The sequence below is a fragment of the Algoriphagus hitonicola genome, assembly GCF_900113375.1.
GTDB classification, from domain to species: Bacteria; Bacteroidota; Bacteroidia; order Cytophagales; family Cyclobacteriaceae; genus Algoriphagus; species Algoriphagus hitonicola.
Genome location: NZ_FOPC01000015.1, coordinates 1 through 57,671, shown reverse-complemented (window position 1 = coordinate 57,671; position 57,671 = coordinate 1). Strand labels below are relative to the sequence as shown.

General features: G+C 42.1%; 51 protein-coding genes, 1 tRNA gene, 1 pseudogene and 1 riboswitch (1 of these 54 running past the window's edge). Of the genes and pseudogenes, 34 read left to right on the top strand and 19 right to left on the bottom strand.

All coding sequences use genetic code 11. From position 1 onward, the window contains the following. Window positions 1-1,241 carry the 3' portion of a zinc-dependent metalloprotease gene (locus BM043_RS17080; protein ID WP_092793878.1) on the top strand. Its footprint begins 1,204 nt before the window's first position, so 1,241 of the gene's 2,445 nt are visible here — the last part of the coding sequence; the start codon falls outside the window, past its left edge; it ends in the stop codon at window positions 1,239-1,241. A gap of 119 nt (window positions 1,242-1,360) precedes the next feature. Here BM043_RS17080 and BM043_RS19570 read toward each other — a convergent pair. After that, window positions 1,361-1,522: pseudogene (locus BM043_RS19570) on the bottom strand (IS1634 family transposase); the annotation flags it as partial. A 421-nt stretch (window positions 1,523-1,943) separates the two neighbouring features. Between BM043_RS19570 and BM043_RS17070 the strand changes: the two are divergent. Further along, window positions 1,944-3,119: a 6-bladed beta-propeller gene (locus tag BM043_RS17070; RefSeq protein ID WP_092793874.1), complete on the top strand. Its 1,176-nt coding sequence runs from the start codon at window positions 1,944-1,946 to the stop codon at window positions 3,117-3,119. An 81-nt stretch (window positions 3,120-3,200) separates the two neighbouring features. Beyond that, a complete protein-coding gene (locus tag BM043_RS17065) occupies window positions 3,201-3,797 on the top strand; it encodes a hypothetical protein (RefSeq protein WP_143189567.1) in 597 nt (198 codons plus the stop codon). A gap of 85 nt (window positions 3,798-3,882) precedes the next feature. On the opposite strand, the gene sucD is transcribed toward BM043_RS17065, so the two are convergent. Continuing rightward, window positions 3,883-4,764, bottom strand: a complete 882-nt coding sequence (gene sucD / locus BM043_RS17060) for a succinate--CoA ligase subunit alpha (protein ID WP_087941291.1) — start codon at window positions 4,762-4,764, stop codon at window positions 3,883-3,885. 114 nt (window positions 4,765-4,878) lie between these two features. On the opposite strand from sucD, the gene BM043_RS17055 reads away from it, so the two are divergent. The 5 genes from BM043_RS17055 (at window position 4,879) to BM043_RS17035 (ending at window position 12,075) form a co-directional block, all read left to right on the top strand. Next, a complete protein-coding gene (locus tag BM043_RS17055; protein ID WP_143189566.1) occupies window positions 4,879-8,322 on the top strand; it encodes a sensor histidine kinase in 3,444 nt (1,147 codons plus the stop codon). Window positions 8,323-8,354: 32 nt separating this feature from the next. Continuing rightward, the gene (locus tag BM043_RS17050) at window positions 8,355-9,530 is read left to right on the top strand and encodes a hybrid sensor histidine kinase/response regulator (protein ID WP_092793865.1); all 1,176 of its coding nucleotides are present in this window, start codon (window positions 8,355-8,357) and stop codon (window positions 9,528-9,530) included. 2 nt (window positions 9,531-9,532) lie between these two features. Next, window positions 9,533-10,165 (top strand): ABC transporter ATP-binding protein, encoded by a 633-nt coding sequence (locus BM043_RS17045; protein ID WP_092793863.1) that lies wholly within the window; start codon window positions 9,533-9,535, stop codon window positions 10,163-10,165. A gap of 190 nt (window positions 10,166-10,355) precedes the next feature. Next, window positions 10,356-11,612, top strand: a complete 1,257-nt coding sequence (locus tag BM043_RS17040) for an ABC transporter permease (RefSeq protein WP_092793860.1) — start codon at window positions 10,356-10,358, stop codon at window positions 11,610-11,612. A gap of 22 nt (window positions 11,613-11,634) precedes the next feature. After that, entirely contained in the window at window positions 11,635-12,075 is a 441-nt protein-coding gene (locus BM043_RS17035) for a hypothetical protein (RefSeq protein ID WP_092793858.1), read from the top strand. A 36-nt stretch (window positions 12,076-12,111) separates the two neighbouring features. Here the strand turns inward: BM043_RS17035 and BM043_RS17030 are convergent, their stop codons facing one another. Then, the gene (locus tag BM043_RS17030) at window positions 12,112-12,942 is read right to left on the bottom strand and encodes an aminotransferase class IV (RefSeq protein WP_092793856.1); all 831 of its coding nucleotides are present in this window, start codon (window positions 12,940-12,942) and stop codon (window positions 12,112-12,114) included. Between the two features lie 127 nt (window positions 12,943-13,069). On the opposite strand from BM043_RS17030, the gene BM043_RS17025 reads away from it, so the two are divergent. Continuing rightward, entirely contained in the window at window positions 13,070-13,495 is a 426-nt protein-coding gene (locus BM043_RS17025; protein WP_143189565.1) for a hypothetical protein, read from the top strand. Here BM043_RS17025 and BM043_RS17020 read toward each other — a convergent pair. Genes BM043_RS17020 through BM043_RS17010 form a run of 3 tightly spaced genes read right to left on the bottom strand, consistent with a single transcriptional unit; the run spans window position 13,489 to window position 15,129 of the window. Next, a complete protein-coding gene (locus BM043_RS17020) occupies window positions 13,489-13,935 on the bottom strand; it encodes a c-type cytochrome (RefSeq protein WP_092793853.1) in 447 nt (148 codons plus the stop codon). The genes BM043_RS17025 and BM043_RS17020 overlap by 7 nt on opposite strands. Next, a complete protein-coding gene (locus BM043_RS17015; RefSeq protein WP_092793852.1) occupies window positions 13,932-14,585 on the bottom strand; it encodes an SCO family protein in 654 nt (217 codons plus the stop codon). The genes BM043_RS17020 and BM043_RS17015 overlap by 4 nt, the downstream gene beginning before the upstream one ends. A gap of 7 nt (window positions 14,586-14,592) precedes the next feature. Next, complete coding sequence (locus BM043_RS17010) at window positions 14,593-15,129, bottom strand: CopD family protein (RefSeq protein WP_092793849.1); 537 nt, start codon at window positions 15,127-15,129, stop codon at window positions 14,593-14,595. 51 nt (window positions 15,130-15,180) lie between these two features. Between BM043_RS17010 and BM043_RS17005 the strand changes: the two genes are divergently transcribed. Genes BM043_RS17005 through BM043_RS16995 form a run of 3 tightly spaced genes read left to right on the top strand, consistent with a single transcriptional unit; the run spans window position 15,181 to window position 17,292 of the window. Next, window positions 15,181-15,588, top strand: coding sequence for a hypothetical protein (locus BM043_RS17005; protein ID WP_143189564.1), 408 nt, complete (start codon window positions 15,181-15,183; stop codon window positions 15,586-15,588). After that, complete coding sequence (gene meaB / locus BM043_RS17000; RefSeq protein ID WP_092793846.1) at window positions 15,581-16,564, top strand: methylmalonyl Co-A mutase-associated GTPase MeaB; 984 nt, start codon at window positions 15,581-15,583, stop codon at window positions 16,562-16,564. Before BM043_RS17005 ends, meaB begins: the two co-directional genes overlap by 8 nt. Beyond that, window positions 16,561-17,292 (top strand): DUF3298 and DUF4163 domain-containing protein, encoded by a 732-nt coding sequence (locus tag BM043_RS16995; RefSeq protein ID WP_092793845.1) that lies wholly within the window; start codon window positions 16,561-16,563, stop codon window positions 17,290-17,292. Before meaB ends, BM043_RS16995 begins: the two co-directional genes overlap by 4 nt. Before the next feature lie 319 nt (window positions 17,293-17,611). Here the strand turns inward: BM043_RS16995 and BM043_RS16990 are convergent, their stop codons facing one another. Both BM043_RS16990 and BM043_RS16985 read right to left on the bottom strand, forming a co-directional pair. Next, window positions 17,612-18,664 (bottom strand): YncE family protein, encoded by a 1,053-nt coding sequence (locus BM043_RS16990; protein WP_092793843.1) that lies wholly within the window; start codon window positions 18,662-18,664, stop codon window positions 17,612-17,614. Then, window positions 18,661-20,511, bottom strand: coding sequence for a TonB-dependent receptor (locus BM043_RS16985; protein WP_092793841.1), 1,851 nt, complete (start codon window positions 20,509-20,511; stop codon window positions 18,661-18,663). Before BM043_RS16985 ends, BM043_RS16990 begins: the two co-directional genes overlap by 4 nt. Before the next feature lie 122 nt (window positions 20,512-20,633). Next, window positions 20,634-20,862: riboswitch (cobalamin riboswitch) on the bottom strand. Between the two features lie 97 nt (window positions 20,863-20,959). Here BM043_RS16985 and BM043_RS16980 point away from each other — a divergent pair. The 6 genes from BM043_RS16980 (at window position 20,960) to BM043_RS16955 (ending at window position 26,042) form a co-directional block, all read left to right on the top strand. After that, window positions 20,960-22,102 carry an ABC transporter substrate-binding protein gene (locus BM043_RS16980; RefSeq protein WP_245753069.1) on the top strand — a complete coding sequence of 381 codons (1,143 nt, stop codon included), beginning with the start codon at window positions 20,960-20,962 and terminating at the stop codon, window positions 22,100-22,102. Then, window positions 22,095-23,120, top strand: a complete 1,026-nt coding sequence (locus tag BM043_RS16975) for an iron ABC transporter permease (RefSeq protein WP_092793840.1) — start codon at window positions 22,095-22,097, stop codon at window positions 23,118-23,120. The genes BM043_RS16980 and BM043_RS16975 overlap by 8 nt, the downstream gene beginning before the upstream one ends. A gap of 2 nt (window positions 23,121-23,122) precedes the next feature. After that, entirely contained in the window at window positions 23,123-24,094 is a 972-nt protein-coding gene (locus tag BM043_RS16970; protein WP_092793838.1) for an ABC transporter ATP-binding protein, read from the top strand. A gap of 80 nt (window positions 24,095-24,174) precedes the next feature. Then, a complete protein-coding gene (locus tag BM043_RS16965) occupies window positions 24,175-24,624 on the top strand; it encodes a MarR family winged helix-turn-helix transcriptional regulator (protein WP_092793835.1) in 450 nt (149 codons plus the stop codon). 73 nt (window positions 24,625-24,697) lie between these two features. Then, window positions 24,698-25,702 (top strand): NAD(P)/FAD-dependent oxidoreductase, encoded by a 1,005-nt coding sequence (locus tag BM043_RS16960; protein ID WP_092793833.1) that lies wholly within the window; start codon window positions 24,698-24,700, stop codon window positions 25,700-25,702. Window positions 25,703-25,718: 16 nt separating this feature from the next. Next, complete coding sequence (locus BM043_RS16955) at window positions 25,719-26,042, top strand: 2Fe-2S iron-sulfur cluster-binding protein (protein ID WP_092793831.1); 324 nt, start codon at window positions 25,719-25,721, stop codon at window positions 26,040-26,042. A 63-nt stretch (window positions 26,043-26,105) separates the two neighbouring features. Here the strand turns inward: BM043_RS16955 and BM043_RS16950 are convergent, their stop codons facing one another. Further along, window positions 26,106-26,678 carry a hypothetical protein gene (locus BM043_RS16950; RefSeq protein ID WP_092793829.1) on the bottom strand — a complete coding sequence of 191 codons (573 nt, stop codon included), beginning with the start codon at window positions 26,676-26,678 and terminating at the stop codon, window positions 26,106-26,108. 157 nt (window positions 26,679-26,835) lie between these two features. On the opposite strand from BM043_RS16950, the gene BM043_RS19415 reads away from it, so the two are divergent. Further along, the gene (locus tag BM043_RS19415) at window positions 26,836-27,099 is read left to right on the top strand and encodes a hypothetical protein (RefSeq protein WP_143189563.1); all 264 of its coding nucleotides are present in this window, start codon (window positions 26,836-26,838) and stop codon (window positions 27,097-27,099) included. A 170-nt stretch (window positions 27,100-27,269) separates the two neighbouring features. On the opposite strand, the gene scpA is transcribed toward BM043_RS19415, so the two are convergent. Further along, window positions 27,270-29,387, bottom strand: coding sequence for a methylmalonyl-CoA mutase (scpA, locus tag BM043_RS16940; RefSeq protein ID WP_092793826.1), 2,118 nt, complete (start codon window positions 29,385-29,387; stop codon window positions 27,270-27,272). Continuing rightward, the gene (locus BM043_RS16935) at window positions 29,384-30,784 is read right to left on the bottom strand and encodes a methylmalonyl-CoA mutase family protein (protein ID WP_092793824.1); all 1,401 of its coding nucleotides are present in this window, start codon (window positions 30,782-30,784) and stop codon (window positions 29,384-29,386) included. Before BM043_RS16935 ends, scpA begins: the two co-directional genes overlap by 4 nt. A gap of 336 nt (window positions 30,785-31,120) precedes the next feature. Here BM043_RS16935 and dnaA point away from each other — a divergent pair, with 336 nt between their 5' ends. Beyond that, window positions 31,121-32,545: a chromosomal replication initiator protein DnaA gene (dnaA, locus tag BM043_RS16930; protein WP_092793822.1), complete on the top strand. Its 1,425-nt coding sequence runs from the start codon at window positions 31,121-31,123 to the stop codon at window positions 32,543-32,545. On the opposite strand, the gene BM043_RS16925 is transcribed toward dnaA, so the two are convergent. Both BM043_RS16925 and BM043_RS16920 read right to left on the bottom strand, forming a co-directional pair. Next, window positions 32,539-32,955 (bottom strand): nucleotidyltransferase substrate binding protein, encoded by a 417-nt coding sequence (locus tag BM043_RS16925; protein WP_092793820.1) that lies wholly within the window; start codon window positions 32,953-32,955, stop codon window positions 32,539-32,541. The two genes, dnaA and BM043_RS16925, sit on opposite strands and share 7 nt — an antisense overlap. A gap of 74 nt (window positions 32,956-33,029) precedes the next feature. Continuing rightward, window positions 33,030-34,478 carry a S1C family serine protease gene (locus BM043_RS16920; protein WP_092793817.1) on the bottom strand — a complete coding sequence of 483 codons (1,449 nt, stop codon included), beginning with the start codon at window positions 34,476-34,478 and terminating at the stop codon, window positions 33,030-33,032. A gap of 294 nt (window positions 34,479-34,772) precedes the next feature. Between BM043_RS16920 and BM043_RS16915 the strand changes: the two genes are divergently transcribed. From BM043_RS16915 to BM043_RS16895, 5 genes are all read left to right on the top strand, one after another. Continuing rightward, window positions 34,773-35,939, top strand: coding sequence for a 1-deoxy-D-xylulose-5-phosphate reductoisomerase (locus BM043_RS16915; protein ID WP_092793814.1), 1,167 nt, complete (start codon window positions 34,773-34,775; stop codon window positions 35,937-35,939). Beyond that, window positions 35,939-37,258 (top strand): RIP metalloprotease RseP, encoded by a 1,320-nt coding sequence (gene rseP, locus BM043_RS16910; RefSeq protein ID WP_092793813.1) that lies wholly within the window; start codon window positions 35,939-35,941, stop codon window positions 37,256-37,258. The genes BM043_RS16915 and rseP overlap by 1 nt, the downstream gene beginning before the upstream one ends. Window positions 37,259-37,503: 245 nt before the next feature. Beyond that, entirely contained in the window at window positions 37,504-39,978 is a 2,475-nt protein-coding gene (gene lon, locus BM043_RS16905) for an endopeptidase La (RefSeq protein WP_092793811.1), read from the top strand. Window positions 39,979-40,064: 86 nt separating this feature from the next. Next, window positions 40,065-41,459 (top strand): ATP-dependent protease ATPase subunit HslU, encoded by a 1,395-nt coding sequence (gene hslU / locus BM043_RS16900; protein ID WP_092793808.1) that lies wholly within the window; start codon window positions 40,065-40,067, stop codon window positions 41,457-41,459. A gap of 163 nt (window positions 41,460-41,622) precedes the next feature. Next, window positions 41,623-42,357 (top strand): SDR family NAD(P)-dependent oxidoreductase, encoded by a 735-nt coding sequence (locus BM043_RS16895; protein ID WP_092793806.1) that lies wholly within the window; start codon window positions 41,623-41,625, stop codon window positions 42,355-42,357. On the opposite strand, the gene BM043_RS16890 is transcribed toward BM043_RS16895, so the two are convergent. Further along, the gene (locus BM043_RS16890; RefSeq protein ID WP_092793805.1) at window positions 42,354-42,842 is read right to left on the bottom strand and encodes a SixA phosphatase family protein; all 489 of its coding nucleotides are present in this window, start codon (window positions 42,840-42,842) and stop codon (window positions 42,354-42,356) included. The genes BM043_RS16895 and BM043_RS16890 overlap by 4 nt on opposite strands. An 89-nt stretch (window positions 42,843-42,931) precedes the next feature. Between BM043_RS16890 and BM043_RS16885 the strand changes: the two genes are divergently transcribed. The 3 genes from BM043_RS16885 to BM043_RS16875 all read left to right on the top strand — a co-directional run bounded on the left by BM043_RS16885 (window position 42,932) and on the right by BM043_RS16875 (window position 45,476). Next, window positions 42,932-43,123: a cold-shock protein gene (locus BM043_RS16885; protein WP_092793803.1), complete on the top strand. Its 192-nt coding sequence runs from the start codon at window positions 42,932-42,934 to the stop codon at window positions 43,121-43,123. Between the two features lie 266 nt (window positions 43,124-43,389). Next, window positions 43,390-43,821, top strand: a complete 432-nt coding sequence (locus BM043_RS16880) for an Hsp20/alpha crystallin family protein (protein ID WP_092793802.1) — start codon at window positions 43,390-43,392, stop codon at window positions 43,819-43,821. Between the two features lie 158 nt (window positions 43,822-43,979). Next, the gene (locus BM043_RS16875) at window positions 43,980-45,476 is read left to right on the top strand and encodes a S1C family serine protease (RefSeq protein WP_092793922.1); all 1,497 of its coding nucleotides are present in this window, start codon (window positions 43,980-43,982) and stop codon (window positions 45,474-45,476) included. 70 nt (window positions 45,477-45,546) lie between these two features. Here BM043_RS16875 and clpX read toward each other — a convergent pair whose 3' ends face one another. The 4 genes from clpX to BM043_RS16855 all read right to left on the bottom strand — a co-directional run bounded on the left by clpX (window position 45,547) and on the right by BM043_RS16855 (window position 49,029). Further along, window positions 45,547-46,773 (bottom strand): ATP-dependent Clp protease ATP-binding subunit ClpX, encoded by a 1,227-nt coding sequence (clpX, locus tag BM043_RS16870; RefSeq protein ID WP_092793801.1) that lies wholly within the window; start codon window positions 46,771-46,773, stop codon window positions 45,547-45,549. Beyond that, entirely contained in the window at window positions 46,773-47,447 is a 675-nt protein-coding gene (locus BM043_RS16865) for a ClpP family protease (RefSeq protein ID WP_092793799.1), read from the bottom strand. The genes clpX and BM043_RS16865 overlap by 1 nt, the downstream gene beginning before the upstream one ends. A gap of 76 nt (window positions 47,448-47,523) precedes the next feature. Next, on the bottom strand, window positions 47,524-48,852 hold the full coding sequence (gene tig / locus BM043_RS16860) for a trigger factor (protein WP_092793798.1): 1,329 nt from the start codon (window positions 48,850-48,852) through the stop codon (window positions 47,524-47,526). A gap of 95 nt (window positions 48,853-48,947) precedes the next feature. Then, window positions 48,948-49,029: transfer RNA gene (locus BM043_RS16855), tRNA-Leu, on the bottom strand. A 154-nt stretch (window positions 49,030-49,183) separates the two neighbouring features. Between BM043_RS16855 and BM043_RS16850 the strand changes: the two genes are divergently transcribed. From BM043_RS16850 to BM043_RS16825, 6 genes are all read left to right on the top strand, one after another. Next, on the top strand, window positions 49,184-51,403 hold the full coding sequence (locus BM043_RS16850) for a RelA/SpoT family protein (RefSeq protein WP_092793796.1): 2,220 nt from the start codon (window positions 49,184-49,186) through the stop codon (window positions 51,401-51,403). A 52-nt stretch (window positions 51,404-51,455) separates the two neighbouring features. Continuing rightward, complete coding sequence (locus BM043_RS16845; protein ID WP_092793795.1) at window positions 51,456-51,929, top strand: Fur family transcriptional regulator; 474 nt, start codon at window positions 51,456-51,458, stop codon at window positions 51,927-51,929. Next, the gene (locus BM043_RS16840; protein ID WP_092793793.1) at window positions 51,926-52,267 is read left to right on the top strand and encodes an STAS domain-containing protein; all 342 of its coding nucleotides are present in this window, start codon (window positions 51,926-51,928) and stop codon (window positions 52,265-52,267) included. Before BM043_RS16845 ends, BM043_RS16840 begins: the two co-directional genes overlap by 4 nt. Window positions 52,268-52,432: 165 nt before the next feature. Further along, the gene (locus BM043_RS16835; protein ID WP_092793791.1) at window positions 52,433-53,704 is read left to right on the top strand and encodes an adenylosuccinate synthase; all 1,272 of its coding nucleotides are present in this window, start codon (window positions 52,433-52,435) and stop codon (window positions 53,702-53,704) included. Between the two features lie 88 nt (window positions 53,705-53,792). Then, window positions 53,793-56,126, top strand: a complete 2,334-nt coding sequence (locus BM043_RS16830) for a PKD domain-containing protein (RefSeq protein WP_092793790.1) — start codon at window positions 53,793-53,795, stop codon at window positions 56,124-56,126. After that, window positions 56,123-57,139 (top strand): PorP/SprF family type IX secretion system membrane protein, encoded by a 1,017-nt coding sequence (locus tag BM043_RS16825; protein WP_092793788.1) that lies wholly within the window; start codon window positions 56,123-56,125, stop codon window positions 57,137-57,139. Before BM043_RS16830 ends, BM043_RS16825 begins: the two co-directional genes overlap by 4 nt. 278 nt (window positions 57,140-57,417) lie before the next feature. Here BM043_RS16825 and BM043_RS19645 read toward each other — a convergent pair. Next, the coding region (locus BM043_RS19645) for a hypothetical protein (RefSeq protein WP_218144162.1) at window positions 57,418-57,671 on the bottom strand (254 nt) is incomplete at its 5' end.

Here is a 57,671-nt window from a genome sequence, read left to right as displayed (position 1 = left end):
TTATCTGGTATCATAACCACCTTCGATCTTACAGAAATCGCTACCTTCTCGAAACTGGGGCTGCCAACCCTTCAGCACGAACGCTAGATACTCCTGAAGCCGAAATCGGCGAAATGATGCGACGTGTGATTTCTCATGAAGTAGGACATGCTTTGGGTTTGCCTCATAATATGAAAGCCTCCTTTGCTTATCCTACGGATTCCCTTCGATCGGCAACTTTTACCCAAAAGTGGGGATTGGCTACTACGATCATGGATTACACCCGCTACAATTATGTCGCTCAACCAGGTGATGAAGGAGTTCGCTGGGTGAGAATGTTGGGACCTTATGATGAGTACGCAATCAACTGGGGCTATCGATATATTCCAGGTGCCGATTCTCCAGAAGCAGAAAAGGAAACCCTGAATCAATGGATAGCCGAAAAAGCAGGTGATCCTAAATACCTTTTCGGGGGTTCAAATTCCTTTGATCCAAGCTCTCAAACAGAATCGGTCGGAAATGATCCGGTCAAAGCCACCCGGTATGGATTGGCTAACCTGAAAATCGTAGCTCCCAATTTAGCCAAATGGACCACAAAACCGGGTGAAGGATATGCTGATTTGGAAGAGCTTTATGGAGAATTGATTGGAGTGTGGTCCCGATTTGCAGGGCATGTGGTCACTAATGTTGGAGGGGTATATGAGGAATTGAAGACCTCTGATCAGGAAGGATTCACTTATCAGCCAATCGCCAAAGCATCTCAAAAAGAATCCATGGATTTCTTGATCCAAGATGTATTTACCACCCCGGAATGGTTGCTGCAAAAGGAAATTCTCAGCAACATCGAACCTAGTGGTGCGGTGGATGCGATTGGCTCCATGCAGTCCAGAATGCTTGGGAATCTGCTGAGGAGAGACCGTTTGGAACGAATGATCGAAAATGAAGCCCTTAATGGGAATGAAGCGTACACCTTGACTGCTATGCTGAGTGATTTACGAAAGGGACTGTGGTCGGAGCTTTCCGGGACAAAACCAATTGATGCCTTCCGAAGAAATCTTCAACGGGCTCATGTCGAAAGGTTAGTTGCCCTGATGGAGCAGGATGCCAGCAATCGGTCTGATATCAGCGCCGCAGTTCGTGCTGAGTTGAAGTTTATTCAATCAACAGCCGGTTCTGCAAGTGCTCGATACAGTTCAGGTATTATGCAGTATCACTTAAAAGATGTTGAAGAGATGATTGAATCTATTTTGCAAGGGGAGTAGACAGAACCATAATGGTAAACAAAGCCATCTTGAAATCTCAGGATGGCTTTGTTTTTTTTTCTAAGACTTCGATACGGGGACATCTAAAATCGAAAGCAAATCATTAATGCCTGTTTTTATCAAAAGGGGAACATTTTTGCTAATTTTTGTTGACTCTCGTTCAATAAAAGTGTTTTTCTCAGCTCCTTGCCTGTTGATTTGAGCTGCACTTCTATGGTGTAGATTCCTTTTGCTATTTCAATTGCTTTTTGCTGCGAAAGGTCTGCTCCCATTTCATTCAAAGTGGCACGGTTTGACTGAAAAGGCTGGAAAAGTAAATCCGAAATATCCACTAATAATCAAATTAAACCTCTTATCAAAAAAAAATGGAATAAAAGGCTCTGTAAACAACCTTATTATGAAGTTTAATAATTAAATTAATTAATTAACCAAAACTAATTTACTAATGAAAAATTTTAAAATCACAACAGTTTTTGTGTTGGGCCTGTTCGCGCTTTCTTTTGTTCCAACAAAAGGTTATTCTGCCTATTATGTTGCAATAGAGGAATGTTATTGTGGGGTTCCAGTGACAAAATGTAGACTAGTCGGTACGGATCCATGCGGAGTTGAGGAGCAAATTCCTTGCGAGGAAGCATGCGGAATGTAATTTAATTTTAATAGACTTAGGGTAGCAAATGCTACCCTCCCTTTAAAAAATTCAAAATGAGAAATAATTACTTTTTTTCTTTCCTCATCTTGGCTCTAATTAATTGCTCTAAGCCACAAAATCAGAACAATATCACCTCAATTTCTTTGGGTGGAAAAGGGATATCGAACCTTTCAGAAATTGTAGAATCAATTGATTACCTACTACTAGATTTTCCTAAAAGTCATTACATGGAGAGGCCTGAGAAAGTATTTATTACAGACTCGGTAATGATTTTGGCTGACCACACTAATACCATGAATTTCTTGGTTTATGATCTGAAGGGAAAACTATTGTCGGAATTTTCATTTTATGGCGAAGGGCCTGGAAAGACCACTTCAATTATTGATGTAGCTTTTAACCCATTTGAAAATCTCATCGAGGTATTAAGTATTAATAAAATTATGAAATTTGATCTTACAGGAGATTTCATTGAAGAAGAATCCCTTCCATTTCAACCAAATCTATTTCTATCTCTAAATAATAATGAAAAAGCCCTTTTCTTTACGTATTACGCTTCACCAAATCTGGAATCTTTAAAAAACAAAAAGGGAACCTTCCATTTTTATAATAATGAAAATGATATATTATCAGAAAAGATTTTTGATCTTCCTTCTACTCCATCATGGATAGAGAAAAATGCGATGGTATCTTCAAGCTTCGGAGCTGATATATTTTTTTCTCTGACAATGTTAGACACTATCTATTGGATAAAAAATAAATCAATCCATCAAAAAATTTACCTTGATTTTGAAAGCCATCAATTACCCTTTGATATGGTTTCCCCATATGTAGATGATGCAAATGGTTTGGTTTCACTAATGAATAGAGATGATTTCATTAATAAATACAGATATCATATCCCTACGCTTTACTGTGATGATGGATTGATTTCAAGTAGATTCAAATCTGGATTATTTTACGGCCATTTTATATACCACCTCACAAGTGGTAAAACTATTTTAATCGACAAGTTTGTAAATGACATAGATAATGGAATGGAAAAATTTCTCATGAAAAACCTTAGGGATAATATTATCTATAGTTTCTACCAACCTGACGAACTCATGAGCAAATTAAGGAATGAATCTGACCAATTTAAAGGGATGGATAATGATTTTACAAAAGTAGCCAAACAATTAGACTCTGATGATTTCCTTGTCCTAGCAAAATATCAACTCAGGAAGTTTTAATAAAAAATAAGTTGAGTTTTTGATTTGCCTTATAAAAGGAGGGGGATCATAAAAATTAGTTACGCTTTAAATGTAAATCTTATGTCAATTCCTAATAAATATATGCTCTTTTCAGCTTTGATGATTTTGGTGTTTTCCAAAAATCATGCAACTGCACAAAGCAAAGACCTGGTAGAATCCAAAGCAGAGATTTTCATGGCGAAGAATGTATTACATGCTGATTTTGCCTGGAGCGCTGTAGGCTATTCACTTAATTATGGTCGGATTATATTCCAAAAAGACAAGCTAAAATTGGCTGGAAGTGCAGGTTTCTCTATGCTTTTTCAAGATGAAATTGAGTCCATACATTCAGGTTATGTGAAACCGGTTTTTCTAACAGAGATCACCGCCTTCTCAGGGAGATCAAAGCATAATTTGGAGTTTGGAACTGGATTTTATACGTATCGAGATAAACGTTATTATGTCGATGGAGAAATTCCCGGAACTACCACAAATAAGGCCTTTTGGGTTAAATCTATTGTACCGAGAGTTGGGTATAGGTATCAAAAACCAGAAGGAGGTTTCTTTTTTAGGATAGGGTATACACCAAGAATAGATTTTATCAATGAAGAATTTGCTTTAGAGACAGTTAATTTTTACTTATTTGGGCTTAGTTCCAGTTTAGGGTTGAGTTTTTAGGTGAGGGATTGGATTCAATTAAAATAAAAAACCCGCTTTGTGATTGATTTCAAAGCGGGTTTTCTAAATTTTAAAAGGTCTATCCTTAAGCGTTTACGCCCAAAACCTTAGCCATCACGGCTCCGATTTCAGCAGGCGATTCAGCCACGTGAATGCCATTTTCTTTCATAATTCTCATTTTGGCAGCAGCGGTATCATCCGCTCCACCGATGATTGCTCCGGCATGGCCCATTCTTCGTCCCGGAGGGGCTGTCTGTCCCGCGATGAATCCTACCACAGGTTTCTTGTTTCCAGTTTCACGAATCCACTTAGCCGCTTCTGCTTCGTAATTTCCGCCGATTTCACCGATCATGACGATCGCATCTGTTTCTGGATCTTCCATCAGAAGTTGGACAGCTTGCTTGGTGGAAGTTCCGATGATAGGATCTCCTCCGATACCGATGGCGGTGGACACGCCTAGACCGGCTTTTGCCACTTGATCGGCGGCTTCATAGGTCAAGGTTCCCGATTTAGACACGATACCGATACGTCCTGGCTTAAAAACAAATCCCGGCATGATTCCAACTTTAGCTTCTCCCGGAGTAATGACTCCTGGGCAGTTAGGACCGATTAAAGTAACACCACGCTCTTTGATGTAAGGCTTGGCTTTCATCATATCCGCCACAGGAATACCTTCTGTAATGGTGATGATGACTTGAATTCCAGCATCTGCGGCCTCCATGATGGCATCAGCGGCAAAAGCCGGAGGCACAAAAATAATAGAGGTGTCGGCACCAGTCTTCTGAACAGCTTCTTCTACCGAATTAAAAACTGGCCTTTCCAAATGAGTTGACCCGCCTTTGCCTGGGGTGACACCACCCACGACATTGGTGCCGTATTCAATCATTTGCTGGGCGTGAAATGAGCCCTCAGACCCGGTAAATCCCTGTACGATTACCTTGGAATTTTTATTGACTAGTACACTCATGCTTCGAATTTTAAAGTTTGGCACAAAAATAAGAGAAACCACCCGCTCACAAAAGAATTGATTAACATTCTCTGGGTTATTTGACATCGGAATTCTTTTTCTAACTTCGCTTCCGTGGTTATTCGTGTTCGATTGTCGTTTATTTCTCTGCTTTTTTTGGCAAATATTTCGTTGGGATTTGGGCAATCCTTTAAGTACAATACTGTTCCCAAAGGCGTCAAATTGCCGGTTCAGAATATTTTTCAGATGGAGCAGGACAGCCTAGGGCGCATGTGGTTTTCGACGGCAAGAGGGGTTTTTTATTCAGACGGTTTTCAGACTTTTGCTTTGCCGGATTCGCTGTATTCCAATTTTGACTTTCAGGTTTCGCTTCACGTCGCCGAAGATGGCTTGGTTTGGATCTATAACAACTCGGGTTTGCCCAAATTATTCAAAGGGGGCTATGGAGAATGGGAGGAATTTGATTTGAATCTGCCTATTGATTCAGAATTCAGTTCAAATATTCACTTTCAATCTTTCGGGAGTGGAAAGGATCAGCTTTTTTTCTTGGAGACGGAGTTTCAGTTTTTTACTTGGGTCGGAGATGGAGAAGCAGAAGAAATTAACAGGGAGGTCGAGACCATGGGGCGATTGAACTCGCTGGAAAAATTTTCCGATCAAGTTTATGGAGTTTTTGAAAACGGGATCTTTTTGATCGGGGAGGGGGAATTGAGGCCTATTCCGCTTGAAGGGCTAGAGCTACCTTCACTTCCCGTAAACGTGAAAAAAGGACCTGACAATCAGTATTATTTTCTAGGGAAAAATTACCTGGCAAAAGGTGCGGATTTGAGATTTCCAGAGGAATTTGTGGATCAAAATTTTTCGAAAGATTATTTTTTCTCTACCGAATATTTTGGGTTGGGATTTGATAAAGGAAACGTTTTTTATCATTTCAATTCTCCTTTGCGAAAGCTCAAACTTGGTCAGAGTAGACCCTTGGAACTGGGACTAGAGTTTATTATCAACTCCTTTAGTATACAGGATTATTTTATTGATCGAGAGGGGATTTTGTGGATGAGCACCAATCGGGGTTTGGTCAATATCAATAGCCTGATTTTTCAAAATTATGGCTATTGGAGTTCGGAGCTTTTGGGGGAAGAAGTGACAGCCATTCACCGGGTAAAAGAAGGGGAATACCTTTTCGGCTTCAATAATGGCATTCAATACTATTCTCGCTATCAGCTCCAAACCCTCTATCGGGATGAGTTTCCAGATGGGATTCCCACGGGAAGGATCATTAATTTTACACAAGGGCAAGATGGACAGGTTTGGTTTTCGGCAAATTGGGCCGGAGTGGGTTTGGTGAATACCGAAAAGAAAGAAATACAGCTTTATCCACCAGATTCTAGGGTCAGTATTTCCAATGTGCAAACTGTCGGAGATAGCTTGATCATCACGGGGCCACAAGATGTGTTTATCTCTTCGATTTTCGCTCGTGGACAAGCGCTGTATGAAAATAATCTGAAAGAAGAAATCAGGGATTTGCTAGGTGATTCTTTTTTCTATCTCCGCAAATCTTCAGTGCTTTCGGATGGGAGATTAATTATCATGCGGGCTTCTAAGCTGGATAATCCGGTTCCGTTTGTGGAAAATGATCGAATGGTCATCGCCGAAGGTTATGATTTTTTGGAAACGGAAGATGGGCTGCTTTTAGGAACTGAAAGTGGACTGAAAATCATCAAAGATGATCAAGTCATGCCTTATTCTCTGACCGATGAATTGATCAACCGACCGGTTTTTGTCCTGATGAAAGACAGCAAAAAGCGGATTTGGGTCGGGACGGATGACGGGATTTATGGGATTGAGCAGGATTCGATCATTCATTATAATGAATCCAATGGATTAATCGCCAATGAAATCAATCGAGGTGCATTGATTGAAGCAGAAAATCAAAACCTTTTGATCGGTACTGTACGTGGATTTTCCATGTTTTTTCAATCCGAAAATTTTCTAGCCTATGGCAGTCCCAAAGTCAGCCTTGGCCAAATGAAAATCGGAGATCAAACGTTAACTCAGGAGGAGTTGAGTTTTCCAAATGACCAAAACTCTCTCGAAGTAGATTTTACGGCCGTTGGATTTAATGAATCAGAGCCATTGTGGATTCATTACCGGCTCAATGGGTTCGGGGAAGATTGGCAAATCATCACGGACCCCAAATCATCCACGCTTTTTTTTGGGAATCTGGCTCCGGGCGAATATCAATTGGAACTAAAAGCCTCCTATGCGGGGAGCTCCTTTTCTGAAACGGTTGTGAGCACACCTTTTAGAATTCTCAAGCCTTTCTACCTCCGGGCTTGGTTCTTGGTTTTGGTGGCCTTGGTATTCGTAGCCATTGGGATTTTGATCAATGTGCTTTTTCGACAATTCCAAAAAGTGGGTTCTCTTAAGTCTGCGTTTGACCGCTCGGATAAGGCAAAGTTATTTATCGAGGAGCAATTTAAAAATGTATGGAATAGCTCAAAAGACGGGTTGGCGCTGAGCTACGATGGGGATACGATCATAGCCGCCAACCCCGCCATTGCTCATTGGCTAAAAATAGACCCGGAGGAATTATCAGGTAAAAAGTTCAGTGAGTTGATTTTTAGTGAAAATGGAGAGGATTCATCCTACAATGAGTTTAAAAGCAGAATGAATCAAATCGATGAGGAAGGATTTGAAATGGAAGCGCGAATCATCGTACCCAGAGGAAATTTGGATGTCGCGCTCTTTAACCGAGTCATTCAAGAGGATAGCCTTGAGGGGAAAAAGGTGATTTTGACCGTATTGAGAGATATATCGTCGGAAAAAGCCATTGCGACCAAACTTCGGGAGGCAAAAGAAGAAGCCGAGCAAGCCAACCGATTCAAAACCAGTCTGCTGTCCAATGTGAGTCATGAAATCCGTACCCCACTCAATGGGATCATCGGGGGAGCAGAGCATATCATGATGACTCATGCCGAAAATCCCAAATTGATCTCTCAGCTTGATATTATTCTTCAAAGTGGAGAGCGTCTACTACAGACGATTAATTCCCTGTTGGATATGGCTAAAATCGAAGCCAAGAAAATGGAAGTGGAGTATTTGCCTACTCCGATTCGAGAATTTACCACTCACTTGTTGAAATCTTTTCAGGTACTTGCCAAAAAGAGTAAATTGGAATTAAAGGCTGAGTTGCCGGATCAAGAACAGGTTATTCAGATTGATCGGAGATTTACTGAAATTATTTTGAATAATATCCTGGGAAATGCGATCAAATATTCCTGGAAAGGGAGTGTTTGGATCAAGGTGGAGGTAAGCAGCAATTGGTTGAAATTAGAAGTTCGGGATCAGGGAGTAGGGATGTCATCTGAATTTTTGGAAAAGGTATTTGACCCATTTGAGCAGGAGAGTGCCGGGCATCAGCGGCAATTTGAGGGAACGGGCCTTGGTCTGAGTATTACGAGACATTTGGTTGATTTGCTCTCTGGCAAAATCAATATTACCAGTCAAAAAGGAAAAGGAACCACAGTAATCGTTGAAATTCCCTTGCCAAATTCATAATTTTTGTATTTTCAAAAAATAAATTTTGATACATGTTTAGCCTAAAGGTTTTAATCGTAGAAGATGACTCGGTCTCTGCACTTTTATTGAAGCGAGCACTGGAAAAAAACAATCATGAAATCATTGGAATAGCGGACTCTGGAGAGATGGCCCTTCAAATTTTGGAAGAGGAGCCGGCCGAAATCGTGATGATGGATATCAATCTCTCAGGGGAGCTCGATGGAATCAAAACGACGGAGATCATCAATGAGAAGTTTGACATTCCTGTCGTATACCTGAGTGCCAGCTCGGATGCCGAAACACTCAATAAAGTAGTCGGTACCAATCCCAGTGCCTATGTAATCAAACCATTCAACATCCGTGAGCTCAACATGGTGATTGAGTTGGCGATTTTCAAAGACCGAAAAGAAAAAGAACTTCAAAAACTTAACAACGAGCTGGAAGAAAAAGTCAAACAGCGGACCGCCGAGCTCTACGAAGCCAATAAGGAACTGACCAAAGCGCTCGAAAAGGAACGGGAAATCAATGAACTCAAATCCCGAATCGTATTAAATGTTTCCCACGGATTTAAGACACCGCTTACTTCGATTTTGAGCTCTGCGCAGTTGCTGCAACTCTACGCCGAAAAGGACCATCCTTTCAAACAAAAAATCGCAAAGCATGCGATGAAAATCGAAAATTCAGTTCGGGCACTGAATAATTTGCTGACTTCGGTTCTATTTTTCGGGAAAGCTGACGCGAATAAAATGGAGTACAAACCCAAAAAGATGTTTGTTCAGGCTTTTATCAAGGAAGTGCTCGATACGGTCAAGGCGGGAGTAGAAAACAATGTGAAAATCAAAACCGAACTAGGAGATTTGCCTAAAGTGATCGTTTCGGATAGTGATTTGCTTTATCAGGTTTTTGAAAATCTCCTTTCTAATGCAGTCAAATACTCCAAAGACGAAGGAGAGGTCAAATTTGTCCTGAATTATGAGGATGGCCAATTGATTGCGAAAATCCAGGATAAAGGAATTGGGATTCCAAAAGGGGAACAGGATCAACTTTATGATCGTTTTTTCAGAGCCCACAATGTAGGAATCGTCGAAGGCTCCGGATTGGGGCTGTCAATTGTCAAAAAGTGTCTTGAAGTACTCAAGGGAGATATTACCTTTACGAGCGAAGTAGGGAAAGGAACTACTTTCCATGTGAAGATACCCGTAGATTAATCATGCTATTCAAAACCAAAGAATTAAGCTTTGCCCATCCGGGACGAAAGATTCTAAAATTTCCCGATATCAGTTTAGATGCATCCGAAGCCTTGCTGGTTTTAGGCGAGTCTGGAAGCGGAAAGACTACCTTGTTAAATCTTTTGGCGGGATTGCTTCACCCTTTGACGGGTTCGGTGATATTGGATGGAAAAGAACTAAGTCAGCTTAGTGGTTCAAAATTGGATTTGTTTCGGGGGAAAAACATTGGGATTGTCTTTCAAAAGCCCCATTTGCTTGCTCCACTTTCGGTTAAAGAAAATCTGGAAATGGCGCATTTTTTAGCCAAAACATCCGGACAAGCCATCAAGTCCTTACTCGAAGAATTGGGAATCGGTTCGAAACTGAATGCGGCGATTCAGACTTTAAGCGAAGGGGAAGCACAGCGGGTTTCCATAGCGCGGGCATTGGTAAATTCTCCTAAGTTGATACTCGCAGATGAACCGACCTCCAGTCTGGATGATCACAATACCGAAAAAGTAATTGGTCTTTTGAAAACCCAGTCCCGTAAAATCGGAGCGGCATTGATTATTGTTACTCACGATCAGCGGGTCAAAAATCACATTTCCAATTTTATAGAAGTCAAAGCATCATGAAATCGAGCATGTCGGAGGCGACACAAAGTGGGATGCCCCGATCTATCGGGAAAAGCGTGCGAGATTCCATCTGACAGCTCAAAAACAAATTATAAACAGATGAAATCGAGCATGATGTGGCCATCACACACTGGTACGACTATTAACCATGCGAGATTCCATGTGACCTTTAAAATTCAATTATAGACACATGAATATCCTGAAATTAAGTTGGAAATATCTGAGCTTTAAGCCCTTGTCCACAGGACTGAATATGCTGCTGCTGGCTCTGGGACTGGCGATTATCACGGTTTTATTATTGATCCAGGATCAGTTTGAGAAGAAAATGACTCAGGATGCGGAGGGGATTGATTTGGTCGTTGGTGCTAAAGGCAGTCCTTTGCAAATTATACTTTCGGCAGTTTATCATATTGATTTTCCGACCGGGAATATTCCCATGAAAGAAGCGATGCGGCTAGATCAAAGCCGACTGGTAAAGAGCACCATCCCTTTAGCCTTGGGCGACAATTATTTGGGCTATCGCATCGTGGGCACCAATCATGATTATTTGGCGATGCATGAAGTGGATTATCAAGAAGGAAAGGCTTGGGAATTGCCTTTTGAAGTGGTTTTAGGTGCTATGGTGGCGGAGAAAACGGGCATGAAGGTCGGGGAAACTTTTACCGGCAGCCATGGCATCAGCGAAGGAAGTCATGATCATGAGGCTCATGATTACGAGATAGTCGGGATTTTGGAGCCAAAAGGAACTGTCGTGGACAGACTAGTGATGACTTCCATCGAATCCGTTTGGCTGACCCACGATGAGGAAGAGGAGGAAGCGCATGTGGAGGAAAGCGATGCTGATCATCAGAAAAAATTTCATAGTCCGGTAGCCAAAAGTGGATTTCCAAAAACTGAGCAAGATCGGGATGTGACTGCACTTTTGGTCCAATATCGTAGTCCCATGGCAGCTGTCCAATTGCCCCGAATGATCAATTCGGCTACTTCAATGCAGGCAGCTTCACCGACTTTTGAGATGTCGAGGCTTTTTGAGCTGTTAGGAGTAGGGGTGACCTTGCTTCAGGGCTTGGCTTTTGTTTTAATCGGGATTTCGGGCTTGGGAATCTTCATTGCCTTATATAATTCGCTCAAAGAGCGGAAGTACGATCTCGCCATTTTGAGAGCGATCGGAGCCTCTCGATTTCAGTTATTGCTGATGGTATTTTTGGAAGGAATTATCCTCACGGTTTTGGGAGCGGTTTTGGGGATAATTTTGGGGCATTCCTTTCTTTCTCTTCTGGTTTCCCAAAACGACCAAGGAGTAGTCTCTTCACTTCATCCCTGGGTATTTTTAAAACAAGAACTTTGGATAGTCGTTTATGCGTTACTAGTGGGAATCGTAGCTTCGCTGATTCCAGCTTGGACAGCATATCAAACAAGCATTGCAAAGCAGCTGACAAAAGCGTAAATAACAGCAGAAAATTAAAATCATGAAAAAAATAGTTCATTTAATCTTGGTAGGACTTGTCGCGGTCCTTCTTCCATGGACTGCACAGGCCCAAAGTGACAATGTCTGGAGAAATCTCGCCGAGGTCAGCTATGAAATTAGCGAAGATAATTTCGGAGAGCTTTATGTGCCGGTCTTTTCTGATAAAATCAAAAGTCTCGAAGGCAAAGTAGTAGAGGCAGATGGGTACATTATCCCTTTTGAGGGGATGTTTAAACCTGAGCATATTATTCTTTCCAGCCTTCCTTTGGCCGAATGTTTCTTTTGTGGATCAGGGGGACCCGAAACGGTGATGGAAGTCATGATGGCTAGCCCCATCAAATACACTTCCAAGCGAGTCCGAGTGAGAGGCAAACTCACCTTGAATTCCAAAGATCCCGAAAAACTGATGTATATTTTGACCGATGCGGAATTATTGGATTAATTAAAAAAACGGCCTGAGAGCCGTTTTTTTATGATCTTATTTATCCGTCAAAGCAAGTCCGCCTACTTTTTGTCTGAATTTTTCTAAAAGGCCAAGCGAAACTGGTCCGGGTTTTCCAGACCCAATTTTCAAATCATCAATCTGCGTCACTGGCAGTAAGACCTTAGTAGTACTTGTGATAAAGGCCTCATCCGCATCACGGATTTCCTGCATGGTAACAGGCCTGACATGAGCGCCTCCTGCCAATTCCATCACATATTTTCGGGTAATTCCCAAAAGAATATTACTGTCCGGCGTGATGAGTTCTCCGTTTTTTACCAGAAAAAAATTACTTCTTGAACTTTCACTGATATAATTTCCCTGATGATAGAGGACATCCTCTGCTCCTTGTTTTTTCCACCCTGCCGAATGCCAAACAGCCAAGGCGTAATTTGTGGTTTTGATTTCCGCCACTGGCCTCACATATTCCAGAGTGAGGAGTTTGATCCCGTTTTGGTATTTTTCTTCAGAGGGAAAAATCAATGATTCAGCGAAAATAAAGAGTTTTCCCTCTCCCGGAGAAAAATGGTTTTCAGAAATTCCACCGCTTAAAACCATCCTAATTCCGCCTTCTTTAAGATCGTTTTTTTCGATTAATTCATAAATCACCTCGGTCAACTCTTCTCGACTATAAGGCAATGGAATAAAGGTTCGCTCGGCTGAGGCAATAAATCGATCCAGATAATTGTCGAGAAATAGAGGTTTGTAATCAACAGTCCTAAAAAAATCAAAAATTCCATATCCTCTGATTAATCCTAAGTCTGTAGGATGCAGGGTAGCGGAGGCTGTAGGAACAATCTGTCCGTCGGCAAAGCAAAATGGTTTCATAAAGATGAATTTTGAATGGATAAAATTACTAACCTACCAGTATATTTAATACATTTGGGGAAATAAAAAACCAAATAAGATTTTAAACAGATTAAATATAAACTATTCTGCAAAAAGCCTAATAATCATGAAAAGAATAACTTCACTTTTAATTTTAATAACATTAACTTTTTTTGTTGGCTGTAAACCGAGTTTGGAGGAAACTAATGCCGAATTACGAGAAGAGGTAATTGCAGTTCATGACGAGGTAATGCCTCTCATGGGCAAATTAAAATCGTTTGAAAAACAAGCCAATGATAAGATTAATGACTTGGAACAGTCCGAATCCGTTGATTCGGTTAGTGTAGAGGAACTCAAAGCACTTTATTACGATCTAAACCAGGCCTACGAAGGAATGTTCGTTTGGATGCGCCAGTATGAAATCGAAGATGGAGAAAAATCTCCAGAGGAAATCGAGGCTTATCTTAAGGAACAAATGGAATCAGTTTCCAAAGTCAATGATGACATTAAAGCTGCTTTGGAAAAAGCCGAAAAGCACTTTTCAAATCAGTAATTTTCAGGCCTTTCTCTCAAATACTTTTCAACTTCCGAAGAGGAGATGACTCCTTCCTTCATTCCCCAAATATTATATAAATACGTGGTGATTTGGGCGATTTCCAAGGGTTTTAGTGTGGTGTTTGCAGGCATGGGCTGATCGTAAACCTGCCCATTTACAGTGATTTCCCCTTTCTGTCCGTGACGCATAATCCAAACTGACCGGTGAATGCTTTCTTTGAAATAATCAGCTTCACGCAAAGGAGGAATTAATTTACCCAAACCTCTTCCGTCATTTTGATGACAATTTCCGCAATAGCTTTCATAGAGTGTTTTACCGATTACGGCATACTGCATCACTTCTGGATCCGAAATTTTGGACAACTCATTTTCCTCATTGGTGGATTTTGGTGCACAAGCCCAGCTCAGCGCGATTATAATAATCAGTGCCTTTTTCATGGATGGAGCAGTTTTGGGATATCGCCAAGCAAACGGTCCACCTGATCGGATTTAGTGCCGTCATAAACTCCTCGGATGTGGCCGTTTTGATCCACGAGTACAAATGCGCCGCTGTGTAGAAATCCCCCTGGCTCATTTTGATCTTCCATGGCCGTGGTGAGATAGCTCGTCTGCCCGATTTCATAGATTTTTTCCGATTCTCCCGTCAGAAAATTCCAGGTGGAGGCATTTTCTACACCTAGTTTTTCGGCGTATTCCTTCAAGACTTCCTGCGTATCGTGGGTCGGGTCTATACTGTGGCTGAGGATTTTGAAATTCGGATTGTCACCAAAGGCATCATAGACGCGGAGCATTTCTTTTTTCATAATCGGACAGATGGTAGGGCAGGTAGTAAAAAAGAAGTCGGCCACATAGACTTTTCCCTCTACGGTCGAATTGTCAACCACCTGACCTTCTTGATTGATAAATGAAAAGTCGGCGATTTTATGATAAACCGTATCCTGTTGGACTTCTCCGTCTACTTCAGTTTCCTCCATATGCCAATTGCCCAATTTGGGTAGAGGCTGCTCAGATTCTTGATTTCCGGAGTTGCATTGCCAGAAAATTCCTCCGGTGAATACTAAACCAATAAGTATTATGGACTTACGCATGTGAAGTTTAAGATTTGGTGCGATATTTTTTATAAATTCTGATGCCTAGCATCAAAATGATTCCCAATCCTACTAATCCCGCGATTCCCCAAATCATACTGAGGGTGTTTTTTAATACGATCAAAAATACAATCGCAAAGAGTAGCAAGGTGGAAGCTTCATTCCAAATCCTTAACTGAGTGGATGTCCAGCGAGTTCGTCCATTTTGTAATTCTTTGAATAATTTATGGCAACCCAAGTGGTAGACATACAGCAAAAGGACAAAAGCTAATTTTGCCTGCATAAAACCCAGCTCCAAATAGCCCAGGCGGTACATCAATACCCAAGTGCCAAAGATCAAAGTTAGAATCGCCGATGGCCAGGTAATAATATACCAAAGCCGTGAAGCCATGAGGTCAAGTTGGGGTTTGAGGATTTTCCGCTCAGCCTCCGGGCGCTCCATCGCCTCAGTCTGATAGATAAACAATCGGACAATGTAGAAAAGCCCTGCAAACCAAGTGACTACAAAAATGATGTGAAGTGCTTTGATGTATTCGAAACCCATGTCAGAATTTTCGGCTAAATTAAGGCCTAAACAGTTTAAGCCCTAAAGTTTTTGAAAACTAACCGTATTATCTTCTTTGTGTTTGCTATTTCGGTCACAGCCTTGATTGCCTATATTACCGTAGAAAGTTTTTCGGGCAGGAATTTGAACCAATTTGAGGGAAAATTGGAAGAAATGGACTTTTATCGCAATGAAAATAATACGGGTCCTGTTTTGAGGATTTATGCTGTCAAAGTTTATGAAGCAGACCAAGAAATGATGCAGGAATATGCGAAACTGATGCCCCACACTAAATATGGGAGAACCATGGTTTTTTTCTTTTCCGATAAAATTGAAGAGCAAGTGAAAGTGGGACCAAAGGAACCCTACTTCGATCCTGTCCATAATCCTTTTTTGCTAGCGAGTTTTCTGAAGACTCCCATGAGTGAAGAGCGGTTTAATTACTTAGGCAATGATTAAAAGGAAAAGTCTGGAAGAATACAAACGGGGAGTGCTCGATGGAAATCGGGTGGTTCTTTCTCAAGCCATTACCTTGGTGGAAAGTAATCTTGAATCGGATTCGGAACTTGCCGGAAAATTGGTTCAGGAGCTACTGCCGCATTCGGGTAAATCCATTCGAATTGGGATCACGGGAGTTCCGGGTGTAGGGAAGAGTACGTTTATTGAGGCTTTTGGAAGTTTGCTTTTAGAAAAAGGAAAAAAAGTAGCCGTTTTGGCAGTGGATCCCAGCAGCCAAAAAACCAAAGGAAGTATCCTTGGGGACAAAACTCGAATGGAAAAACTAGCCTTGGATAAGCGGGCATTTATCAGACCCAGTCCCTCGGGAAGTACATTGGGAGGAGTCAGTGCCAAAACACGGGAAGCAATGCTTATCTGCGAAGCGGCGGGATTTGATGTGATATTGGTGGAAACGGTCGGCGTCGGCCAATCGGAAGTCGCGGTAAAAGGTATGGTGGATTTTTTCCTTTTGCTGATGCTCGCCGGGGCAGGTGACGAACTGCAAGGAATCAAAAAAGGAATCATGGAGATGGCCGATACGCTCTTGATTCACAAAGCAGACGGAGATAATCTCCCCGCAGCCAAAAGAGCAAAATCTACTTATTCCAATGCCCTGCATTTGTTTCCTTTGGGAGAAAATTCCTGGGCTCCGAAAGTGCTGGTGGGTTCCTCACAGACGGGTGATGGTTTATCTGAAGTTTGGGAAGCAATCCAAGTATTTCAGGATCAAATGATCCGCTCGGGTTGGTTTGAAAAAAATAGAGCAGATCAACGCTTAACATGGCTGCATGAATCCGTTCATGCAATTTTGGGGAAACTTTTTTATACCCATCCCGAAGTAAAAATAATGCTCCAAAAGGGAGAAATCGAAGTCCAAAAAGGGATAAAGAGTCCAATGACTTTTGCCCGTGAACTGACTAAATTATTTTTTTCATGAAAGCATTACTCTATGCGCTTCTTTTGGGTTTGGTTTCCTGCCAATCAAAAACAGCCCAAAATTATACTTGGGAAATTCAAGAATTGAGTGGTGAGCAATGTCCCGATGAAAACTGTGCCCGTGTGAATTTGACTTTTCCTATTTTTTCTGGCAATGACGGCGGTGACTCGATCAATTTAAGGATTGAGGAAAAACTCCATACTTATTTTTTTGACGATTCGGCGGATCTTGTGCTGGAGGATAAGATTGAGGTTTTTATCAAAGATTTTTCGGAGTTCAAAGCTGAATTTCCAGAGGCTTCGGGGGATTGGGAATTGGAAGTCAAATCCGATATCACTTATCAATCAGACTCTTTGATCAGTGTTTTTTTTGAGTATTATGTATTTACCGGAGGAGCACACCCCAATTCCTCGGTAAGTTTTTTGAATTTTGATGCACTGACGGGAGAAGAAGTGGGTATGGAGGATTTGATCTTGGACGACAAGGAATTGATGGGAATGGCAGAGCAGTCCTTTCGGGAATTTCATCAAATCCCTCAAACGCAGGAATTGAATGAAAGCAATCAGTTTTTCATTCCCGAATCGGGTTTCTTTTTGCCGCAGGCGATGGGATTCAAAGACGGGAAATTCTGGTTGATTTACAGTCCCTACGAGATTGGTCCGTATGCCATGGGCTATACGGAGTTGAGCTTTGAGCTGGAAAAGTTAAAAGGAATCGTGAGGCAATAAAAAAGGGCTGTCTCATAAATAGATTTATTGTCAGCCTGAGTCTTAAATATTCTTCGAACATACAAAAAGGAGATTACGAAAATTATGGTTTGAATCAAATTTTTGGTCACGCTGAGCGGAGTCGAAGCGTCCTCGTACCTTCAGACTCCCGTCTTTCGGGTGCTCGGACTGACCCCAATTTTGTGATATTAAGCATCTTTGTCATTGGTAGCGGAGTCGAAGGCCATTTCTACCGTTTTAGCCCACCTTACGATTTCGAGACTCTCGTCTCTCAAGTGCTCCATGTGACAAACTTCTCTTTTGAGACAGCCTCTTAATTTTAACGCATCAAAAATCCAGAAGGACCCCGACCCACTTCAAAGTCCCGAACTTCATTTCCGCTTTCATCCAAGACAGTGACTGTACCATTTCCTTGGAACCCATTGGCATTTGCCAAATAAATTTCACCTCTGAGCGGATCTGCACCTATTCCATAAAAACCAGAACCCTCGTACCAAGTTGGGTTTACCGTGGAATTGAAAAGCGAAAGGGTAGCAACAGCATCCACATAATCCGGAAATCCGGAACTTCTGATCAAGTACATGATGCCGTCATTTCCAAAAGCGATTTTGCCAGTGGCATTGGAAATAGGAAAAACATCGGTAGAGGCTGTGGTAAAATCATCCAAATTAAAACTATAGATTGTCACTTCCTCCAAACTTGTGGAAAAGAGGTAAATGCCTCCATTGGCTTCGAAGAATACTTTTGGGCTTCCTTCCACCTCGATGGTTTCGATGACCTCCTCTTCTTCAGCATCGATGACTTCCACGATTCCTTCTTCCGAGCCAGCTACCAAGATGAATTTTCCAAAAGAAATCAAATCTTCGGGTTTTCTGGACACGGGGATTTTGTTGGTGACACCGCCTCCATTGACATCTTGAACGACTGCAATGTAGGAATCGGGAGTATTGAAATCGGCGTCATAGGGTCCGTAATCTGAGATAAAAAGTTTCCCTGAGTTCACAGTCAAGGAGCGGGGCTGATCCAGATCCGCAGTGACAGCACCGATGCTTGCGAAATCGCCTGAGTTGACGATTTCAATTTTTCCGGTATTGGCGACTAGATAAAGTTGATCATTCTCTAAAACCAAATCCTGAAGCAATCCAGCAAAGGGTCTTCCATTGGCAGATTCAAATATATTAGGTTTCAGTTCGTCTGTAGCAGGATTTAAATGATAAACCTCACCGTCATTGCTACCAAAGGCGCCCTCATTCATAATCAGGATACCAGAGTCGAATTCTCCAAGTGGTTTTTCGGTTTCGCTGTTTGTACAGGAAAATAAGATGAATGCGAGTGCGATTACCTTGCTGAAGTGAAATAGATGTTTTTTCATAGCTGAATGGATAAATTAATATGATAAGATCTGCCCGGCATCGGTCTGAGATAGAGGACCTGATACTCGGTATTGAAAAGGTTTTGGATACGGAATTGAACGGGTATTTTCAAATCTCCCAGCTGAAAACCGGAACATCCCAGAGCTAAATCACTAAGGGAAAAAGCGTCCAAGGTCCGGGGATTATCCGCAGTCACATTCCGCTTTCCCGTAAAGGTATTTTGTGCAAAAAGGTAGAAGGCCCGATAGTGTGCTTTGATGGAAAAGTTTGCTTGATGCTGAGGAGTATAGGGAAGTTGTTTTCCCAAGCTAGGGTCATTTTCAGAGATTCCTCGAATCGATACGGCTCGGTTTAGGCTGTATTGCCATAGGTTTGTCCAGGTGATTTCCCCTGTTTTAAAGAAAACTTTTCCTTGGTATTCGATTCCTTCTGATCTGACTTTTCGGATGTTTTCCGGTGACCATACATTTCCCTGAGGGAGCCAAATGATCCAATTGTCCACATTCATATAGTAGCCAGTCAGACTTTGCTCAAGTGTTCCAGATTTCCATTCTAATCCCGCTTCGGAAGTCCAGGAGTTTTCGGGTAGGAGATCGGGATTTCCTCCTGGAGACCAAAATCGATCGTTGAGCGTGGGTACTTTGAATCCTTTGCCTCCTGAGAGATTTAGCTTCAGCTCTTGACTTCTATTTTCCCAAAAAGTCCAACCCAATCCCAAGCTGGGAATCCATGGTTGAATCCGTTCGCTGTAGGCGATTTGTCGCAAATTCAGCGCGATGTCCAGTTTCTCTGATGGTTCAAATTTGACAGACTGAAAAAGTTCGGCCCGCTGATCCAACGCCTGATAGGTGCTGAGCTCTCCGGTTTGGTGGGTGAATCTCGTTCCCAGATGAAAAAACCAATGCTCGTGAGCCTGATAATCCCATTCGGCTCCAAGTATAAATTGCTTGGTTCGATTGAGACTTTCATTGAAAATCTGGTTTTCGGCAATGAAACCAGTTTTTAACTGAATGGTACTTTTATCGCCATATCGCTCGTAATCCAATACCCAGCGGAGACTTTGATCCTGCTGTTGGTCTTGAGTTGAAGAACCCATCGGGGGCTGGATTTCCCGATCGGCATCATGGTACCACAGTGCTGTTTTGAGCTTTTTGTTTTCGGTAATTTTCCAAGCGAGGTCTTGGACGATACCCTGTTGATTTACTCGGGCATGATGTTGTTTTTGGATTGGGGTTTCGGGTAATGCAAGATTCCGGAAGGAGAAATTATTTTCTGTAAAATGCCGGTAAAACTTTGTTTGGGAATAGAATTTTTTTGAAGAAAAACTCCCTTTCAATTGGGTATTGGATTGACCGAAACTTCCGATTTCTTGAGTAAATGAAAATTCAGAACCCTGATCAAATTTATTCTCCGAGTTTAAGTGTAGACTTCCTCCGATGGCTTCATTTCCAATCAAGGCACCATTTGATCCGAAGTGTAAACTGGCGGATTCGAAAGCAAAAACCGGTAAAAGGGAAAGGTCACTTTGGCCAAGAGAGGGGCTGTTGAGCGGCATTCCATTCCAAAAAATAGCTGTATGTCCAGCAGAAGTGCCGCGAAAGGAGGGAGATGCAAGCATTCCCGGACCATATTCCCGGATGAAAACGGGACTTTGGGCAGACAAAAGTTCCCCGAGACTTTGCGATCCCACTAGTGCAAGATCCTCTTTTTTCCAGGTGATTTGCTTTTGGCCTTGGCTGTATCGCTCTAGGACAGCAGCATTCACTTCAATTTCCGATAAGGAAACTGTATCCTGCTTTTCCGGAATTTGCCCGAAAAAGGATAATACCCATACAAATAAAATCATGCCTGATCGAATTAATAATTGGTCAATTCGATTCGGGCTTGAAGAGAAATGGGAAGAGATGAAACGTAATCGGAAAATCCCGACGGCTGATGCATGTCTTCTTCGCTTTTCCTCCGAAAGCACAGAATCTACAGAATCAGGCAGGTCTCCTGGCTCGTCTGACTTTTGCTGCCTTCTCAGTCTCGATATTTTGGACCAATGGCGTGTGTGAGCAAAAGCTTTTTCCGGCAAATCCCGATTTTATCGGGACGGATCAGACTTACAGTTGCGGGGACAGCTTCGGTTTTACACCGAATTCCCTTTTAATCCTAAAATCAGATGATTTTAAGAACCCGTTTCCAATGCAAACATAGTCGGTATTCCCTTGGTAATGCAAGGCTGCCAAAGATTTTTTTTGTATTCGGATTTTGGTTCCTGTTTATTTGGGTCAAAATTACCTGATCAACCCTTGAAAAATTTTCCTGTTTTTACGTCAATTCGTTTGCTGGGACTCTGGGTTTTATTTTCCTGTACGAGTCCAAAACGGGATATTGCTGAACTCAATCCAATAGAGCTCAACTATGCCCAAGGTTTCGAAATTGAGCGGGGAGCAGATTTTTGGGTGGTGAGTGTGACCCAACCATGGACCGGAGCGGATCAAACGTTTCGGTATTTGATTTTGGAAGAAGATAGCCAGCAGGAAAGTCAGGGCTATGATGCGGTAATTCAACTACCGGTCAAGGAAGTTGTCTTGACTTCGACTACCCAGATCCCGCATTTGGACTTATTAGGTGAAACTGCCAAGCTGAAAGGTTTTCCAAATCTTGACTTGATTTCTTCTGGAAAAGTATGGGACCTGATCGAGCAAAATCAGGTCATTGATTTGGGGTCTGGCCCATCTGCCAACATTGAGATGCTACTCGATATGGAGCCCGATTGGGTGATGATTTCGACACTGGGTGAGGATCTGAAAAATCTAGAGGTGCTCAATCGATCTGGAATTCCGGCGGTGATCAATGGAGAATATGTCGAGCAGCATCCCCTGGGAAGAGCAGAATGGATCAAGTTTACAGGGCTTTTACTCGGGGATTTGGAGGAGGCAACCGCTGTTTTTGAGAAAATTGAAAAGGATTATCAGGACGCCTTAAAATTGGTGACTGAAGGTCCTGAATTACCCAAGCCAACGGTTTTGTCGGGAGTACTGTATCAGGATGTCTGGTTTGCTCCGGGAGCGGATAGTTGGGGCGCACAGATTTTAAAAAATGCAGGGGGAAATTATATTTTTCAAAATCAAAAAGGAACTGGAAGCCTGGAGTTGAGCTATGAATATGTTTTGGATCAGGGGATGGACGCGGAATATTGGATCGGTTCAGCTGATTATTCCAGTTTGGGCGAAATGGCAAGTGCAGAACCTCGTTATCGGTCATTTGATGCATTCAAAAATGGGAAAATTTACACGTATACGGGTAAAAAAGGACCGAAAGGCGGACTTGAATATTTTGAATTAGGCTATATGCGTCCAGATTGGGTATTGAAGGATTTGATCAAAATCCTACATCCTGAGCTGCTTCCAGAGTATGAATTGTATTTTTATACCCAAATTCATGAATAGCAATCGACCTACATATTTTCTGATTTTGGGACTTATCCTATTGCTGTTTTTTTTTCTAGTCAATATTAGCTTGGGTTCGGTCAGTATTTCAGTTTCAGAGATCATACATGGGTTATTTTTTTCAGATTGGGGTCGGAGCTCCTATGAGCAGATTATTATCAACTATCGATTTCCAAAGGCAATTGTGGCAATTATTGCTGGAATTGGGCTGAGCCTAAGTGGATTACAAATGCAGACTTTTTTTAGAAATCCTCTGGCCGGTCCTTATGTATTGGGGATCAGTTCGGGTGCTGGATTTGGCGTAGCGATTTTGATTTTGGCAGGATCTATTTTAGGATACGGTGCGGGCAGTATTCATCCCTGGACCATTTCCATAGCGGGTACACTTGGGGCAGGATTGGTTCTTTCTCTAGTAAGTTTGGTAGCTTGGCGAGTGAAAGATTCCATGACTTTATTGATCGTAGGGATCATGTTTGGCGCAGCCGTGTCTGCGGTGATTTCAGTGCTTTCCTATTTTTCAGGTGCCGAAGCGCTCAAATTATTCACGATTTGGTCGATGGGAAGCTTGGGGAGTTTGGGCTGGAATCAAGTGGGAGTTTTAGCAGTAACTGTAATTATCGGAATGCTGCCGCTTTTATTTTCAATTCGATCATTTAATGCTCTTTTGCTCGGTGAATCCTATGCCAAAAGTATGGGGATAAGTACGGTTCGCTTGAGATGGTGGATGATCGGAAGCACGGGATTGATGGCAGGGGCGATTACGGCTTTTTGTGGACCGATTGCTTTTGTAGGAATTGCCGTACCGCATCTTGCTCGGATTGTCTTCAAAACTGCCGACCATCGGATCCTTTTTCCTGCTTCGGGAATTTTAGGGGCGATGTTATTATTAGTCTGTGACAGTATAGGACAACTCCCCGGCATGGCCGAAAGCCTTCCGATTAATGCAGTAACTTCTTTAATCGGTGCTCCTGTGGTGATTGGCTTGGTATTGCGAAGAAACTTCAGTAAAGAATTTTAGGTATGGAAAGCGTCGCGGTAAAAGGAGAAGGTCTTTCTTTGGGTTATCTGAAAGGGAAGCAGCGCAAAGTGATTTTGGAGCAGCTCAATTTTGAGTTGAAAACCAAAGAGCTTACTTGTTTGCTCGGTCCAAATGGCGTAGGAAAATCCACCTTGGTCAAAGCCATGATGGGCCAATTGATTCCATTTGAAGGAAAACTGGAACTGAAGAAAAAAAATGTCTCGGAATATGCTCATGACTCTCGGGCAAAAATGCTTTCGGTGGTGCTTTCTGAACCTCATTTGCCGGGTAATTTGACCGTAGAGCAGTTGGTTTCATTAGGACGAACTCCTTATCTCAAATGGTACGGTGCTTTGGATACCAGCGACAAGGCTGCGGTTAACCGGGCCTTGGAAATTACTCAGGTGGATTATATCAGAAAAGAACTGGTCAATGAAATATCCGATGGACAGCGGCAAAAAGTATTGATCGCAAGGGCATTGGCTCAGGATAGTCCCGTGATGATCTTGGATGAACCCACTGCTCATTTGGACTTGATCAATCGGTACGAAATCATGCGACTTTTGCAAGAAATCGCGCATGCGGAATCCAAGGCTATTTTAGTGGTCACGCATGATTTAGAGATTGCGCTGGAGTCCGCTGATCAATTTTGGTTGCTTTCCTGCGGACTTCCGTTGATTACCGGAAAGCCAGAAGATTTGGTTATTTCAGGTCAGATCAATCAACTTTATCCTTCCGATCGCTATGAGTTTGATCTTCTCCGGGGAAGAGTAAGACTTCGGGAAGAATCCTCGAATTTAGAAATCATCGGAGATCAGGATTTGACTTTTTGGGTGAAGAAAGCACTGCTGAAAGCTGGATTTCAACAGTTAGATGGGCCCGTTTTAATTCAGAGTAATCCCATTCTTCTCCGATACCAGGAGCTGGAATTCTCAAGACTGGACAAATTGATTGATTTTTTGAGAAAAAATTAAACACACTATTCCTATCAATTTTATAGGGAATTGCTTTTTGCAAAAACTTTATTTATATATTTGTCACACTAATTATTGGTATGACACAAGAGCAATTTGCAAAATATTCCTTTTTGCTGGACCGTACGGCCCGAAAGGTAAAGCAGTATGCACAGCAGCAGTTTAAGGATGGTGATTTTGACGTAACCGTGGATCAATGGTTGGTTTTAAAAAACCTATCTGAAAATGGGAAAATAAGTCAGACTGAGTTGGCCAACTTAGTATTTAAAGATCATCCGACATTGACCCGAATTGTGGATTTGCTTTGCAAAAAAGGATATGTGGAGCGAGAGCCTCATCCTCAGGATCGTAGAAGTTTTCATCTAAATCTCACCCCTGAGGGTGTGTCCAAAGTCACTGCCCTTCGACCTAAAATTCTTGAGATTCGCGAAAAAGCATGGGAAAATCTTAGCGAACAGGATTTTGAAGAGTTTAAACGGATTCTGAATACGATTTATCAAAATCTGGATGGACAATTGCTAGAAGAATAAGTTTAGTGTGCTAATAATTATTATACGAACAAAAATCATCATTCGGGGGTTTTTCCCATAAAGTAAAAATAGTATGATTCATACAGACCTTTGCATCATCGGAGCCGGACCTGTTGGCTTATTCGCAGTATTTGAAGCAGGATTGCTTAAAATGCGCTGTCATCTTATCGATGCTCTACCCCAGGTGGGAGGGCAGCTTTCGGAGATCTATCCCCAAAAGCCCATTTATGATATTCCAGGCTATCCTGAGGTGAAGGCGCAGGAATTGGTGGACAATCTGATGGAGCAGATCAAGCCGTTTTCACCCACATTTACCCTAGGTGAGCGAGTGGATCATCTTGATCGGCAGGAGGATGGTTCCTTTGTCGTCACCACCAATGAAAAAACCCATATTCACGCAAAAGTAATTGTGATTGCAGGAGGCTTGGGTTGTTTTGAACCAAGGAAACCTGTTTTGGAAAATCTGGAGCTTTTTGAAGGCAAAGGCGTGACTTACATGGTGAAAAATCCGGAGACGTTCCGGGATAAGAATGTAGTTTTGGCCGGAGGAGGCGATTCTGCTTTGGATTGGACGATATTTTTATCCAATGTGGCCAAGAAAGTAACCCTAGTACACAGAAATGAGACTTTCCGCGGTGCCCCGGATTCGGCTGCCAAAGTGTTTGACCTGGCTAATCAGGGAAAAATAAATTTGATTTTGTCTGCCAATTTGAAACAAGTCAGCGGAAATGGAAAGCTAAATGCCGTGACATTGGAATCCAAAACGAAGGAGGAAATCAAGATCGAATCGGATTATTTGATTCCACTTTTTGGTTTGAGTCCCAAGTTGGGTCCAATTGCCGAATGGGGTTTGAGTATCGACAAAAACGCTATCGAAGTGGATACCAGAGACTACTCTACCGGTGTAGAGCGTATTTATGCGATCGGAGATATCAATACCTATCCGGGAAAATTAAAATTGATTCTTTGTGGATTTCATGAGGCAGCGATCATGATGCATTCCGCATTCAAATATGTCTATCCTGACCAAAAATTGAGCTTCAAATATACCACCGTGAATGGTGTCAATTCATTCTAAAGATTAAATTTGCGGCATGGTGAATTTTACAGTTGAAGATCTCGACGGAAATCGTCAAGAAATAGAAGCTCCCGATGACATGGGATTTAGTTTAATGGAAATTCTGAAGGCCTCAGAATATCCCATTTTAGCGACTTGTGGAGGAATGGCCCTCTGCGCTACTTGTCACATCGAAGTCCTTGAAGGCTCGGATGAATTGGGTCAGGCTTCCGATATAGAGCTTGATCAATTGGAAAATTTACCGGAGTATTATCCTACATCCCGATTGGCCTGCCAAATCCGAATTTCGGAAATGCTGGAAGGCGCTGTGATCAAATTGCGAGGAGAGGATGTGATTTGAGAAATAAATAAAAATATAAATTTAACCACCTAGAAATGGGTGGTTTTTTCGTTCTCATCGATTTCAATAATTAAAAGCAGGTGATCCAAATTCAAAACGATAAGTAACCTCAGTCTCTACAAATTCCTCAGTCACGAAGTCATAAAATTGCTGCTGGGCAACAAGCTTGATGGATTTTTGCCTTTGGAAAAACTCCAGACTTTTGATTTTAAAATAGGTGTCAATCCTATTTGGGTCGGTATAATAAGTGCCGTCATCTCCAAAAAAACTTAATTCTAAGCTGTTATTTTTTCCCAGGTGTACAATTCTTCTCGTGACCCCACAGCCCATGATTGTTTCTTCTTCCATGATCTCTTCATTATACCATCTGTGAAAGTCGAAATAGTCAAAATCCATGATGGGGGTTTCTTTGTTCAGACGCCATTCGATAGAAAAGAATTCACTGCAATAGGAGAAGTCGTCAATGTGCTCCGTAGTCTGCCGACCAGATCTTGAAAAATCAATCGGAATCGCAGTGGTAATGGATACCGCGTTGTACACACCATAAGGCTCCTCCTGAATATCGGGTAAATCAATTTTTGTACAGCTACTCAAAAATAGAAGAGCTAAAATCAATGGAAAAAAGTTATTTGTCATGGTTAAAGATAAGAGATTTTTAGGCTATCTGTTGTTCGACGGATATAGAACTATATTGGTTTTAGAGTTTTATTCGATTGCCAATCGGAAAATGATAGGTTTTGTATCGTTTTTTGACTCAAAACCGTCTTTAGGTACAAAACTCTTTCTCATTGTCATGAAAATAAATCACGCTTTATTTTTATTGCTTTTCCTTTCTTCCTGCTTTGCTTTTGAGAGCGAGCAAAAGGAAGATTTTTTGGCTGAGATGGAAGTGCTTTATGAGGAAATCCAAAGCTTGTCCAGTTCGCAGACTTGTTCTGATCTCGGTGAATGGTCTTTTGTCGCTTTGGGAAGTAAGCCTTGCGGAGGCCCTTGGGAATATACCGCCTATTCCAAGCGAATAAATGTTCCTGAGTTTCTAGCCAAAGTAAAACGCTAAAATGAGCTTCAGGAGAAGGATAATATTCAGAACAACCGATTTTCGGACTGTATGTATGTCGGGCCGCCAGCTGATGTGATCTGTGAGAGAGGAAAACCGGTGTTGGTCTATAATACTGATTCTTGAGAAAGATGGTAATTTCTTACCGGATTTAATCAAGATCAGAGGTTTTAGACATTGAGCATTTTCTCCAAAATCCTAATCGCCGCCTCCGATAATACCGTTCCCGGTCCAAAAACTGCCGCTACACCCGCTTCAAAAAGAAAGTCATAATCCTTTGATGGGATCACTCCTCCGGCCACGACCATAATATCCGGTCTGCCTAAGTTTTTTAATTCTTGGATCAATTGGGGGATGAGAGTTTTGTGGCCTGCGGCTAAAGAAGAAGCTCCTACAATGTGGACGTCGTTTTCGATGGCTTGCTCAGCGACTTCTTTGGGTGTCTGAAACAAAGGCCCAATGTCCACATCAAAACCTAAGTCAGCAAATCCAGTCGCAATGACTTTGGCTCCTCGATCATGTCCATCCTGTCCCATTTTTGCGATCATGATGCGCGGTCTGCGTCCTTCCATTTCAGCAAATTGATCAGCGAGGGCTGTGGCTTTTTTAAATGAATCTTGGTTTTTCACTTCAGCGGCATATACTCCTGTAATCGATTTTGTTTGGGCCTGATGTCTTCCAAAAGCCTTTTCCATCGCTTCGGAAATCTCACCTAAAGTAGCTCTTTTTCGGGCTGCTTCGACTGCTAATTCCAGTAGATTTCCTGTTTTGTTTTTGGCAGCAACAGTTATTGCCTCCAGGCTTTGGATGACTTCCTGAGAATTTCTACTCCTTTTTACGTTTTCCAGTCGCTTGATTTGGGATTCTCTGACTGATTGATTATCCACTTCACGAACCTCAATTTCCGAATCTTCCTCTACCTGATAGCGGTTTACACCCACAATGATATCTTTGCCTCCATCGATCCGGGCTTGTTTTTTTGCGGCAGCCTCTTCTATTCGGAGCTTCGGCAAACCAGCTTCAATGGCTTTGGCCATTCCACCCAGATTTTCCACTTCTTCGATCAGGGTCCAAGCTCGCTGAACCAGTTGGTCAGTGAGGTATTCGACATAATATGAACCGCCCCAAGGATCTACTACCTCGGTGATTCCGGTTTCCTCCTGCAAAATCAATTGCGTATTTCTTGCGATCCGAGCAGAAAAGTCTGTCGGCAATGCAATCGCTTCATCCAGGGAATTCGTATGCAGTGACTGCGTGTGGCCCATGGTCGCACCGAGTGCTTCGATGGCTGTGCGTGCGATATTATTAAATGGATCCTGTTCGGTGAGCGACCATCCTGAGGTTTGACAGTGCGTTCTCAGGGCTAGGGATTTTTGGTTTTTTGGGTTGAATTTTTGGACGATTTTGGCCCAAAGCAATCTTCCCGCTCTGAGTTTGGCGATTTCCATAAAATAATTCATTCCTATGGCCCAAAAGAAAGATAATCTTGGTGCAAAATCATCAATGTCCAGTCCGGCTTTGACTCCGGTTTTCAAATATTCCAACCCATCTGCCAAGGTATAGGCAAGCTCAATATCCGCCGTAGCACCGGCCTCCTGCATGTGGTAACCTGATATGGAAATGGAATTGAATCGAGGCATCTTTTTGGAAGTATATTCAAAAATATCTGCGATGATATCCATACTTGGAAGAGGAGGATAGATGTAGGTGTTTCGCACCATAAATTCCTTCAGAATATCGTTTTGGATCGTTCCGCTCAGTTTTTCGGGACTCACGCCTTGCTCTTCGGCCGTAACGATGTAAAAAGCCAAAACCGGAATTACTGCTCCGTTCATTGTCATCGAAACGGACATTTGATCAAGAGGAATTTGATAAAAAAGGATTTTCATGTCCTCAACCGTGTCTATCGCCACTCCGGCCTTGCCGACGTCGCCTTCGACTCGGGGATGATCCGAATCATATCCCCGGTGAGTTGCCAGATCAAAGGCCACAGAAAGGCCCTTTTGGCCGGCAGCTAGATTTCTCCGATAGAATGCATTGGATTCTTCGGCAGTCGAAAAACCCGCATACTGTCTGATCGTCCAAGGTCGCTGTACATACATGGTCGAATAAGGGCCGCGTAAGTAGGGAACTATTCCCGCCGAAAAATCCAGATGTGGGAGTCTGATGATTTTTTTAGGATCAAAAACCGAGGGAATTTCGATCTGCTCTGGAGCTTCCCATCTCTGGATTTCAGAGCTGCCTAGCTCATTTATTTTGGAGTTCCATTGGGTAAAATCAGGTCTCATGAGCTTAATTTTTGGCTTTCAAGGAGGTAAGTTGCCCGAGTGGGTTTCAATTCAAATTCTTGCTCTTGAATCACTTCAAAGGCCAAATTGTTGACTAATTTTCCCTCAGGGCTGAATCGATTGGCACCTACAACCGTTTTTTCTTGGTTGAGCACTTGTCGTTGGATTGCTTCTCGGTTTTTTCTGACTTCAGTGTGAATGGAGCGATTGGAAAAACTGTGTAGCCATCCGCCATTTTTTTCAAGGGTGGCAATTCGCTTTTTGATTTCTGTCTCAAAACCAGATTGAATTTTATCCAAATAATACGAACCCGCAGCGGGATCAATGACTTTATCAAAATAACTTTCTTCCCGAAGCAGCGTGGAGATATTTCGAGCGATTCGCCGCTCTAGAGCTCCTGGAATTTTCTCTGCCGGGCAAATCCAAAGAGCATTGCATCCACCCAAAACCGCAGAAATCGCTTCATAGGTTTGTCGGATGTAATTTGAGTTTTTGTCCACAAATGATTTGCTCCAAGTGGAAGTTGAGCACAGTAAATGGATGTCTTCTTGGCTTAATTCTATTTGGAATTTATCGGCAACTTCGGTGATCAAATTTCTTAATGCTTTGAGTTTGCTGATTTCAGGAAAATGATCTGAATCCACGGCACTGTGAAAAGTGATATTTTGGAAACAGGTTTTCTTATCAATTCCTCTTTCTTCAAGTTGGGCCACCAACTCAATTAATTCACCTAATCCGAACGCAACTTCCTGGATTCCCGTGGCACCAGAATTGGCATATCTAGCCAAATCCAAGGTGAAAGCATGGAATTTAGGAAAGGGGCTGAGGGATTGGAGTAAATCTATCCCAAGTTTTAGACCTTTTTCAAAAGTAGTTTCTCCCTCAAAAAGAGAGGTCGTAGGCGACCAAAGTATAGCTCCCTGCAATTGTTTGGGATTGAAGTTTTTGGATTTTACCCAATTGATAAATTCAAAAACAGGATCCAGATTGTTTTTCGATGGAAGCAGATAAACACTGATGTATTCCAATAAGACATCTTTGAAAAGAGTATCCCAGTTTTCATTCCCTTCGAGCTTCAAGATCAGCGCCTCTGCACCGTTTTGGAGTTGATCAAGAATCTCCGTATTGGTCTTGGGATTCGTCGTGTTTTCAATCAAAACGGCATTAGACCAGTACCTAGCGCCCATTCCGGGCAGCTCTGGATCAAGGTGAAATTTCATGGGTTGAATTGGATCCTCGAGATCTTCCCGAGTATAGAAGGGTTCTTGGCGGATTTCTCCCCAGGCAAAACTTAGGAGAGACTGGTCAAAGTCTTTTCCTTTCAGGTCTTTTTCCACCTGTTTGAGCCAGTCGGATTTCCGACTCGGTTCAAAAGGGTAAAAATCAGATTGAGTCATATTGGGTTTTTATCGGATGCGTTTAGGTTTTTCCTATCAGAGCATTTCAAAATTAATGAATTGTCCCAAACGGTGTGGAAATACTTTGATCAATTCTGCCCTCTAGGCTAGCGGTGGAATTTATATTTTAAACGCAATAATGGAGTTTTCTTTGGAATAGCTCATTCAACTTTTTCGGGAAAGCAGAAAAACAGAATTTAATTTGGCGAAGCAGAGAAATAAACAAAAATCCTGATTTTCAAGTTTGGAAACATTTTTTATTTAAGTGAATTTTCTACAAATTTGACCCCCTTGTAGAAATCCGTCCGGGTCTTTGTTTTTCAGAAATCTTCTCTAATGAGTTCAGAAGCTAGCGCAGTTTGGAATGAATGTTTACGTGTCATCGAGCAACACGTGAATGAGCAGAGCTTTTCAACTTGGTTTAAGCCAATCAATCCTGTAAAGCTGGAAGGGACGAGTCTGACGATTCAGGTCCCCAGTCAGTTTTTTTACGAATGGCTGGAGGATAATTATATCCAGGAATTGAAGCTGGCCATAAGGACGACCCTGGGATCCAGCGGGAGATTGGAATATGCCGTAGTTGTGGACAAAGGAAACTCGGCAAATCAACCCTACGTCGTGTCCTATCCACAGGGGAATCACGGTTCTAAAAAAGGAAACAATCAGATGCCAACCGAGCAAAAGATTACTCCTTTTGAGATGCAATCCCTTGGAGCAGAAGCCCTTACTCAAAGCAATTTAAATCCAACCTATACATTCGGCACCTATATTGAGGGCGATTGTAATCGCCTTGCCCGATCAGCTGGATTTGCAGTCGCTACCAAGCCGGGGATTACTTCTTTTAATCCCTTGATGGTATACGGAGGAGTAGGTTTGGGAAAAACGCATCTGGTTCAGGCTATTGGAAATGAGATCAAAAATGGACCAGAAACGAAATTTGTACTTTATGTTTCTTCTGAAAAATTCGTGAATCAATTCATGGATTCTATTAAGGATGGAAATGTGAAAAGTTTCACCAATTTTTACATGCAAGTGGATGTGTTGATCATCGATGACATTCAATTTTTGGCGGGAAAAGATCGTACTCAGGAGATGTTTTTCCATATATTCAACCATCTTCATCAGAATAAAAAACAAATCATTATGACCTCGGATTGTCCTCCGAGGGATCTGAAAGGTTTGGAAGAGCGATTGCTTTCGAGATTCAAATGGGGATTGACCGCAGATCTGCAAATGCCGGATTTCGAGACGAGAGTGGCGATTATCCGTCGCAAAATGCAGTCTGAAGGAATTTTTATACCGGATGATGTGGTCGAATATCTCGCCTATACCGTGGATACCAATGTCCGGGAGTTGGAGGGGATTTTGATTTCTTTGATCGCTCACGCTTCGCTCAATCGAATGGAGATCAATCTGCAGTTGGCCAAGACGGTGATGAAAAACATCATTAAGGATATTGAAACTGAGGTCGGTATTGATTTTATCCAAAAGACCGTTTCGGAATACTATTCGATCAATTTAGATGATCTGAAAGCCAAAACGCGTAAAAAGGAGATCGTGGTGGCCCGTCAGGTAGCCATGTATTTTTCAAAAGAATTTACCAATCATTCCCTCAAATCAATCGGTTATCATTTTGGCGGCAGGGATCACTCCACCGTGATTCACGCTGTGCATACCGTAAATGACATGATTGAAACGGATAATTCTTTCAGGAATGCGATTACTGAGCTGAAGAAAAAATTCAAGATGCGATCTTATTGATCCAGCTTTTTTCCCATCGTTTCCTCAAACTTTTCTAACAGGGAAATATATTTCTTTAGAATATTCTCAATGAATTTGCCCTGAGTATCAATATCGTAGATTGGGTTGTATTGGATCCGATCAATCACCATATCCAGCCAAGGTTTACCTTCATCGATCAATTCGGCATGAAAAGCTTCTACCGTGAGATCCCGGGAACCGGTAAATGGACCTTTGTCAAATTTTTTGAAATAACCATTCATGACCTTCAGCGCCAGTTCATGAGACACTTCAAAACTTATGATCAATTCTCTGGATTGAGAATCAGAAAGTGGTCCTTTTTTACTTCTTTGACCATAAATCCTAAGGTCTTCAAGCGACGATTTGAATTCCTCAAAACACTGTTCGCAGGAGGGGGGGAGGGATTTCATGAGGGTATTGGTTTTTCTACTTAAAAGTTAGCTTTTATTTTTAATAAAAGAAAAGCCGAAACCTTCCCTATTCATTATCTGACCGTATAGCTTTGCATAAATGGTTGTCCGTTTGAAGCGACTCCCTCGAGCAAGAGCCTACCGCTATATTCCTCCAGGTATTTTCCTACGGATTTTGGATCTTTGGCAGGTTCCCGGTTTATCTGAGTGATCACAAAACCATCCCTCAATCCCAAGTCCCTTAAATATCCTCTGCTCAGGGCCGATATTTTGATTCCAAATTCTATTCCCAATCGGTCTTTTTCGATGGTATTCACTGCCTCTAATCGAGCCCCAAGAAGTCTGGAACTGTAAAACTCCCGCTTGATGACCCCGGTGCCTCCCTCCAGATTCTGAAGTGTGAGTGTGGCATTCATTCGTTTTCCAGCGCGAGTAAATGTGACTGGCAGCTCTTGACCAGGATAGTAATACGATAGTGCTTCTTCAAAACTTCCCATCCCAGTGATGGCTTGATTTCCCAGCTGAATGATCACGTCGTTTCGCTGTAGGCCTGCTGCCTCAGCTGCACCGGATTTGATCACATGCTTGACAATCACACCGTCCAATGAAGCAATGTCCATTTCTTCAGCCAGTTCAGGAGTGATTTCAACCGCTTCTATTCCGGGGATGGCTTTTTGTACTTCTCCGTATTGAATCAGGTCATTGGCTACTTTTAAGGCAATATCTACGGGGACGGCAAAGCCATAGCCCGTATAAGAACCTGTTCGGGATAAAATCGCGGTATTGATTCCTACCAGCTCGCCATTGACATTGACCAGAGCTCCCCCTGAATTTCCTGGGTTAATGGGAGCATCAGTTTGGATGAAACTTTCCAACGGAAAATCGCCGCCTAAAATATTAATTTGTCTTTCTTTGGCCGAGACAATTCCGGCAGTGACCGTGGAAGTTAAATTAAATGGATTTCCCACAGCCAAAACCCATTCTCCGATTTGGAGGTCACGGGAAGAACCTCTTTTGATCGCAGGCAAATTATCTGATTCGATTTTCAAAACAGCGATATCCGTGTTTTTATCGGTTCCGATCAATCGGGCTTGATAGGTTCGCTTTTTATGGACTACTTCGATGGTTTCCGCACGATCAATGACATGATTATTGGTGACGATGTAGCCATCTTCGGAGATGATCACCCCCGATCCCGTACTGACCTGCTGCGCGGGACCGGTCCCAAAGAAATAATCAAACATGCTGTATCTCCTTGGATCGCTTCCAGAGAAATTTTTGATAAAAACTACCGATTCGGTGCTGTTGGTAGAGGCGGCTACAAAGGAAATCGGAGGATCAGTCCGATAGGATGGGCGTTGAGGCGTCGGTGTATTTTCAGCAAGGGAGGTACTGACCGACTCGATGGTTGGGCTTGATTCATTGGTATGTTGAGGTTCATTGACATTAACCGAGGTCCAAAGAGCCGCTCCTGCCAAACCCGCAACAAATGATATTCCGGTGGTTTTAAGAAAATGTTCCATGCGCATATTTTTTCAATTTGACGGAGGAAATATTCTCCGGTTTGATTCATTCACAAATTTTAACCGAATTAATCCCAATTTAGGTTAGGAAAGATGATTTCCATTTCCAGCTTTTAGGAAGCTTTTTTAGATTATTTTCATTGAATCATTTCAATTTTCACCTCAAAAATTTTTCCCAAACGTAAAAACTGACGATTTGTACAAGGAAAAGTCTGGGCATCTTGTAATTTTGTCAGCCAATCAGCTAAACCTTCCCGTTTTGCGAGGGTTTAAATTTCTTCAAAATAGTATTGAATGACAGAAGCAAAGCGTGTAGCCATCCTTGGAAGCACAGGAAGTATCGGTACCCAAACCTTGGAGGTGATTCGTCAGCATTCAGATGATTTTACGGTAGAGGTACTCACTGCTCAAAATAATTGCGATTTACTGATTTCTCAAGCCCTGGAATTCATTCCCAATGCGGTGGTCATTGGAAATCCATCCAATTATGAGAAGGTAAAAGAAGCCTTGATCCCTCATGATATCAAGGTTTTTGCTGGACAAAAAGCGCTGGAGCAAATCGTCGAAATGGAAACCATTGATGTGGTTTTGACTGCCTTGGTGGGCTATTCTGGATTATTGCCTACGATCAGTGCCATCAAAGCCGGTAAGCAAATTGCCTTAGCCAATAAAGAAACACTGGTTGTAGCCGGAGATTTGGTGACTTCACTTGCTAAGGAATATGGCGTTAATATTTATCCAGTTGATTCAGAGCATTCAGCGATTTTTCAATGCTTGGTCGGTGAATTTCATAACCCGATTGAGAAGATTATTCTGACCGCATCCGGGGGACCCTTCAGAGGGAAAGACCGGGCTTTTCTTGAGACAGTGACCAAAGCTCAAGCCCTCAAGCATCCCAACTGGGATATGGGAGCCAAAATCACCATCGATTCTGCTTCGCTGATGAATAAAGGTCTGGAAGTCATCGAGGCTAAATGGCTTTTTGGCCTGAAAACCTCTCAGATCGATGTGATCGTCCATCCCCAAAGCATCGTGCATTCTTTGGTGCAATTTGAAGATGGTTCCATAAAAGCACAACTTGGACTGCCGGATATGCGTATTCCCATTCAATTTGCTTTGAGCTATCCCCATCGGTTAAAAAGTGATTTCGAGCGATTCGATTTTATCAATTACCCAAATTTGACCTTTGAGCAGCCGGATAAAAAAACATTCAGGAACCTTCAGCTGGCATTTGACGCTTTAGAAAAAGGCGGTAATGCGGCCTGTATTCTCAATGCTTCCAATGAGGTGGTCGTTGATGCTTTTCTAAAAGATCAGATTGGGTTTCTTCAGATGTCGGAATTGATTGCCGAGACGATGGATCGGGTGGATTTTGTGTCCAAACCCAATATATCGGATTACATATCTACCGATGAGCAAGCAAGAATAGTTACACAGGAATTAATTAAGCGTAATAAATAATGGATACTTTGATTATGGTGGGCCAATTGCTCCTAGGATTATCAATCCTAGTCGGGCTGCATGAATTGGGACACTTGTTGACTGCCAAACTGTTTGGCATGCGTGTGGAGAAATTCTCCATCGGATTTCCTCCAAAAATCGCAGGATTTCAGTGGGGAGAAACAGAATATTCGATCGGAGCGATTCCGCTTGGAGGATTTGTGAAAATCTCCGGGATGGTGGACGAATCCATGGATACCGACCAACTATCCTCGGAGCCTCAGCCCTGGGAGTTTCGCTCCAAGCCGGCTTGGCAGCGACTGATCGTTATGCTAGGAGGGATTATTGTCAATGTCATTACCGGTATTGTCATCTTTGTGTTTTTGGTTTACAACAATGGGGAAACTTATTTTTCTAGGGATCAAGTAGTAGAAAACGGAATTGTTGCTTATGAATATGGAGAGTCAATTGGCTTAAAGACCGGGGACAAAATCATCGATGTCAATGGCGAACCCTACGAAAGCATCAATGAACTGAGCAGTGGAAGTGTTTTACTCAGTGAAAATGGATACTACACGGTAGAGCGAAATGGTGAGCAATTGAAAGTGGAGATCCCGCGTGGGTTTATCAATACCTTTAATTCGGAGGAAGCATTTGACAAATTTATCAGTATACGGTTTCCTTTTGATGTGTTGGATGTAGCCCCTGATGGGGCTGCCAAGACCGCTGGAATCGATCCTGGTGATCAAATCCTTTCGGTGAATGGTCAAGAAGTTTATTTTTTTGATGAACTGCAGACTGCACTCGATCAAGTGAAAAATGAGGAGGCTCAATTGGTTGTTTCTTCAGAAGGAAGCTTGGATACTTTGGCAGTGCCCGTTTCGGCTGAAGGAACAATAGGAATTGCCGCCAATCCGCTGTTAGATCCTGTTCGAAAGAAATTTGGTTTCGGCGAGGCGATTTCAAAAGGTACCGAGCGAGCATTTGGGGTGGTCATCATCAATGCGAAAGCTCTCGGTAAAATGTTTACGGGAGAAGTGTCTGCTAAAAACGTCAGCGGTCCTATCGGGATGGCGAAGATTTATGGTAATTCCTGGGATTGGGGAAAATTCTGGAGCATTACCGGATTGATTTCGATGATTTTGGCATTTATGAACTTGCTTCCGATTCCCGCACTGGATGGTGGGCACGTGATGTTTTTGCTGTACGAGATGATTTCGGGAAGAGCACCCTCGGATAAATTTCTCGAAAATGCCCAAAAAGTCGGTATGGTAATTCTACTCGCTCTGATGGTATTTGCGATCGGAAATGATATTTTGAAAATCTTTACCGGGGGATAATTTTCAAAATTTTGGAATAAATCGACAGATCTCGGGACGGGGTCTGTTTTTTTATTCCTGCCAATTTCAATTTAGTTGAATTTGGTAGGAAAAATGAATTTTTAACCCTTTCGATGAGTTCCTGCCAATCTGACGCCTTCAACCCTTTGGCATGCGCATTGAACTTTACCGTGAATCCTTCGTAACTTGAAGGTCCTTTCTTTAATAAAGTCCTAAACCGACAGCTTGCCTGTCAAAATGTCTATATGAGTCAATTTGAAAAACCCCTATTCGATAATCTTATGAGTGGTGATTATGTAGCGGAAGGAGATCTGATCCAGTTGATCACTGACGAAGAAGAGGAAGAACAGGGTAAAGAATTAACGGGTGAAGAAATTCCGATTCTTTCTGTCAGAAATACGGTATTGTTTCCGGGTGTGGTGATTCCTATTACCGTAGGAAGGCAGCGCTCCATCAGATTAGTTAAAAAAGCCCACAAAGGCGATAAATATATCGGTGTATGCGCGCAGATCAATCCCAATAATGACGATCCTTCATGGGAGGACATCTATCATGTGGGGACCTTGGCCAAAATCATCAAAATGATTGTTCTTCCTGACGGAAATACAACCATAATCATTCAAGGTAAAAAGCGGTTCCGGATTCGCGAAGAAGTCACCGATGATCCGTATTTTATCGCTAAAGTCAATTTTCTCGAAGAAAACTTTCCTAAGAGCTCTAAAAAAATCCAGGCTTTGGAGGAATCTCTGAAAGAAGCCGCAACCCGCATCTTACACCTCAATCCCGAGATTCCTAGAGAAGCTCAGGTAGCGTTGGATAATATCGACAACACGCCTTTTTTAACGCACTTTCTTTCCTCCAATATCAATGCCCCTGTCGAATCCAAGCAGCGACTTCTGGAAATCAATGACGGAGTGGAGCGGGCGACCTTATTGCTGGAGTTTATGATGAAGGATATCCAAATGCTGGAGCTGAAATCCGAAATCCAGAAAAAAGTCCATACCGATATCGATCAGCAGCAGCGGGATTACTTTTTGCGACAGCAGATGAAAGTGCTTCAGACCGAACTCGGTGAGGAAGGTCCCGAAAAGGAAGTGGAGGATCTCCGGGCACGCGGATCATCAAAAAATTGGCCAAAGGAAGTGGCGCTTCATTTTGAAAAAGAGCTGAATAAAATCTTGAGAATCAATCCCTCTGCGGCAGAGTACCCGATTGCGCTCAACTATGCAGAGACCATGGTGGAGTTGCCTTGGAATGAATTTACCCAAGATAATTTTGACTTGAAGCATGCCCGGAAAATATTGGATGCGGATCATTTTGGACTTGAAAAAGTAAAAGATCGGATCATCGAATACTTGGCTGTGTTGAAGCTGAAAAATGACCTCAAAGGACCCATTTTATGCCTTTATGGACCTCCTGGAGTAGGAAAAACCTCTTTGGGGAAATCCGTAGCTAAAGCTTTGGGTAGAAAATACATCCGGATGTCTTTGGGTGGTTTGCACGATGAAGCGGAAATCCGCGGACACCGTAAAACATACGTAGGGGCTATGCCAGGGAAGATTGTCCAAAATATGAAGAAGGTGAAAATCTCCAATCCAGTATTTGTATTGGACGAAATTGACAAGCTTTCTTCCGATTTTAGAGGAGATCCAAGTTCAGCCTTTTTGGAGGTATTGGATCCGGAGCAAAACTTTGCCTTTTTGGATAATTACCTTGAAGTAGAATACGATCTGAGCAAAGTACTGTTTATTGCGACAGCCAACTCACTAGATACCATTCAGCCAGCCTTGCGGGATCGGATGGAAATCATCGAGGTGACAGGATATACCCAAGAGGAAAAGGTGGAAATAGCTAAGCGGCATTTGGTTCCTAAGCAACGCAAAGAGCATGGTTTGAAGACCAATCAGGTTCGTTTTGACAAATCCGCCTTGGTAAAAATCATCGAGGATTATACTCGGGAATCCGGGGTCAGAAATCTCGAAAGAGCGATTGGGAAAGTAATCCGAAATGTAGCCAAATCCATTGCTATGGAAGAGGAATACGATCCGAAAATCACTCCAGATGCGGTACGTAAGATTCTGGGATCTGAGATGTTTGATAAGGAAATCTATCAGGATAATTCGGTTGCTGGGGTTGTTACTGGCCTGGCTTGGACAAGTGTAGGAGGGGAGATCCTCTTTATCGAATCCAGCTTAAGTCGCGGAAAGGGAAAATTGACATTATCCGGTCAGCTGGGGGATGTCATGAAGGAATCTGCTGTGACGGCACTTTCCTACTTAAAATCCAAAGCGGATAAATTGGGGATTGACCACCGGGTCTTTGACCAATATGATCTACACGTTCACGTGCCTGCGGGTGCGGTACCAAAGGATGGTCCCTCAGCAGGGATTACCATGCTTGCTGCCATGGCTTCGGTTTACACACAGCGAAAAGTCAAGTCGAAAGTGGCCATGACAGGGGAAATCAGTTTGATTGGCAAAGTGCTTCCCGTAGGGGGAATTAAAGAAAAGATTTTGGCGGCAAAACGAGCCGGAATCAAGGAAATCATCCTCTGTAAGAAAAATCGTAGAGATATTGAGGAAATCGACGAAAACTATCTCAAAGGCTTGGAGTTTCATTTCGTGGATCGGGTAGGAGAGGTTTTGGAAATTGCCTTGCTGAAAACCAAGGTAGATCGACCGGTTCAGTTTTCATTCAATTCGGAATCAAATTCGAACTAGCACATTGGGGAAAGGAAATTTGACCTTTCCCTTTTTTCTTCCTTGGTTAAGTTAAATGCCAAGGAAACTTCAAAAAAATAGAAATCATGGATCAAAAACTATCATTGACACCCAGACAGATTGTTTCTGAACTGGATAAATATATCATTGGTCAAAAAGACGCCAAGCGCAACGTAGCCATTGCCCTAAGGAACAGAATCCGAAGAATGATGGTCAAGACAGATATTCAAAAAGATATCGTCCCGAATAACATTTTAATGATCGGATCCACGGGTGTGGGAAAAACCGAAATTGCCAGAAGGTTGGCAAAGATTGCTCAAGCTCCCTTTACCAAAGTAGAAGCGTCCAAATTCACAGAAGTCGGCTATGTGGGTAGAGATGTCGAAAGTATGGTTCGTGACCTGGTGGAGCAATCGGTGCATTTGGTTCGTGAGGTGAAAAATGAAGAAGTCAAGGAGAAGGCTTCGGATGCTGTAGAAGAAACCATTCTTGATATCCTGATTCCGCCGGTCAAAAATGCTGGATTCAGGCAAAATAGTCTGAGCATCAATCAACAAGACGAGCCTCAGTCTGATGAAGAACTCAATGAGCGAACTCGGGAGCGATTTAGGGAAAAACTCAGAAATGGAGAGCTAGATGACCGAAAAATAGAAATCAATGTCAAGGCATCCTCTCCTGTGGGAATAGGAATGATTGGCAATGGGATGATGGACGATGCCAGTATGGCGGGACTACAGGATATGATCTCCGGAATGATGCCAAAAAAGATGAAAAAGCGAAAGCTTAGCATTGCCGAGGCACGAAAAGTTTTGTTAGAAGAGGAAATTTCCAAACTGATTGATTTTGATGAATTAAAGGAAGAAGCAATACGATTGGCTGAAAACAACGGAATCATCTTTATCGATGAGATTGATAAAATCGCCTCTAAATCCGGTAAAAACGGGGGTGGACCAGACGTAAGTCGCGAAGGTGTACAGCGGGATTTACTCCCAATCGTAGAGGGTACCTCTGTCAATACCAAATATGGGGTGATCAATACTGATCACGTATTATTTATCGCTGCAGGAGCATTTCATGTGAGCAAGCCTTCGGATTTGATTCCGGAACTGCAGGGTAGGTTTCCGATACGAGTGGAGTTAAATGCACTGACTGAGGAGGATTTTTCACGGATTTTGCGTGAGCCAAAGAATGCGTTGACTAAACAATATCAGGCTTTGTTTGAAGCAGAAGAGGTGTTTTTGGAATTCACTGAGGATGCCATTGATGAATTGGCCAGGCTGGCATTTTTGATCAATCAAGAGGTAGAAAACATCGGAGCGCGAAGACTGCACACTGTAATGTCGCATCTGTTAAATGATTTCCTTTTTGATGTGCCGGATACTATAGAGCCCAATTCAAAAATCATGATCACGCATGAGATGGTACAGGAAAGGCTAAGCACACTGGTTAAAAACAGGGATTTGTCCCAGTATATTTTGTAAATATTGGATTAAAAGAAGGTGGGATTACCCACTTTCTTTTAATAGTTCAATTTTTTTTAATTATTAACTTTCTGATCTTCAGTATAATACAAAAATTTGCATTTTTTTGAGAAAAATTGGGTCGATCCTTGATAAGGAATATTAACCAATCGCCCTTTCACCCATGTTTAAAACACTATTAATTCTTACCGGCCATAGTAAAGGTCTGGGAAGAGCTATCTTGGATTATTACTTGAAACTGGATCAGACGCAAGTATTGGCAATATCCAGAAGTTCAATTTCGATGGATCACCCCAACTTGATCGAGCGAAGTTTGGATTTATCTGATTTGCCGGTTTTGCAGAATGAATTGGATGGAATTTTCCCTGATGGTGATTTCAAGCAAATCATTTTGATTAACAATGCAGGCTGGATAGGGGAAATTAAACCGATTGGAGAACTTTCACCCAAGGAGTTGCGACAGCAGGTGAATTTGAATCTGTTGGCTCCTATGTTTTTGACCAATGCCTTTATAAAAAAGTATAAGTCAAGTCCAGCAGAAAAAATAGTATGTAATATCAGCTCTGGTGCCGCAAGCCGTCCTGTGTCTGGATGGGGTGGATATTGCAGTACCAAGGCCGCATTGGCCATGTTTACCATGGTTGCTGATCGGGATAACAAATCAGACTCTTTTCATTTTTATAGTTTGGCACCGGGGATCGTTGATACCCCAATGCAAGAAGACATCAGAAAATCCGATGAAAATAATTTTCCAGAGTTGGAGAAATTTAAGGCCTTTAAGGAAAAAGGTGATTTGACTGAGCCTGGAATCGTGGCCGAAAAGATTGGATTTCTCCTTGGTAATGTTCAAAATTTCCCCGAGGTAATCCAGGATGTGAGAAACATAGAGCTTCCTTAGTTCCGGTTTTTAGGAAAGTCAAAAAACCAGAAATCCACCTGCTTCAGGTCAAAATCTTTCCACTGAGCAGATGATTTTACGGCAAATATTCCTGCTGTTGGTAGATTTCCGATTTTTCCACCTAGACGATCAACAAAATCATTCATGCCCGGATTATGTCCTACCAGAATTACGGTTTGGATAGATTCTGGTAAACTTTTTAGAATAGAAATCATGGTTTGAGCTGAAGCATGGTAGAGATCACGCTCTAGCCAAATGGTATTTTTAGGTGATTTCAATTCCTTGGCGATAAGTTGGGCAGTAGATTTGGCGCGTTCGGCTGTGGAGCTGATAATTCGATCTGGGTTTATGCCCATTTTTGATAGTCGTTTACCCATTTTGGGAGCTGCGAGGAGTCCTCTTTCTGCCAATGGGCGATCATGATCTGCAAGTGAAGGCTGGTCCCAGGCGGATTTGGCATGACGGATCAAAATAATTTTCTTCATTTCTTCAAAATTAAAAATGATTATTTTGTTTTTTTTCGCTGAATATTTACTTTTAAAGTACTTTCAATTACAATTTATAACAATTTATTATGTTTACCGGAACAGTAAAATTTTACAATGAAGCCAAAGGATTCGGATTTATAGTAGATGATGAGTCCCAAAGCGAAGTCTTCGTCCACGCCACCGGATTGGTCGACAAAGTTGCCCAGAATGACAAAGTATCTTACGAAGTCAAGGATGGCAAAAAAGGACCCAATGCCATCAATGTCAAAAAAGCATAACTGATATTGAGTGAGTGTATGTCAACTGGAACCCTGGGAAAATAATCTCAGGGTTTTTTTGTTTTTTCTAATTGATCCGTTGATGGAGGTTTTGATTTTTTGATCTGAAGGTCCCCTTTAAATATCAGGAAATTGTCTCGGTTTGCTGTCAAAATGACTAACTATTTGGAATAAAAATCACAAATCTCTGTCATTATGACTCGATTTTTCACTTGGTATAAATTTTCTTGATTAGCATTTCAGTGATAACAAAAACCAACAAAACCATGAAACTAGTAAGATTTAACCAACTAGACCCAGCTTATCCCTCCTCATTCAGCGGAATGATCGATAAGCTATTCAATGAATCCTTCGGAAATGGAGAAATCAGAAAATTTAGCCCAGCTGTGGACATCTCTGAAGATGAGCAAGGATTTGAAATTCAGGTAGCCGTTCCAGGAATGAAAAAGCAGGATTTTCATGTAGACTTGACTGAAGGAAGATTGACGATTTCGGGAGAGCGCAAAATCGAAGAGAAAAAAGAAGGTAAAAATTACCACAGCATCGAAACTCAATATGGTGCATTTTCTCGCTCCTTCTATGTGCCGGACAATGTGGTTTCCGAAAAAATCGATGCGTCCTATGAAGATGGAGTGTTAAAAATCATTCTTCCCAAAGCGGAGAAAAAAGTTCTCAAATCCGCTATTGAAGTAAAATAATTTGCCTGTAATCCAAACTCCGATAAAGCTTTAATGTTAGATTGATAAGAATGCCAAAATGCGGTTAATTCTTGTTAATTTGAATAGCAATTCAAATCCTAAGGCTCCATTCTTGAGTCTTAGGTTTTGTATTATCACTCGAACACAACCTAAACATGATGAGTAAAAAACAATTCTTTCTAGGAATGCTCCTTGCCTCCCTAATTGGGGGTGTAGTTGCATTGGCAGGTGTCAGTTTCCTCGTCCAACCTCGAGAAGCAGCCAATTTTGATGAAAAGCAAAAGACCAGCTTTGTCAACTTACTCAACGGAGAAAATTTCACAATACCGGACGGGATCAATTTTGTAACATCCGCCGGAATCGTCACCCCAGCTGTAGTCCATGTCAAAAGCACCTTGTCCTACTCTCCCCGATCTCAGCGTGATCCGCTGGAAGAGTGGTTTGGCCTTCCGCCAAGAGGTGGACAGGGAGAAGGAGGACGAGCACCGATGAGTTCAGGGTCTGGAGTTATTATTTCTTCGGATGGATATATTGTAACCAACAATCACGTTGTGGAGGGAGCTTCAGAGATTGATATTTCTCTGGAAAACAACAATAGATATGTTGCTAAGGTGATCGGAACAGATCCGACTACTGATCTGGCACTTTTAAAAATTGAGGAAGAGGGGTTGCCTTTCGTAAAATTTGGTGATTCGGATCAAACTCAAATCGGAGAATGGGTCTTGGCTGTAGGGAATCCCTTTAATTTGAATTCAACTGTCACGGCGGGAATTATTTCTGCCAAAGCACGGAACATCGGAATTCTCCGCGGGGTTGAAAATAATCTACAAATCGAGTCATTTCTTCAAACTGACGCTGTGGTGAATCCGGGAAATTCCGGAGGAGCTTTGGTCAATCTTGCCGGAGAATTGATTGGAATCAATACCGCGATTGCCTCCAATACGGGAAGCTTTGCAGGCTACTCGTTTGCTGTGCCCAGCACCTTGGTGAAAAAAGTAATGGATGACCTGATGAAATATGGTGCCGTACAGCGGGGACTTCTTGGTATCAATATCAATGATGTATCTCCTGAGCTTGAGGAGCAACTTGGAAAAGAACTTCCTGTCAAACAAGGCGTTTATGTCGGAAGTGTAAATGACGATAGTGGTGCCAAGGAAGCCGGTCTACAAGAGGGAGATATCATCGTAGGAGTAGATGGCAGACAAACCAACAATGTGGCCACTCTTCAGGAAATGGTAGCAAGAAAGCGTCCAGGTGATCAAGTAGAAGTGGAATACATCCGTGAAGGAGAAGTATTTAAAGCTCAAGCTACACTAAAAAACTTCGAGGGTGGAGTGGATATCGTAGAAAAAGTGGTTCCTAAAACCTATGACTTTGAAGGGGTGATGTTTGAAAATCTTTCGGATGAACAGCTGGAACGCTTGGGTGTATCTGGTGGAGCTTTAATCACTTCGGTAGGAAGCTCTAAATGGCGCGGAGCCGGTGCACGGTCCGGATTTATCATTACTTCCATTATTAGCGAAAATGGTCGAAGTAGAATAGAAAATGTAGATGATTTACTGGATCAATTGAATGATCTCTCAGGAGAAGAATTGGTGATATTGGGTATGTTCCAGGATGGAACCGAATATTACTTTGAAGTGGAGTTGGATTAAATTCAGCACCTTGACTAACAAAAAAACCAGCGAATTCGCTGGTTTTTTTGTTTCAATAAGAATCTAGGATTTAGGCAACTTGCAATCGCTTAAATTTAGATTTGTCAAATTGTGACTTGGCGTATTCCTCGTCGATAATCAATTCTTTGATGCTTTCATCAGATGGTAACTCATACATGGCATCCGTAATGATTGCCTCGCAAATCGAACGAAGTCCCCTAGCTCCAAGGTTATATTCCACTGCTTTTTCTACGATAAAGTCAATTGCGCTTTCTTCGAAAACCAACTTTACTCCTTCCATTTCTAGCAGTTTGGTATATTGTTTTACCAATGCGTTTTTTGGCTGCGTCAGGATTTGTTTTAAGGCATCTCGATCCAAAGGATCCAAATGGGTCAAAACAGGCAAACGCCCAATTAATTCTGGAATCAGACCGAAAGCTTTTAAATCCTGTGAAGTAACATATTGAAGCAGGTTTTCCCGATCTGCGACAGCCTCACTTTTGGATTTCGAAAATCCTAGCGGTTGGGTATTTAGTCTTTTGGCGATGTGACGAGTAATGCCATCAAATGCTCCTCCGCAGATAAAAAGAATATTCTCTGTGTTCACGGCAATCATTTTTTGGTCAGGATGCTTTCGTCCACCTTGGGGTGGGACATTGACTATGGTTCCTTCGAGAAGTTTTAGCATAGCCTGCTGCACCCCTTCTCCGCTGACATCACGTGTGATGGATGGGTTGTCGGATTTTCGCGCGATTTTGTCCAGCTCATCGATATAAACTATTCCTCGCTCAGCCGCTTCGACATTATAATCGGCAGCTTGGAGAAGTCTGGTCAAGATGCTTTCTACATCCTCTCCAACATAACCTGCCTCTGTCAAAACCGTAGCATCAGCAATACAAAATGGAACCTCCAACGTTTTTGCCAGGGTTTTTGCCAGGTAGGTCTTTCCTGTGCCGGTATCACCGACCATGATGATATTGGATTTTTCGATTTTGATCTCGTCGGGATCTACCTTTTGTTGGAGACGCTTGTAGTGATTGTAAACTGCTACTGTAAGGACTTTTTTGGCATCTTGCTGACCGATGACATACTGGTCAAGATAACTAACCAGTTCCTTTGGTTTTTTGAGTTTGAATTTTGGTTTGCTGCCGACACTTTTCTTGGTTTTTTCTTCTTCACCGAGAATCATGTGGGCTTGATCGATGCAGAAATTACAGATATGGGCTGAAATCCCCGATACCATCAGATCTACATCTTTTTTATTTCTACCGCAAAATGAGCAGGTTACTTGAGCCATTAGACTGTTTTTTTAATGAGTACTTCGTCGATTAGACCGTATTCTTTGGCCTCAGGTGCTCTGAGCCAATAATCTCGATCTGAATCCCTTTCGATCTCTTCGTAGGATTTGCCTGAATGATTGGCAAGGATTTGATAAAGCTCCTGACGCATAGCCAAGATTAATTTAAGGGAGATTTCCATGTCCTTGGATTGGCCTTGCATTCCACCGGAAGGCTGATGAATCATCACCCGGGCATGCTTTAGTGCTGAGCGTTTGTCTTTTGCTCCACCTGCCAATAATACTGCTCCCATAGAAGCTGCGATGCCGGTACAGATGGTCGCTACATCAGGTCCGATGTACTGCATGGTGTCGTATATCCCTAATCCAGCTGTCACAGATCCTCCAGGACTATTGATGTACAAGAGGACGTCTTTTTTCGCATCCACAGATTCCAAGAAAAGAAGCTGAGCCACAATGATATTGGCAATGTGGTCATCTACACCTGTTCCGAGAAAAATAATTCGGTCCATGATGAGTCGGGAAAACACGTCGATTTCCCGGAAGTTTTGTGGTCTTTCCTCGATCACCGACCGAGTCATATTTTCGATATGCTGGGTGTACTGGTCAAATGCCGTCCCGCTGACGCCTTGATTGTGAATGGCGTACTTTCTGAATTCTTCTTTATTGATCATGTTTTGATATGTTGTGGTAAACAAAAATAAAAAAAGCCCTTGAATAAGGACTTTTTTAATTCAATTAAGAAGGATTTTACTTTTCTAAAAGTTCCTTAAAGTCATCGATTGTTATTTCCTTTTCGGTAAGCTTGATTTTCTCTTTGACAAAGTTCAGGACTTTTTCATTTTGGACTGAAGTCAGCATGTTCATGTAATTCTGACCTTCCTCGCCTTTGAGGTAGTTGTCCACAAACAAATCCATGCTGCTTTCCATCTGGGAACCTAGTCCGGAAGAGGCAAATTGCTCACGGATCATTTCTTTGGTTTTTTCGATGACCTCCTCATGCTCGGCTTTGATTTCGTTGGCTTTGGCTAGTTCGTTGGAGATCAGAGACCAAGTCAACTGCTGGGCATATTGGGGAAATTCTTTTTCCACGTCCTCTTCGCTTACTTTGCCTTCATTGGCTTTGAGTAGCCATTCCTTCAAGAAATCTTCGGGAAGGTCAAGGTTGGCTTTTTCCACCAAGACTTTCTTCAATTCCTCTTCTGTAAACACTTTAGATTCCCGATCATAGCTGGACTGAAGTGTTTCTCGCACTTTTTGAACGAATTCTTCTTCAGATGCTACTTGATCAGGACCAAAAATCTTGTCAAAAAACTCTTGATTTAGCTCAGCTTCGGTAGTTCGATTGATATTTTTCACTGTAAAAGTGAATGATCCTTTGGTATGCTCAAGTTCTTCTTCTTCCAGTCCAAAAGCCTCTGTCCATTCTCCTTTTTTCACTTCTTTACCCTCAAACTCAACAACCTCATCTTTTCCGATTCCAATAAATTTACCGGCAAATTTTTTGGTCACTTTGTCCAACGGAAGAGAAAGAGTTTTAGAAAAATCACCGTCCACTAGATTCAGGTCGCCATAAATATGGTCTCCTGCTTCAGCTTTCTCGGGATTGGTGCTGTTTCCGTATTGGGATTTTAGGTTTTCGATGGTCTCATTGACTAGTTTGTCGTCAACTTTGATTGAGTAGCTAGTCGCTTTGATTTTTTCGTCGAGAGGAAGCTCAAAATTTTCGATAAATCCGATCTTGTATTCAAAATCAAATTCTTTTTGGGTTTTCCAATCGATATTTTCTTCGGTAGATTCTACCGGAAGCGGATCTCCCAAGACACGAAATGTCTGCTCCTTTAGGTATTTATTAAGCGATTCGCCTAAGATTGTATTGATTTCTTCTACCAATACAGATGTCCCGTACATGTTTTTCACCATCGAAACAGGAGCTTTGCCAGGTCTGAAGCCACGAATATTGGCTTTTTTGGCATAGTCTTTCAGTTTCGCATCTACCTTCGGTTGATAATCTGCTTCAGTTAGTTTAATTTTAATTGAAGCTTGATTTGCTGAGTGCTTGTCTAGTGTGATTTCCAAAGCGCTTTTACATTTTAAGATGAAAGTGAACTAAAAACCCCCAATCTCTTTCCTGCTTCGCAAAGACAGTGTAGTGATTGAGGGTTCGGTATATGTGCGGATGGAGGGACTCGAACCCCCATGCCTCGCGGCGCTAGATCCTAAGTCTAGTGCGTCTACCAATTTCGCCACATCCGCAGTATCCAATTTGGGAAGGATTTGATCCCCTTCTCAATTGTGGATGCAAATGTAGGTACTAAATGAGAAATTGCAAATGGCAGAATAAAAAAAATCAAGGAATCTTCGAAAAACTTATGCTAAACCACTCATTTTTGTATTAAATTCCTTCTCTATGATTGATGTTGATGTTGAAGAAGAACGAAAAGAGATTTTAAAACGCTACCGCAGATTACTTCGGCAAGCCAAACCGATATTGAAACCCGGTGATGCCAAGTTGATCAAACGCGCTTTTAATGTGTCTCTTGACGCTCACAAAGATATGAGAAGAAAGTCAGGGGAGCCTTATATCTACCATCCTCTGGAGGTGGCATTGGTATGCGTGGAGGAAATCGGACTGGGGACCACGTCTATTGTGGCCGCGCTACTGCATGATGTGGTAGAGGATACTGAGTGGGAGTTGGATGATATCGAACGCGAGTTTGGTCAAAAGGTCATGACAATCATCGATGGGCTGACTAAAATCGCAGGAGTATTTGAATACGGGAGTTCACAGCAAGCTGAGAATTTCCGAAAAATGCTTTTGACCCTCTCCGATGATGTGCGGGTGATCTTGATCAAACTGGCCGATCGGCTAAACAACATGCGAACCCTGGCAAGTATGCCCCGACACAAGCAGCTGAAAATCGCCTCGGAGACCATGTATCTGTATGCCCCACTTGCTCATAGACTGGGGCTTTATGCGATTAAATCTGAACTTGAGGATCTTTATCTGAAATACACCGATAGTGATACTTATCGGGACATTGTCAATAAGATCAATGAGTCCAAAAGCTATCGCAATCGCTTTATAAAAGGATTTATCCATCCGATCGAAGAGGAGTTGAACAGACAGGGCTTTGTCTTTAGTATTAAAGGTCGTCCCAAATCTGTCTATTCGATTTATAATAAGATGAAAAAGCAGGGGATTCCCTTCGAAGAAGTCTATGACCTATTTGCTGTCCGGATTATCCTTGAGAGCGAGTTGGAAAACGAAAAAGCTGATTGTTGGCAGGTTTATTCGATCGTCACTGATTTTTATCGCCCCAATCCGGATCGATTGAGGGACTGGATCAGTACACCGCGGTCCAATGGGTATGAGTCATTGCACACCACAGTAATGAGTAATACGGGTCAGTGGGTAGAAGTGCAAATCCGCACCAATCGGATGGATGAGATCGCGGAAAGGGGATATGCGGCCCATTGGAAATATAAAGAAAAGGAACATCCGGGTAAATCCGGTTCTGGATTGGATGAATGGATCACGCAAGTACGTAGTATGCTGGAGTCCAATGAAGGTAATGCCATAGAATTTATGGATGATTTCCGAGGGAATTTATTTCACGAGGAAATTTTTGTCTTTACTCCCAAAGGAGATCTGAAAGTACTTCCTTTCGGCGCTTCTGCGTTGGATTTTGCCTTTGAAATTCACACAGAAGTGGGCGCCAAATGCATTGGAGCCAAAGTAAATCAGCGACTAGTTCCTATCAATCATAAGCTAAAAAATGGCGATCAGGTCGAGATCCTCACCTCTAATAAACAAAAGCCCACGGAGGATTGGCTCAATAATGTGGTCACTTCACGGGCCAAAGCCAAAATCAAGGATGCACTTCGTGAGGACAAAAAATCCGCCATTGGAGATGGCAAGGAGATCGTACAGCGAAAGCTGAAGCAAATGAAAATGGAATTTAATTCGGAGACTGTGGACAAGCTAAGGGCTTACTTCGAGTTGAAAACCGCCAATGAATTTTATTATCGGGTCGGTAAAGGGATTATCGATCCCACTACGATCAAGTCATTTAAGGATTTCAAAGAAAATCAAAAGCTTAAGCATAAAGCAATCCAAGAAAAGGTAAAAGACGAATCATCCTTTACCAAAGAGATCAAAAATCTGAAAGGGCCAGATCATGATCAGCTCCTGATCGGGGAAGATATGGATGTGGTGGATTACATTTTGGCAAAATGCTGCAATCCAATCCCAGGAGACGATGTATTTGGTTTTGTGACTGTTAATGAAGGAATTAAAATCCATCGAACTTCCTGTCCCAATGCACTTGAGTTATTGTCCAATCACGGAAACCGAGTCATCAAAGCACGCTGGACCAGTCAAAAGGAAATCGCATTCTTGGCGGGATTACATATTGTGGGGACTGACCGGGTAGGATTGATCAACGATGTCACCAAAGTGATTTCCAATGAACTGAAAGTCAACATGCGATCCATCACCGTTGATTCGGATGCGGGAATTTTCGAAGGGACTATTAAACTGTACGTTCACAATACTCAGCACTTGGACCAACTGATGCGAAATCTCCAAGAGGTAGAGGGAATCATTAAGGTCTCCCGTTTCGACTAAGAGATTGAATCTTTTCTTGGTAACAAAAGTTATATTTGAAAAAAAACACAAGATGTCCTTGAATACAGCTCATTTCGAAGAGGTCAAAAAGATATTTACTGCCTATCTGGAAAATCAAAAACTCCGTAAAACGCCTGAACGCTATGCGATTTTGGAGGAAATATATACTCGGTCGGGTCATTTTGACGTCGAGTCTTTGTACATCAGTATGAAGAATAAAAATTACCGAGTCAGCCGAGCCACTGTTTATAATACCTTGGATTTATTGGTCGAGTGTGATTTAGTAACTAAGCATCAGTTTGGTAAGAATTTGGCACAATTCGAAAAAAGTTATGGTTTTAAACAACATGACCATTTGATCTGTGTGGATTGCAATCAGGTGTTGGAATTTTGCGACCCTCGAATCCAAAATATCCAGAATACCGTAGGAGATATTTTAAATTTTCAGGTTCTCCATCATTCTTTGATTTTGTATGGAAACTGCAACAAGGAGAAGTGTGAAAATAGACCCGTCAAAGAACTATGAAACTAACCTATAAAACAGAAAAGGATTCTCAGGCACATTATTTATTTGTAACGGGTGATTTGATAGGGGATGAGGTAGGCCCCAAGCTGGTCGAAGTCGTATCCGATGCCATAGAAGAAGGCGCTAAAAATTTTGTGGTGGACTTAAGTGAAGTTCGCTACATCAGCTCTAGTGGGATAGGTTTATTGATCACGATGCTGACCAAAATGCGAAATAAGGGAGGAGATGTTTATTTGACAGCACCATCAGATCACGTTAAAAAACTATTGATTATCACTAAGTTAAACAATATTTTTACCGTGTTTGATTCTGTGGAGCATTTCAAAAACCGGAATTGAATAAGAAATCTGAAGTCACCTTTTAAAATTCGTTTGAGCGCGTCCTCATGGTTAGAAACCAATTCTCTTGGAATTATTTACCGACATTCACTTGGTTTTCTATGGGCTTATCGCAAATTTCGCCCTTCAAAAAGTCTTAGATAAACCGTTTAGACCGCACTTCAAATGAAGATGGATGTATTGCTGGGTCTCCAGTGGGGAGATGAAGGAAAAGGCAAAATTGTAGATGTTTTAGCTCCTGAATATCAGATTGTAGCACGATTTCAGGGTGGTCCCAATGCAGGGCATACCCTCGAATTTGACGGGATCAAACATGTTTTGCACCAAATTCCCTCAGGGATTTTTAGATCGCAAATCCTCAATATTATCGGAAATGGCGTGGTATTGGACCCCATCGTACTCAAAAAGGAAATCGATGGCTTGGGGAAATTCTCCATCGATTATCGCAAGAATTTGGTGATTTCTAAAAAAGCGACCATCATTATTCCTTCTCATAAGCTGCTCGATGCGGCAATGGAGCAATCCAAAGGGGATAAGAAAATCGGTTCTACCTTAAAAGGGATTGGACCGACTTATCAGGATAAAATTGGACGTGCTGCTCTTAGAGTTGGTGATATTTTAAGTCCTGACTTTAAAGAAAAATATCAAACCTTGGTAGCTAAGCATAAAACTACCTTGTCCTTTTACAATTATCCCTTGGATCAATTGGAGGAAATGGAAGGCCAGTTTTTTGAGGCTGTCGAATTTTTCAAAACCTTAAATTTGATTGATAGCGAATACGTGGTCAACAAAGCTTTGGCAGAAGAGAAAAAAATCCTAGCGGAAGGTGCGCAAGGTTCTCTGTTGGATATCGATTTTGGGTCCTATCCATTTGTGACGAGCTCAAGTACCATGACAGCAGGAGCATGTACTGGATTAGGCGTAGCTCCATCTAGAATTGGAGAAGTATTTGGGATTTTCAAAGCTTATTGTACCCGTGTCGGTAGCGGACCATTTCCGACCGAACTCTTTGATCAGACCGGAGAGGACATGAGAAAGGAAGGCAATGAGTTTGGTAGTACTACTGGCAGACCTCGAAGATGCGGTTGGCTAGACCTACCAGCGCTCAAATATTCCATTATGATCAACGGGGTCACCCAATTGTTTATGATGAAAGCTGATGTCTTGAATATTTTCGAGGAACTCGAGGTATGCACTCATTATGAGATGCCGAATGGTGAAAGAATCGACCAATTGAGTTTTGAAGTATCCAATATGGATGTCAAACCAATTTATAAAAAATTGAAAGGATGGAATTGCTCATTGAAAGATGTCCGTTCTTATGATGAGTTCCCTAGGGAGTTGAAAGATTATGTTTCTTTCTTGGAAGAAGAACTTCATGTGCCGATTAAGTTGGTTTCGGTTGGACCTGATCGGGTTCAAACTATCCTCCGGTAATTTCACAAATAGACCATTTAACCTCTAAAATGTCAAAATTTTAGAGGTTTTTTTATTTTCTGGCCTATTCCCTCTATTTTAGCTTACTATGTTTGATCTTAGATGGGTGTTGGGATTTTTTATTGGATTGTTTTTGATGACAAATTCAGTATTTGGTCAAGTTGGCTTTCCGTATTGCGAGACATTTGAGGGAAACGATACCCAGTCCGCTACCGTTTTTGGAGCTGATGCTGTGCTTGCTGGTGATGTGCTGCGACTGACTTCCAATGAATTAGATCAGCGGGGATATGTGTACGTCGATATTCCGTTTTCTTCTGTTTTTGGGATCAAAGCTTCCTTCGAGTATTTTTCTTACGGAGGTACTGGAGCAGATGGACTTTCCTTTTTTCTATACGATGCAGAGGTGTCCAATTTTACCATTGGGGGATTTGGGGGTTCTCTTGGATACTCCAAAAGAAATAATGAACCCGGCGTTTCAGGGGCATACATGGGAATTGGTTTTGATGAATTTGGCAATTTTGGGAACTCCACAGAGGCTAGATCCGGGGGATTTCCAGGTGTGGGAGATCAACAAGTGCCCGACGCTATTGTCATCAGGGGACCGGGAAATGGGTTTGATGGCTATGAGTTTATCGCAGGACGTCGAACGATGGAAGCAGGGGCTGATGGTCTTCCCTCGGATCAGCAGTTTCCCATTAGCTCCGGTGGAGTAGGTACGACAAGAGTCACCGATCCCAATCAGCCTGGCTATCGAAAGGTTTTTATCAACTTGGAGCCAAATCCAAATGATGTTGGCTATTTGATAACGGTGGAAATGCAGTACACCACAGAAGCCAATAACTCGAGATTAATTTCCATTTTCGAACGTTTGCCTTATCGATTTGAAGCTCCTGAAGATTTGAAAGTAGGGTTCTCAGCTTCAACAGGTGGAGAGACCAATTTTCATGAAATCAGAAACTTGATCGTGGAGGTTTCCAATGATGATGGATTATTAGAGCCTGAAGGGGTCGACTTTTTGGATAAAGCGAGCTGCGAAGGTCAGGAAAATACATATTTTATCACGGATGAAGAGGTGGTTTTGCCCAATCCCAATTCAGAAATCCGGTGTTTACAATTTTATAGGTCACTTGAGGATATTGAGGAAGAAGAATCTGATGTATGTTCACAGGGAAGATGCAGAGAAGAAAATAGAGAATTGGTTTTGCCAGAAGGAGTTTTTCGAGCAGCAGGTCAAGGAGGAGATTTTACTTTTTTTCCTAACGAAGGATTTACTGACCAAAACGTCACGGTTTACTACACGATTACTGATACCTATGGTAAGACTTCCACGGGGAATTCGATGACCTTACTTATCCAAGAGTCTCCAGATCCGGTAACCTTGCGATTGGCCGGGTCAGAAGAAGAATTGGATGAAATTCGATTATGTCCTGATGAAAGTATAGTCCTTGAGGCTGTAGGAGATGAAGAATATGAGCGATTTGAATGGTATAAGGATGGAGAGATTATTACCGATGCTGAATCAGAGGAATTGCAGGTTTCCGACAAAGGGCTTTATTCTGTGATCGTATACAACCGAAAAAATTGTCCTGCCTTTTCCAATGAGGTATCCGTTGACTATCCGGAATTTCCAGAGGCAGAGCTGGATTTGCCTTTAATCGGTTGCATCCCCGGAGAGCCTGTCGATGGCTTATCTGCAATAGCTAATCTTGATCTTGAAAATTTTGATTACAGACTAACCAAAGACGGAGTTGAACTGATCAATGAAGAGATCGTCCAGATTTCGGAGTCAGGTATTTACCAGTTGGAGGTAAAACACAAAGATTTGGATTGCTATGGGCCAGCAACGGATTTTGAAGTGGAGATTTACGAAGATGCATTGGTTGCGAATTTTGATTTTGAAGTTGCAGGTACTGGGATCAAAAGTGATGAGGACGGGGGGATTTTTGCGGATGATACTATTCAGTTTACTAATTTGTCAGACGATAGGGCTGTTTCTTATGAATGGATATTTAGCCCTGGATTATCTTCAGAATCAGAAAATCCTACTCATGTTTTTGGTGAAAAAGGAGAGTTTGAGGTAGAACTTGTGATTACTGATGAGAATGGCTGTCAGTCTTCTGTGAAGAAATTGGTTTCGATTACCAAAAGTTACCGGGTGATGGTTCCCACGGGTTTTACTCCTGAGGAAAATACAAATCAGTTTTTTACGCCTAAATACAAAGGTCTGGTGTCGGCTGAGTTGTTGATTTTTAATTTATGGGGGGAATTGCTTTTTCGCTCCGATGAATTGGATGGTGAAGGATGGGATGGAAGGCTGGAAGGAAACCTTTTGGATGCAGGAACTTACGTGTATCGGTTTAACGGAGTTTCAGTGGATGGGGAGTCAGTTAAGGAATCGGGAAAGTTTAGATTGATACGATGAAAAAAATTTTTATAGCATTGATTTTCTTTTTGAGTTTGGAGTGTTTGGGGCAAGATGTTCAGTTTTCCCAGTTTTATGCCAATCCGCTTTATCTGAATCCCGCTTTTGCAGGAAGCACCGATCAAAGTAGGGTAGGCTTGAGTTTTCGAAATCAATGGCCTGCTTTGGACCAGAGTTTTTTGGCATTTTCTGCCTATGGAGACCATTATTTTGATCAACTCAATAGTGGACTCGGGATATTGATTACCGGTACGAGAGATTCTTTTACGCAAAGTCAACAAACTGAAATCGGGTTAAACTACTCGTATCGCTTAAAATTTGGGGGGAATCGTTTCTTTCAATTTGGGGCTCAAGGGGGATTAATGATGCGGGATGGACTATTCGATGGAGTGATATTGGGAGATCAGCTGGATATTGACAGGGGAGTGATCATCGGTGAGCCAGGGGACGGGTTTGAAGGAGATAGTAAACTTTCTGCGGCTGATTTGCATGTTGGAGGGCTTTATTTAAGCCCAAAATTCTGGATGGGTGTAGGAATTTTTCATTTGTTTGAGCCACCGATCAGTTATTTGGATATTGAGGCCAATCATTTGCCGATTCGTTATACTGTTCATGGAGGATACCGCTGGAATCTTGCCCCTGGTAATATCAATGATTATTTTAATAATACCGATCAGGAAAGATCATTTGCTTTAGCTTTCAATTATAAAAGTCAAGGGGAGTTTTCTCAGTTGGATTTGGGTGGGGAATTTTTCTTTGAACCCCTAGTTTTGGGGCTTTGGTATCGAGGCCTTCCAACCAAATATGAGTTGCCTAATAATGAATCTTTAGTCGCCTTGGTAGGTTTTATTTTAGAGTCTGGATTAGAATTGGGATACAGTTTTGATTTTTCTATTTCCAAACTCGGGCAATCGATGACTGGAGGAAGTCACGAACTGACTCTTCGCTATATTTTCTATTCACAGAACCCCAAAAAGCGATATTTTGATTCAATGCCTACATTTAGATTTTGAATCTGGGTTTATTTTAGAATAATATTTTGTTTTAAATCAAAAATACTGCTCTGATAGATTTTTTTTGATAGAATAGACTTGAAATCACAAATAATATTCGGGTAAAAAATTTCATGTTCACTATCAGATCATTAGGATTCAGAACAGATTTTTTTTGATACCTGTCTTGTATCATGGATAAAATCCCCGATATTTGCACTCCCAATCGACACAAACGGTGTTTGACGGGGGATAAAAAAGTTGAAGAATCGGGGGTTGTTTTCGGGGAATTGTGCCGCTTATGGTGCGGGGATCTGAAGAAAAAAAAATATCCCGATAGTTTTGCGGAGGAAAAAACTTCTCTTACCTTTGCACTCCTGTTCGGAAGGAACGGGGCGGACCGGGCCGGAAAGTCTGGCAGAAAATACAGAAAAAATACAGGAGGCTACCCGGTGAAGCGGGTCTGCGGTCCACAGTTGGCGGAAGAGTCCGCCTTCAAGTTCTTTGAAGTGATGTAAGGCGAAAAAAATAGTAAAAACCTGAGAGAGAAGGG

What these genes read in the sequence shown, in the direction of transcription:
- BM043_RS17070 (WP_092793874.1), top strand. Translation starts at nt 1,944, where the DNA reads ATGAGAAATAATTACTTTTTTTCTTTCCTCATCTTGGCTCTAATTAAT.
- BM043_RS17065 (WP_143189567.1), top strand. Translation starts at nt 3,201, where the DNA reads ATGTCAATTCCTAATAAATATATGCTCTTTTCAGCTTTGATGATTTTG.
- sucD (WP_087941291.1), bottom strand. Translation starts at nt 4,764, where the DNA reads ATGAGTGTACTAGTCAATAAAAATTCCAAGGTAATCGTACAGGGATTT.
- BM043_RS17050 (WP_092793865.1), top strand. Translation starts at nt 8,355, where the DNA reads ATGTTTAGCCTAAAGGTTTTAATCGTAGAAGATGACTCGGTCTCTGCA.
- BM043_RS17045 (WP_092793863.1), top strand. Translation starts at nt 9,533, where the DNA reads ATGCTATTCAAAACCAAAGAATTAAGCTTTGCCCATCCGGGACGAAAG.
- BM043_RS17040 (WP_092793860.1), top strand. Translation starts at nt 10,356, where the DNA reads ATGAATATCCTGAAATTAAGTTGGAAATATCTGAGCTTTAAGCCCTTG.
- BM043_RS17035 (WP_092793858.1), top strand. Translation starts at nt 11,635, where the DNA reads ATGAAAAAAATAGTTCATTTAATCTTGGTAGGACTTGTCGCGGTCCTT.
- BM043_RS17030 (WP_092793856.1), bottom strand. Translation starts at nt 12,942, where the DNA reads ATGAAACCATTTTGCTTTGCCGACGGACAGATTGTTCCTACAGCCTCC.
- BM043_RS17025 (WP_143189565.1), top strand. Translation starts at nt 13,070, where the DNA reads ATGAAAAGAATAACTTCACTTTTAATTTTAATAACATTAACTTTTTTT.
- BM043_RS17020 (WP_092793853.1), bottom strand. Translation starts at nt 13,935, where the DNA reads ATGAAAAAGGCACTGATTATTATAATCGCGCTGAGCTGGGCTTGTGCA.
- BM043_RS17015 (WP_092793852.1), bottom strand. Translation starts at nt 14,585, where the DNA reads ATGCGTAAGTCCATAATACTTATTGGTTTAGTATTCACCGGAGGAATT.
- BM043_RS17010 (WP_092793849.1), bottom strand. Translation starts at nt 15,129, where the DNA reads ATGGGTTTCGAATACATCAAAGCACTTCACATCATTTTTGTAGTCACT.
- meaB (WP_092793846.1), top strand. Translation starts at nt 15,581, where the DNA reads ATGATTAAAAGGAAAAGTCTGGAAGAATACAAACGGGGAGTGCTCGAT.
- BM043_RS16995 (WP_092793845.1), top strand. Translation starts at nt 16,561, where the DNA reads ATGAAAGCATTACTCTATGCGCTTCTTTTGGGTTTGGTTTCCTGCCAA.
- BM043_RS16990 (WP_092793843.1), bottom strand. Translation starts at nt 18,664, where the DNA reads ATGAAAAAACATCTATTTCACTTCAGCAAGGTAATCGCACTCGCATTC.
- BM043_RS16985 (WP_092793841.1), bottom strand. Translation starts at nt 20,511, where the DNA reads ATGATTTTATTTGTATGGGTATTATCCTTTTTCGGGCAAATTCCGGAA.
- BM043_RS16975 (WP_092793840.1), top strand. Translation starts at nt 22,095, where the DNA reads ATGAATAGCAATCGACCTACATATTTTCTGATTTTGGGACTTATCCTA.
- BM043_RS16970 (WP_092793838.1), top strand. Translation starts at nt 23,123, where the DNA reads ATGGAAAGCGTCGCGGTAAAAGGAGAAGGTCTTTCTTTGGGTTATCTG.
- BM043_RS16965 (WP_092793835.1), top strand. Translation starts at nt 24,175, where the DNA reads ATGACACAAGAGCAATTTGCAAAATATTCCTTTTTGCTGGACCGTACG.
- BM043_RS16960 (WP_092793833.1), top strand. Translation starts at nt 24,698, where the DNA reads ATGATTCATACAGACCTTTGCATCATCGGAGCCGGACCTGTTGGCTTA.
- BM043_RS16955 (WP_092793831.1), top strand. Translation starts at nt 25,719, where the DNA reads ATGGTGAATTTTACAGTTGAAGATCTCGACGGAAATCGTCAAGAAATA.
- BM043_RS16950 (WP_092793829.1), bottom strand. Translation starts at nt 26,678, where the DNA reads ATGACAAATAACTTTTTTCCATTGATTTTAGCTCTTCTATTTTTGAGT.
- BM043_RS19415 (WP_143189563.1), top strand. Translation starts at nt 26,836, where the DNA reads ATGAAAATAAATCACGCTTTATTTTTATTGCTTTTCCTTTCTTCCTGC.
- scpA (WP_092793826.1), bottom strand. Translation starts at nt 29,387, where the DNA reads ATGAGACCTGATTTTACCCAATGGAACTCCAAAATAAATGAGCTAGGC.
- BM043_RS16935 (WP_092793824.1), bottom strand. Translation starts at nt 30,784, where the DNA reads ATGACTCAATCTGATTTTTACCCTTTTGAACCGAGTCGGAAATCCGAC.
- dnaA (WP_092793822.1), top strand. Translation starts at nt 31,121, where the DNA reads ATGAGTTCAGAAGCTAGCGCAGTTTGGAATGAATGTTTACGTGTCATC.
- BM043_RS16925 (WP_092793820.1), bottom strand. Translation starts at nt 32,955, where the DNA reads ATGAAATCCCTCCCCCCCTCCTGCGAACAGTGTTTTGAGGAATTCAAA.
- BM043_RS16920 (WP_092793817.1), bottom strand. Translation starts at nt 34,478, where the DNA reads ATGGAACATTTTCTTAAAACCACCGGAATATCATTTGTTGCGGGTTTG.
- BM043_RS16915 (WP_092793814.1), top strand. Translation starts at nt 34,773, where the DNA reads ATGACAGAAGCAAAGCGTGTAGCCATCCTTGGAAGCACAGGAAGTATC.
- rseP (WP_092793813.1), top strand. Translation starts at nt 35,939, where the DNA reads ATGGATACTTTGATTATGGTGGGCCAATTGCTCCTAGGATTATCAATC.
- lon (WP_092793811.1), top strand. Translation starts at nt 37,504, where the DNA reads ATGAGTCAATTTGAAAAACCCCTATTCGATAATCTTATGAGTGGTGAT.
- hslU (WP_092793808.1), top strand. Translation starts at nt 40,065, where the DNA reads ATGGATCAAAAACTATCATTGACACCCAGACAGATTGTTTCTGAACTG.
- BM043_RS16895 (WP_092793806.1), top strand. Translation starts at nt 41,623, where the DNA reads ATGTTTAAAACACTATTAATTCTTACCGGCCATAGTAAAGGTCTGGGA.
- BM043_RS16890 (WP_092793805.1), bottom strand. Translation starts at nt 42,842, where the DNA reads ATGAAGAAAATTATTTTGATCCGTCATGCCAAATCCGCCTGGGACCAG.
- BM043_RS16885 (WP_092793803.1), top strand. Translation starts at nt 42,932, where the DNA reads ATGTTTACCGGAACAGTAAAATTTTACAATGAAGCCAAAGGATTCGGA.
- BM043_RS16880 (WP_092793802.1), top strand. Translation starts at nt 43,390, where the DNA reads ATGAAACTAGTAAGATTTAACCAACTAGACCCAGCTTATCCCTCCTCA.
- BM043_RS16875 (WP_092793922.1), top strand. Translation starts at nt 43,980, where the DNA reads ATGAGTAAAAAACAATTCTTTCTAGGAATGCTCCTTGCCTCCCTAATT.
- clpX (WP_092793801.1), bottom strand. Translation starts at nt 46,773, where the DNA reads ATGGCTCAAGTAACCTGCTCATTTTGCGGTAGAAATAAAAAAGATGTA.
- BM043_RS16865 (WP_092793799.1), bottom strand. Translation starts at nt 47,447, where the DNA reads ATGATCAATAAAGAAGAATTCAGAAAGTACGCCATTCACAATCAAGGC.
- BM043_RS16850 (WP_092793796.1), top strand. Translation starts at nt 49,184, where the DNA reads ATGATTGATGTTGATGTTGAAGAAGAACGAAAAGAGATTTTAAAACGC.
- BM043_RS16845 (WP_092793795.1), top strand. Translation starts at nt 51,456, where the DNA reads ATGTCCTTGAATACAGCTCATTTCGAAGAGGTCAAAAAGATATTTACT.
- BM043_RS16840 (WP_092793793.1), top strand. Translation starts at nt 51,926, where the DNA reads ATGAAACTAACCTATAAAACAGAAAAGGATTCTCAGGCACATTATTTA.
- BM043_RS16835 (WP_092793791.1), top strand. Translation starts at nt 52,433, where the DNA reads ATGAAGATGGATGTATTGCTGGGTCTCCAGTGGGGAGATGAAGGAAAA.
- BM043_RS16830 (WP_092793790.1), top strand. Translation starts at nt 53,793, where the DNA reads ATGTTTGATCTTAGATGGGTGTTGGGATTTTTTATTGGATTGTTTTTG.
- BM043_RS16825 (WP_092793788.1), top strand. Translation starts at nt 56,123, where the DNA reads ATGAAAAAAATTTTTATAGCATTGATTTTCTTTTTGAGTTTGGAGTGT.